This window comes from Pumilibacter muris (assembly GCF_943193045.1).
GTDB lineage: Bacteria > Bacillota > Clostridia > Christensenellales > Pumilibacteraceae > Pumilibacter > Pumilibacter muris.
On the sequence record NZ_CALPCN010000007.1, the window covers coordinates 1 to 57671 of the forward strand.

Annotated in this window: 44 protein-coding genes and 1 riboswitch (1 of these 45 running past the window's edge); of the genes, 7 read left to right on the plus strand and 37 right to left on the minus strand. The window is 47.1% G+C overall.

The features are described 5' to 3' along the window. From NFR62_RS08275 to NFR62_RS08285, 3 genes are all read right to left on the minus strand, one after another. Positions 1–4994, minus strand: a 4994-nt coding sequence (locus NFR62_RS08275; RefSeq protein ID WP_251617326.1) for a hypothetical protein, incomplete at its 3' end; no start/stop codon positions are given. Positions 4995–5021: 27 nt separating this feature from the next. After that, positions 5022–10244, minus strand: coding sequence for a hypothetical protein (locus NFR62_RS08280; RefSeq protein WP_251617328.1), 5223 nt, complete (start codon positions 10242–10244; stop codon positions 5022–5024). A gap of 30 nt (positions 10245–10274) precedes the next feature. Then, on the minus strand, positions 10275–16010 hold the full coding sequence (locus NFR62_RS08285; RefSeq protein WP_251617330.1) for an RCC1 domain-containing protein: 5736 nt from the start codon (positions 16008–16010) through the stop codon (positions 10275–10277). A 400-nt stretch (positions 16011–16410) separates the two neighbouring features. On the opposite strand from NFR62_RS08285, the gene serC reads away from it, so the two are divergent. Together serC and NFR62_RS08295 are read left to right on the plus strand one after the other, a co-directional pair. Further along, positions 16411–17487 (plus strand): 3-phosphoserine/phosphohydroxythreonine transaminase, encoded by a 1077-nt coding sequence (gene serC / locus NFR62_RS08290; protein WP_251617332.1) that lies wholly within the window; start codon positions 16411–16413, stop codon positions 17485–17487. 14 nt (positions 17488–17501) lie between these two features. Further along, a complete protein-coding gene (locus NFR62_RS08295; RefSeq protein ID WP_251617334.1) occupies positions 17502–18668 on the plus strand; it encodes a phosphoglycerate dehydrogenase in 1167 nt (388 codons plus the stop codon). A gap of 90 nt (positions 18669–18758) precedes the next feature. Here NFR62_RS08295 and NFR62_RS08300 read toward each other — a convergent pair whose 3' ends face one another. Continuing rightward, complete coding sequence (locus NFR62_RS08300; RefSeq protein ID WP_251617336.1) at positions 18759–19673, minus strand: hypothetical protein; 915 nt, start codon at positions 19671–19673, stop codon at positions 18759–18761. A gap of 1 nt (position 19674) precedes the next feature. Next, positions 19675–20475, minus strand: coding sequence for a hypothetical protein (locus NFR62_RS08305; protein ID WP_251617338.1), 801 nt, complete (start codon positions 20473–20475; stop codon positions 19675–19677). Positions 20476–20619: 144 nt separating this feature from the next. After that, positions 20620–20731, plus strand: a riboswitch (TPP riboswitch). A 91-nt stretch (positions 20732–20822) separates the two neighbouring features. Between NFR62_RS08305 and NFR62_RS08310 the strand changes: the two genes are divergently transcribed. Further along, complete coding sequence (locus tag NFR62_RS08310; protein ID WP_251617339.1) at positions 20823–21620, plus strand: energy-coupled thiamine transporter ThiT; 798 nt, start codon at positions 20823–20825, stop codon at positions 21618–21620. Here NFR62_RS08310 and ftsW read toward each other — a convergent pair. From ftsW to NFR62_RS08350, 8 genes are all read right to left on the minus strand, one after another. Continuing rightward, a complete protein-coding gene (gene ftsW / locus NFR62_RS08315) occupies positions 21568–22749 on the minus strand; it encodes a putative lipid II flippase FtsW (protein ID WP_251617340.1) in 1182 nt (393 codons plus the stop codon). The genes NFR62_RS08310 and ftsW overlap by 53 nt on opposite strands. Further along, complete coding sequence (gene murD / locus NFR62_RS08320; protein ID WP_251617341.1) at positions 22739–24010, minus strand: UDP-N-acetylmuramoyl-L-alanine--D-glutamate ligase; 1272 nt, start codon at positions 24008–24010, stop codon at positions 22739–22741. Before murD ends, ftsW begins: the two co-directional genes overlap by 11 nt. 87 nt (positions 24011–24097) lie before the next feature. Then, positions 24098–25096, minus strand: coding sequence for a phospho-N-acetylmuramoyl-pentapeptide-transferase (gene mraY / locus NFR62_RS08325; protein ID WP_251617342.1), 999 nt, complete (start codon positions 25094–25096; stop codon positions 24098–24100). Further along, entirely contained in the window at positions 25089–26534 is a 1446-nt protein-coding gene (locus tag NFR62_RS08330) for a UDP-N-acetylmuramoyl-L-alanyl-D-glutamate--2,6-diaminopimelate ligase (protein WP_251617343.1), read from the minus strand. The genes mraY and NFR62_RS08330 overlap by 8 nt, the downstream gene beginning before the upstream one ends. Before the next feature lie 49 nt (positions 26535–26583). Beyond that, on the minus strand, positions 26584–28383 hold the full coding sequence (locus NFR62_RS08335; protein WP_251617344.1) for a penicillin-binding transpeptidase domain-containing protein: 1800 nt from the start codon (positions 28381–28383) through the stop codon (positions 26584–26586). 115 nt (positions 28384–28498) lie between these two features. Then, positions 28499–29341, minus strand: coding sequence for a hypothetical protein (locus NFR62_RS08340; RefSeq protein WP_251617346.1), 843 nt, complete (start codon positions 29339–29341; stop codon positions 28499–28501). Positions 29342–29398: 57 nt separating this feature from the next. After that, positions 29399–30322 carry a 16S rRNA (cytosine(1402)-N(4))-methyltransferase RsmH gene (gene rsmH / locus NFR62_RS08345; protein ID WP_251617349.1) on the minus strand — a complete coding sequence of 308 codons (924 nt, stop codon included), beginning with the start codon at positions 30320–30322 and terminating at the stop codon, positions 29399–29401. After that, positions 30315–30752, minus strand: coding sequence for a division/cell wall cluster transcriptional repressor MraZ (locus tag NFR62_RS08350; protein ID WP_251617351.1), 438 nt, complete (start codon positions 30750–30752; stop codon positions 30315–30317). Before NFR62_RS08350 ends, rsmH begins: the two co-directional genes overlap by 8 nt. A 318-nt stretch (positions 30753–31070) precedes the next feature. Between NFR62_RS08350 and ilvA the strand changes: the two genes are divergently transcribed. The 3 genes from ilvA (at position 31071) to NFR62_RS08365 (ending at position 33315) form a co-directional block, all read left to right on the plus strand. Continuing rightward, positions 31071–32306: a threonine ammonia-lyase gene (gene ilvA, locus NFR62_RS08355; RefSeq protein ID WP_251617352.1), complete on the plus strand. Its 1236-nt coding sequence runs from the start codon at positions 31071–31073 to the stop codon at positions 32304–32306. Positions 32307–32320: 14 nt separating this feature from the next. After that, a complete protein-coding gene (locus NFR62_RS08360; RefSeq protein WP_251617359.1) occupies positions 32321–32731 on the plus strand; it encodes a RidA family protein in 411 nt (136 codons plus the stop codon). 143 nt (positions 32732–32874) lie between these two features. Beyond that, positions 32875–33315, plus strand: a complete 441-nt coding sequence (locus tag NFR62_RS08365) for a hypothetical protein (protein WP_251617361.1) — start codon at positions 32875–32877, stop codon at positions 33313–33315. A gap of 158 nt (positions 33316–33473) precedes the next feature. On the opposite strand, the gene NFR62_RS08370 is transcribed toward NFR62_RS08365, so the two are convergent. The 7 genes from NFR62_RS08370 to tig form a co-directional block, all read right to left on the minus strand. After that, a complete protein-coding gene (locus tag NFR62_RS08370; protein WP_251617363.1) occupies positions 33474–34172 on the minus strand; it encodes a metallophosphoesterase in 699 nt (232 codons plus the stop codon). Between the two features lie 87 nt (positions 34173–34259). After that, positions 34260–34856 carry a hypothetical protein gene (locus NFR62_RS08375; protein WP_251617365.1) on the minus strand — a complete coding sequence of 199 codons (597 nt, stop codon included), beginning with the start codon at positions 34854–34856 and terminating at the stop codon, positions 34260–34262. 73 nt (positions 34857–34929) lie between these two features. After that, positions 34930–35529 carry a ribosome biogenesis GTP-binding protein YihA/YsxC gene (gene yihA, locus NFR62_RS08380; protein WP_251617370.1) on the minus strand — a complete coding sequence of 200 codons (600 nt, stop codon included), beginning with the start codon at positions 35527–35529 and terminating at the stop codon, positions 34930–34932. A gap of 7 nt (positions 35530–35536) precedes the next feature. Next, the gene (gene lon / locus NFR62_RS08385; protein ID WP_251617371.1) at positions 35537–37885 is read right to left on the minus strand and encodes an endopeptidase La; all 2349 of its coding nucleotides are present in this window, start codon (positions 37883–37885) and stop codon (positions 35537–35539) included. 239 nt (positions 37886–38124) lie between these two features. After that, entirely contained in the window at positions 38125–39399 is a 1275-nt protein-coding gene (gene clpX / locus NFR62_RS08390; protein ID WP_251617372.1) for an ATP-dependent Clp protease ATP-binding subunit ClpX, read from the minus strand. Positions 39400–39413: 14 nt separating this feature from the next. Then, positions 39414–40007, minus strand: coding sequence for an ATP-dependent Clp endopeptidase proteolytic subunit ClpP (clpP, locus tag NFR62_RS08395; protein WP_251617373.1), 594 nt, complete (start codon positions 40005–40007; stop codon positions 39414–39416). Between the two features lie 45 nt (positions 40008–40052). Continuing rightward, complete coding sequence (gene tig / locus NFR62_RS08400; RefSeq protein WP_251617375.1) at positions 40053–41486, minus strand: trigger factor; 1434 nt, start codon at positions 41484–41486, stop codon at positions 40053–40055. Positions 41487–41611: 125 nt separating this feature from the next. On the opposite strand from tig, the gene NFR62_RS08405 reads away from it, so the two are divergent. Beyond that, complete coding sequence (locus NFR62_RS08405; protein ID WP_251617377.1) at positions 41612–43303, plus strand: Rqc2 family fibronectin-binding protein; 1692 nt, start codon at positions 41612–41614, stop codon at positions 43301–43303. Position 43304: 1 nt separating this feature from the next. On the opposite strand, the gene NFR62_RS08410 is transcribed toward NFR62_RS08405, so the two are convergent. The 17 genes from NFR62_RS08410 to nuoF form a co-directional block, all read right to left on the minus strand. After that, positions 43305–44285 carry a JAB domain-containing protein gene (locus NFR62_RS08410; protein WP_251617379.1) on the minus strand — a complete coding sequence of 327 codons (981 nt, stop codon included), beginning with the start codon at positions 44283–44285 and terminating at the stop codon, positions 43305–43307. Between the two features lie 88 nt (positions 44286–44373). Then, positions 44374–44691, minus strand: a complete 318-nt coding sequence (locus tag NFR62_RS08415) for a hypothetical protein (protein ID WP_251617380.1) — start codon at positions 44689–44691, stop codon at positions 44374–44376. Positions 44692–44767: 76 nt separating this feature from the next. Beyond that, positions 44768–45088: a hypothetical protein gene (locus NFR62_RS08420; protein WP_251617382.1), complete on the minus strand. Its 321-nt coding sequence runs from the start codon at positions 45086–45088 to the stop codon at positions 44768–44770. Positions 45089–45109: 21 nt separating this feature from the next. Continuing rightward, complete coding sequence (pyrE, locus tag NFR62_RS08425) at positions 45110–45694, minus strand: orotate phosphoribosyltransferase (RefSeq protein WP_251617385.1); 585 nt, start codon at positions 45692–45694, stop codon at positions 45110–45112. A 20-nt stretch (positions 45695–45714) separates the two neighbouring features. After that, a complete protein-coding gene (locus tag NFR62_RS08430; protein ID WP_251617387.1) occupies positions 45715–46647 on the minus strand; it encodes a dihydroorotate dehydrogenase in 933 nt (310 codons plus the stop codon). Further along, entirely contained in the window at positions 46644–47408 is a 765-nt protein-coding gene (locus NFR62_RS08435; RefSeq protein ID WP_251617389.1) for a dihydroorotate dehydrogenase electron transfer subunit, read from the minus strand. The genes NFR62_RS08430 and NFR62_RS08435 overlap by 4 nt, the downstream gene beginning before the upstream one ends. Position 47409: 1 nt before the next feature. Next, positions 47410–48330, minus strand: a complete 921-nt coding sequence (gene pyrF, locus NFR62_RS08440) for an orotidine-5'-phosphate decarboxylase (RefSeq protein WP_251617391.1) — start codon at positions 48328–48330, stop codon at positions 47410–47412. Continuing rightward, positions 48323–49600, minus strand: a complete 1278-nt coding sequence (locus NFR62_RS08445; RefSeq protein ID WP_251617393.1) for a dihydroorotase — start codon at positions 49598–49600, stop codon at positions 48323–48325. The genes pyrF and NFR62_RS08445 overlap by 8 nt, the downstream gene beginning before the upstream one ends. Before the next feature lie 21 nt (positions 49601–49621). Further along, the gene (locus tag NFR62_RS08450; RefSeq protein WP_251617396.1) at positions 49622–50545 is read right to left on the minus strand and encodes an aspartate carbamoyltransferase catalytic subunit; all 924 of its coding nucleotides are present in this window, start codon (positions 50543–50545) and stop codon (positions 49622–49624) included. Between the two features lie 14 nt (positions 50546–50559). Continuing rightward, entirely contained in the window at positions 50560–51099 is a 540-nt protein-coding gene (gene pyrR, locus NFR62_RS08455; protein ID WP_251617398.1) for a bifunctional pyr operon transcriptional regulator/uracil phosphoribosyltransferase PyrR, read from the minus strand. A 4-nt stretch (positions 51100–51103) separates the two neighbouring features. Continuing rightward, positions 51104–52012: an RluA family pseudouridine synthase gene (locus NFR62_RS08460; protein ID WP_251617400.1), complete on the minus strand. Its 909-nt coding sequence runs from the start codon at positions 52010–52012 to the stop codon at positions 51104–51106. Then, positions 52005–52895, minus strand: a complete 891-nt coding sequence (gene lspA / locus NFR62_RS08465; RefSeq protein WP_251617402.1) for a signal peptidase II — start codon at positions 52893–52895, stop codon at positions 52005–52007. Before lspA ends, NFR62_RS08460 begins: the two co-directional genes overlap by 8 nt. Further along, on the minus strand, positions 52882–53301 hold the full coding sequence (locus NFR62_RS08470; RefSeq protein WP_251617410.1) for a cell division protein SepF: 420 nt from the start codon (positions 53299–53301) through the stop codon (positions 52882–52884). The genes lspA and NFR62_RS08470 overlap by 14 nt, the downstream gene beginning before the upstream one ends. A 25-nt stretch (positions 53302–53326) precedes the next feature. Continuing rightward, on the minus strand, positions 53327–53998 hold the full coding sequence (locus NFR62_RS08475; RefSeq protein ID WP_251617418.1) for a YggS family pyridoxal phosphate-dependent enzyme: 672 nt from the start codon (positions 53996–53998) through the stop codon (positions 53327–53329). Continuing rightward, positions 53988–54848: an ATP-grasp domain-containing protein gene (locus tag NFR62_RS08480; protein WP_251617422.1), complete on the minus strand. Its 861-nt coding sequence runs from the start codon at positions 54846–54848 to the stop codon at positions 53988–53990. The genes NFR62_RS08475 and NFR62_RS08480 overlap by 11 nt, the downstream gene beginning before the upstream one ends. Before the next feature lie 124 nt (positions 54849–54972). Beyond that, positions 54973–56721 (minus strand): NADH-dependent [FeFe] hydrogenase, group A6, encoded by a 1749-nt coding sequence (locus NFR62_RS08485; protein ID WP_251617431.1) that lies wholly within the window; start codon positions 56719–56721, stop codon positions 54973–54975. 11 nt (positions 56722–56732) lie between these two features. Continuing rightward, positions 56733–57671, minus strand: partial view of an NADH-quinone oxidoreductase subunit NuoF gene (gene nuoF, locus NFR62_RS08490; protein WP_251617433.1) — the 3' portion only. Its footprint extends 939 nt past the window's final position; 939 of the gene's 1878 nt are visible here — the last part of the coding sequence; its start codon lies off the right edge, out of view; the stop codon is at positions 56733–56735.

Sequence of the window (57671 nt, forward strand, 5' to 3'; positions counted from 1 at the left end):
AGCGTGAGCACTTCTTCAAGTACCGCAGTATCGGGTTCCGCCTCTACCGCGTTCTGCACAGGCATGTTTGCAAGCTGTTCTCTGAGTTCGAATAATTGGTCGTTTATGGGCGCCAAATCAACTGTAAAGTTACCGTCGTCGGTTGCAATAGGCTGACTAAGCTTGATATTTTCCATATCTTGACGCAAAGACAGCATTTCGCCGTATAAATCGTCTAAGGAAACGGCGGCATCGGAAACGACGTTTTCGGCAGACGCCGCAAGCATTTCTTTAATTTCGTTTAATTCGCCCATAATGGAATCGCGGGATTCGAAATCGGTTTCCGCAACCGCACCGCCTATTGCAAGCGTTTGCAAATCGGCAATTTGAGCGTTCAAATTTTGTAACTCTTCGGTTAGCGCGGAATTATCCGAAACCGCGTTCAATTTTTCGTTTAACGAATAAAGTTCAGTCTTAAATTCCGCAATTTCGTCGGCAAGCGCGGCAATTTCCGAATCGGACGACTGCTCGCTTTCGGTATACGTCGCGGATTTAGTTTCCGCAAAATCGGATTTCAGCGCGGTAATTTCGTCGCGCAAATTTATTATTTCGTCGAGCACAACGTTCAACTCGTTTGACCCGACGGATTCGCTTTGAGCACCATCGTCGGAAATGGTTGTGCGGCGCGAAATCATGTCGCGGATTTCCGAAAGAGCGGTTTTTATTGCGTCGATTTCGTCAGCCTGTTCGGCAAAGTTTACCTCTCTGACGCCCGCAATTTCGCTGTGCAACCCGGCAATTTCGTCTAATATAGTTCCTACGTTTTCGTCGGAGCCGTTCTCTTCCGCACGGCTTTCGCTTTGCGCGTTGAGAATGTTCGCAACGTCGTCTTTATACGCCTGAATTTCGTCGCGCAACGAAACGATTTCACCGAGCAACATATTCACTTCGTCGCCTGTGGGAGTAACGTTCGCGCTCGCAACAGTTTCGCCGTCCGATTTAACGGCTTTAATATCCGACAAATCCGATTTAAGTTCAAGCAAATCGTTTCTCAAATTTTCGAGTTCCGCCGTCATGTCGGTGTTATCGAGCATTCTCGCCGCCTTAACGTCTTCGCGCAACGAAAGAATTTCGGAAACGGTATCGTATTCGTCGAATGCCGCTAATTTTTCTTTGATTGTGGCTATGTCGTCCATTATAATCGACATACCCTCGTTCTCCAACGTTTCGGCAATCGAATTTTCTTCGGGAGCACCGTCTATATTCGCTTCTATTTGATTGCGAATAAACGTGAGGTCGTCTTGCATTCTCACAAAATCGCCCACCGATTCGAATCCCGAACTGAGTTTATCCTTAATATCGGCGACGTCAGCCATAAGAATTTGCATATTGAGCGCGCTGTCTTCGCCCGCGTTTCCGAGCAATTTTTCTTTTATTACGGAAACTTCTTCCAATAAGCGCTTAACGTCCTCAACAGTATGTTCGCCGAGATTTTTAATTCCGTCGCTTTCGAGAACGGTTTTTATATCGTTAAGATTGTTAAGTAGCAAATCCATGTTGGCGGCGGTAACGTCGGAAGCAATATAATCGCTTAAACGTGTGTCAAGCTTTTCTATAGCTTCTTTCACTTCGGGCGCCGCTTGCGAGGTAGCCGCACCGCCTAACGAGTCTATACGCTCGGCAATGGCGGCAAACTGCGCCGACATTTCGTTCGCTTGAATTTCCTGAGCGCTTTCAATGCCGCTCAACCGCTCGCGCAGCGCGGCAACTTCGGTAAGAAGCGTTTTCTTTTCTTCTTCCGACGCGCTAACTGCGGCAAGACTTTGTTCGAGCTCTTTAAGATGAACTTGCTCTTTGATTTCGGCAAGAGTTGCGGATATTTCACCGTTTGCCTGTTCATAAGCCGCTCGCACCTCTTCGAGCTTAAACGATATTTGAGTAATTTCGTCGTATAGCACGTTGCCAACGCTGCCGTCAGGAGCCTGAGCGGGCACTATTTGGTCGAGAATACGGCGAAGCTCTTCTATAAGCGCGTTTTGATTGTCGGCGGCAAGCAAGCCGTTTGTTGCCAAAACGTCTTCTATAGACGAACTCTTTTCTTTGAGTTCGTCTATCGCCGCAATAATATTTTGGCGTTCTTCAAGCGCTTGCTTATCGGCTTCGTCTTGCGTAGCTACAAATTCGTCTACCGTTTCGGTAAGATTTACCAACTGTTCCGAAAGCTTTTCGGATGCCTGAGCATACTGTTCGTTGGTGGTCGAAACGTCAAGCTCCGCAATTTTATCTTCGAGCGCTTTAATATTGTCGGAAAATTCTTCTTGCAAGCCCGCTATACGCGCCGCAAGTTCTTCGTTGTTTATAGTTTCGTTAGCTTGCGCGTCGAGCCTGTTTTGAACCTGTTCGCGCACAAACGCCAAATCTTCGAGAATTTTTTCTCTGTCGGCTGCGCTCAAAGACTTGTTTTCTTCGTATGACGCTCTGAAATCCACTATACCGTCAAGCACAGAAGCCGACAAATCGGAAGCGACCAAACCGTCGAGCGTTTCTTTGATTTCGGTAAGTTTTCCGTCGAATTTCTCGGCTGTCTCGCCGTCTACCGCCGTAAGGTCGTCGTAAAGTTTATCGAATTGCGCCGCAATATCGTCGAACAACTTATCGAACTGTGCCGAAGAACCTACCGACTCCGTAATAACCGCAAGGTCGGCGCGCAAATCGTTGATTTGATTTATAACTTCTCCGGTTTCCGCAAGCTTTTCTTTAATTTCGGCAAGCTCGCCAAGCACAACCTCCCGACTTCCGTCGTCTGCCATAGCGTCTATTTTTTCGCTTATTCCCGCTATTATTTCGTTTGAGTCTGCCGATTCGGCATTTTCAAAAGAAACGTTATCGGAAACCGCTATTCCGCCCGCAATCCCCGCCTCTATGTCGGCAAGACGCGCGGTTACATCGGCAAAATTTTGATTGATTGCCGCAGAAAGTTCCTCAAGGTTCAATTTCGCGTTAAGAGCGTAAAGAGCGGATTTAAGATTTTCAAGCTCGCCCGTCAAATTTTCGGCACCCGACATTATTTCGGGTTGAACGGCGGTTGCGGCAATATCGTCGGACGCAAACGCCTTTTCTCCTGACGACGCAGCCGAATTGCCAACGATAGCGTTTACCGAATTGCTCAATTCGGCAATCGATTGAGTGAGCGCGTTAATTCTATCCGACACCGAATCGCCTTCGTCGAAACTTACCGCGTCGGACGTAGGCAAAGGCATAGCGGGAGAATAACTCGCAACGTCACCCACTCTCAAATCCGAAAGTTCGGCTATAAGAGCTTTTATTTCAGCTTCGGACGCGCGCTTTTCGGCGTCGTCGGTTTCTGATAAACGTTCCTCGTTCACCGAAATTATATCGTCGTACAATCCCGAATTAGCGGTTAAGTTCTTAGAACCTTCCGCATCGTTTCTTGCCGCGACCATTTCGGGCAAAAATTCCAAAATCGTGTCTATATCTTCGCGCTTCGCTCTTTCGGAAAACGCTATAAACTTATTAACGGCATCTTTCTTAGCCGAAGAAACCGTTATTTTTCCTGTGGCTGTCGCAAAAGAGCACAGCGAATCAAACACGCTACGGTCGAGCGGCGTGTCGAGAAGCTCTTTAACCACAATATCGTAAGCGCCGAGCGCGTCGGTAGTTATAAAGTCTTGCGCGTTTACAGCCGACACAAAATTTTCCACCGCTTCGAGTTTCGAACGAAAATCTATGCTGTTGTTAAGCGTGGCATGCAAAAGGTCGAGGTCGGTATACGCTTTAAGCGCCATATTAACAAGCGCCTGACGGTCGGGGTCGTTGCTACCGAGCATACCTTTCAACTCGTATACCGAGCGAATGATTTCGGTTAAATCCACTCCGCCGCTTTCGGGTTTAATGCGCGCTATCTTGTTTAAAAGCTTTTTATCGATAGACCCCACGCCCGTGTTTTCGCCTACGGAATTTTTAAGCGCGATTATAGACGCCGCAATTTCGGCAAGCACGTCGGACATACTGCCGATAGCTTCCGAACTATCAACGCACAAGGGGCGCTCTTCGAGAGTTTTCAAAGTTTCTTTAATTTCGGTTAAAGCGGCTTTAAGCTCGTCGTCGCTCATGCTTTCAAGCTTTGTTTTAACGTCGGCAACCGCCGTTTTAACTTCCGAAACATTTGAATATACTTCGTCTATATTGCTTTTAAAATCGGATATGTTCGTTTTAACGTCCGAAATATTGCTTTTAACGTCGGCTATGTTTGTTTTTACTTCCCCAACGTCGGAAACTATACGGGAATCAGACTCGCGCGTCGATTTTAGAAGCGATTCGCTTATTCCCACAAGCTTTCCGAGTTCTTTTTGAGGAACGTGCTGCGGCGCAGGTTCGGGCAAATATCCCGCCGTTTGTCCGCCGGAAAGCGCCGCTCTGTTTTGAGCGGGCTGCTGAAGCTCTTCTATTTTTTCGTTAAGACGTTTGATTTCGGATAAGAACTGCGTTTCGTTCTGCCTTTTCTCGCGTTCCATATCCTCTTTAAGACGCGAAAGCTCCACATGCAACGACTGGGAATTTTGCGTCTTTGAAAGTTCGTCGCGCAGACGCGAAATTTCGTTGTACATAACAACTTCGTTGCTTTGCTGAGGAATGGAGAACAAGAGGTGCGGCTGAATAGGCGAAAACGGCTGTTGGGGCTGAGCCGCAACAGGTTGAGCCATATTCCGCTTTAATTCCGCCAACTCGTCGAGCACTTGATTCAATCGGTCGTCGTAGTATTGGTCGTCGTAGCCGTCGTCGTATTCTTCCTCGTACGGCTCTTCTTCCTCATACTCTTCCTCATCGTCGTAATCGTCTTCGTACTCCTCGTCGTCGTACTCTTCGTCCTCGTATTCTTCTTCGCCGTCGTCGTACTCTTCGTCGCGCTCGATGAATTCCTCTTCGTATTCATCGTAATCGTCGGCGTCGTCTGCCATAGAGAACTTACTGATTTCATCAAACATATTTTTCATAACTTATTCTCGCGCCTTTCTTCCTTTTTATTTTTTAGTTGACGGACCTCTTCCGTTCGAAGGTCTTCTCGTAACGCTCGAAGTTCTTGCTCTGGGACGAGCGGGACGTGCGCCTGCGGGTCTTGCGCCCGGACGCGCTCCGGGACGGGCGGGACGCGCACCTGCGGGTCTTGCACCCGAACGGGCGCCCGGACGCGCTCCGGGACGGGCAGGACGTGCTCCCGCTCTCTTCTTGGGCACGCGGTTCACACGTTCCGTAACCTTTTTAACTATGCGACGCGGCTTCTGATTAGCAAGCTTTTTATACCGCGACAACTCCGCCGCATGGCTCGCGTCGTCCATAGACTTATTGAGCAAATCGACAAGTTCGGTAGAACTCTTTTCGTCTTCGTCGAGCGCAAGTTGCATAGCGTAGAATTTTTCGCGCAACGCAAGCCCCTGTTCCTCTTCGACAACGTTTTTAAGTTCCTCTCTGAGCGTTGCGATTTCGCTTTTGCGCTTAGCGATTTTTTCGTCTATTCGGGCTTTGCGCGCCGCTTCTTCTTCGGCTATGCGCTTTGCTTCCTCTTCGGCGGCGATTCTCGCCTTTTCAGCCTCTTCTTCGGCAAGGCGTTTCGCCTCCTCTTCTTCGGCAAGGCGGGCTTTTTCGGCTTCCTCCGCTTCGATTCTGGCTTTCTCCGCCTCTTCTTCGGCTATGCGCTTTGCTTCTTCTTCGGCGGCGATTCTCGCCTTTTCAGCCTCTTCCGCTTCGAGACGAACTCTCTCCGCTTCTTCTTCGGCTTCTCTCTTTGCGCGCTCCGCCTCTTCTTCGGCAAGGCGTTTCGCTTCTTCCGCCTCAAGACGGGCTTTTTCGGCTTCCTCTTCGGCAAGACGTTTCGCCTCTTCCGCTTCTTCTTCGGCAAGGCGCTTTGCTTCCTCAGCTTCGAGACGGGCTTTTTCCGCCTCTTCTTCGGCAAGGCGTTTTGCCTCTTCCGCCTCTTCGGCAGCCGCGCGTTTGGCTTCTTCCGCTTCAAGCCGCATACGCTCTATTTCGTCTTGCGCTCGCTGTTCCGCTTCGAGCCGCGCCGCTTCCGCCCTTTCCAAAGCTTCTTGCGCAAGTCTCTCGGCTTCCGCTTTGCTTTCTTCGGACGCACGCTGAGCGTCGGCAACCGCGCGCTCGGCTTCTTGTTGCGCTAATTGCGCTTGAAGTTTTGCCTGCTCTATTGCGTTTTGCTGTTCTTTAACAAGCTTTTTGAGGTTCTCCGCCTCGATACGTTTTCTCTCTTTGGAAATTACGCCGCTGCCGGAAGTAATCAAATCCAAAGGATTTACGTTCGTGTTCACTTCGTGGAACCGCTCGGTAGCTTTTTCGAAATCTTCTTTTGCGCGCGCAAGTTCTTCGCGGGCATTTTCAAGCTCCGACTCGCTCATAGAACGGAATTCGAAATTCTCTTTTATGCCTTCGGCGCGCAACGTTTCGAGGTTCGCCGCAAGCGTCGCCACTTCTTCGCCGAGAGTCATCTGCTCCATAGTAAGATTGAGCTTTTCCTCTTCGTCTTCGGTCGCCTCGATTTTCGCGTCCATTTCGGCAATCTTAGCCTGCGCTTCCGCAAGTTCCTCTTCGGCGGCTTTAACGCGCTCGGCAACTCCTGCCGCAGCGTCCATAACTATGGAATCGAGGTCGCCTGTAAGCGCGTCGCATTCGCTCTGCCAGTGGGCAACGTTCTGTTCGGCTTTGGCTTTGTCTTTTTCAACCTGTGCGCGAAGTTTGTTAAGCGCAATATTGCCTATAATCAAGTCTTCGGCGGGAATAATATCTTCTACTTCTATTTCCTCTTTTTCAATGAACTCGTTAGCCTTACGGAACACCGATTTCATTTCTATGCTCTTATCGGATTTAAGAGTAGTATTTGCAGTGGAGCTACGGTCTAATTCGGATATTTCTTTGTTCAAAGCTTTTATCTGCGTGCTCAGCTCGTTAATCTGCGTGGCGTCGGTTGTAGACATAAGCTCGTTTTGCAGAGTCGCAACCTGAGTTTTGCGAGAATCTTTTGCCGCGACGCTGTTTTCTATCGCTTCGGCAATCTCGGCAATTTCTCCGTCGAGCGTGTTCACCGTAAGCATCATAGGATTGAGGATTTCAAGTTTGGCGTTAAGCTCGGCTATGCGTTTTGCCTTTGCCGCGAGTTCCGCAGCCTTGCGCGCTTCTTCGCGCGCAGCTTCAAGCTCTCCGTCGCTTGCCGCAACGAGCGCTTGCGTAGCCTCTTTCTTGCCGGCGTAATCGTCGGAAACCTCTTTTATGCGAGCAAGCAAACCGTTGCCCGCGTCGATTTCCGCCTTTTTAGCCGCCGCTACCTCTTTATCGGAGCGGATTTTCGCTTCAAGCTCCGCAATCTCTTTATTAAGAGCTTCTTTCGCCGCCTTACGACGTTCAACAGCCAAATCGGTGTTCTTATCGTCAAGCTTTTGCTCCGATTCTTTAATATTGCCCGCAACCGACTCGACAACGAAATTCGCGTCCGCAAGTTCCGCATTCGTCTTTTCGGTCGCCTCAGTTATGGCGGCAATTCTCGTTTCGATAATGTTAAGCTCGGAATGCAAGCGGCTGTTGTTGTATTCCGCTTCTTTAAGTTTTTTCTCTTCCTCGCTCCAACTTTCGTTAGGCTCTTCGCGCTTAACGTCCGACACGATAGGTTCGCTCGGGTCGAAGCCCAACGCCGCAATCAACGGGTCTACCGCAGGAACGGCAGGTTCGCTTGTTGCGGGAGCGGACATAGCAACAAATCCGCTTGCGGCTTCAGCCTCGCGCTGTTTAAGCGACTTGCAAGCTTCTTCTATGCTCATGCCGCTGCGAACGTCTTCGCGTATGCGCTCCTTTTCCTTTTCAAGCTCGCGCTGTTGCAAATCTTTGCTCTTGTCGAACGTGCGTTTCAACATGCCGCGCGGCTCGAAACGTTCTTCGTAAATACGAATTAAAAGTTCTTCATCGGAAATGGGAATGTATATTTCGTCGGCTACCGGAGGCCTACTGAACGACGTTGTAGGCGGAATGGTTGACATAGACGGTCCCGAAGTTGCCGACATAACGGTGTCGGAATACACGGGAGTGGACGTTTGCGGAGTAACTCCGAGCGCCAACGTGTTGGGGGCGGGCGCGGGAGTAGACGCGGGACCCGCTCCGAGTTGGAGCATAGAGCCGGGTTGCGGAGCAGGCGCGACGGGCGCAACCTGTTGCTGAATTGCGGCGCGTTGCTGAGCCTGAGCCGCCGCAATCGTGGAATTGAGCTTAATTATATACGCGCTCGTAGGTGCGCTCGTTTCAAGCTCGTCGAGTTTACGGCGGTGAGCCGAACGAATGAACAACCACACAATAAGCAAGATAAGAAGCGCGAGCGCAAGCCCGAGTCCTACCCAAAACAGAACTTTTTGCCACAGTCTCCAACCTGTGAACAAATCGCCCGCTTTCATGTTTATTTGCATGGGGCAATTCAAAACTATGCGGCGTCCTTCCATACTAACGAAAGTAACGTCTACGCTCACGGTGTTAAGGTCGTATACGTTCGACACGGGAGTTATGGTGATTGTGCCGTTAGAACATGTAACGGCGGCGTAGTCGGTTGTGTCGCCGTCCTTTTTCTTTAATTCCGCACCAACTATTTGATAGCCGTCGGCTTTAATTCTGCTGAAAAGCCCCGAGTTAATTGTGTAGCGGTGAGCTTTCGTTCCGTTTATATCAAAACTTAAATTGCTGTATTTTCCGTAAACGTTAAAAGTTACGGGCACGGTAAGAGATTCGTATTCGTCGTTGCCGTAACTGAAACGAACCGTAAAATTCACGTCGGCAGTGCCGTTTTCCAAACCGTGAACCAAATAATATTCAACCCTGCCCCTTTCGTCGGCAGGTCCTGCGCTCACTTCAACGATATTAGTTGAGGGATTGGGAGTGTTAGCTTCCAAAAAGAACATTTCATATTTTGAAAGCGTGGGATAATCGCAAAGCGACGTAGGATACACTCTAACGCTGCCAAAGCCCGAAATATTTTCCTGGCTGTCGCTTTCTTGCACAAGACTGCTTCCCGCATTGAGCGAGGTTTTCATTCCGAAATCGGGATTTTGCTTGGGCGAATTTTCGGGAATAAACACAACGGGCAAACGAATTGTAAGCTCGTCGTTGGTAGTAACGTGATGCAAAGTTATAGGCAATTCCCAGTAGCGTTCGCCGTTCCAAAAGCCTTTTCCGTCGGAAGCCGAAATTTGAGCTTCCAAACTTGTTACGTCAACCGAAATCGTAAAACCGCGCCGCGATTTAAGAACTTTCTCCGTAAAGGAAATATCGTCGTTAACCAAAGCGCCCGTAGTGGGTGTGTTGGAAATATAATACGAATTTAAATCCTCGAACGTTAAATATCTGCTTCCGTTTCTAAACACTCCAACCTTGTCGGGGTCCAAATTCGAATAATCCGTTTGCTCGTTCGCCGCAATTACCGTATGGGTTTCGTTTTTAGGGTCTGTAAAAAACAGCTTTCTGCCAACAAGATAGTTTTGAAGGTCGATTTTAACCAAATTACGATTTGTTAAACGAATTGGCAAAGAATAATCGGAAGTAACGTTCGGGAGTTCGCCCGTTCTGTTCGCGTTAAGCTCCGCGCCCACATAAAATTCTTTTACGGTAGAAGGCACGCCTTCCATAGTGGGTCTTTCGGACGTTACCGAAACTTCGACGCATACGGTTGTGGAATTTGCATTGCTACCCGAACCGTCTTTTAATATAAGAGCAAAACGGGGATTACGGTTTTGCGAGTCATCGGTGGATTCGAGCAACGAAGTCGATTTTTTCGCCGTAATCCTTATCTGTCTGTACCAGCCGCTTGATTGCGGCGCCGCTTCTATGCTGAAAAATTCGGTCGTGTAGTTAATTATGTCGGTAGCGTAATACAGACGATACGACGCAAACTCAGAACTCGGATGCAAAGTGGGACTCAACAACGCTTCAACCGCTATATCTCTTTGAATATGCTTGCCGTTATTAGACAAAATTTCGTTGTAAGTAGTTTCGCGGTTTGTGTTTACCGAACCGTTAACATCGAGCACAATCGTATGGTCGAGAGGCGCCGTATAATCTATAAGAGAACCGCTCGACGAAAAATCGCCTTCCGTCGAAGCGTTAGCGGCAGTTAAGCTTTGCCCCGCCAAAAACGCAAGCAAAACGGTTGCCGCAAGCAAAAGCATTAGAGCAACGCCGAATATTTTTTTCTTTTTTCGAATTCTCATCTCACTCCGCATCTTCGCATTTCCTCGCGTTTATTGATTCCCGCCGTTTTGGTCGGGCTCCACTGCTTCGAATATAATAGGGTCGTCGCCCAAAGTGGCTCTAAGTTGCTCGTCGAGTTGCTCCGCCGTCATAGAATCCAAATCGGCGGTGTTGAACACAGGCATTTCTTCGGAAACGGGTTGTTCAACCACAACGCCGTCCATAGGCGGAACGTCCACAACAGTAGCCATACCCTCAGGCATAGCCGAGAAGTCGCCTGCTTGCATACGCTCCATTGCCTCGCGCTTAGCCGCGATTTGAGCTTGCAATTCGTCGAGCGAACCTTTCTTCTTTTTCTTCTTTGCGGCTTTTTCGGCTTTAACCTTTTTATCCACTTTTTGAGCCACCAAAGAATTGTCGAGAGCTATTCCCGACTGGGCTTCTTTTTCGCGACGCATTTGGTCGAACATGCGCGCATATTTGGGGTCTTCCATCTTCAACTTAGTGCGCACAACGTTCCGCTTATTAACCGCTTCGGTTTTATTGTGCATCTTTTCGCGCATCTTGATAAGCGTTTGATTCTTTTTGATTATTTTGCGTTGGTCGGCTTTCTTCTTCCAATACACGCCCATGCGAATAAAGAATATTATAACAAGCAAACCGAGCACGCTGAAAAATACGGCGAGTATAACCGTGCGGTATTCCTCTTTTTCAAGCACAATCTTTATGCCCGACACGCGCACATAAAAACTGAGAAGCGTAACGGTGTTGTCCGTTGTTTCGCGCAACGACACTTGAACGGTGCAACCGTCAACCAAGTCTTCGGTTGTGGGATAAAGCGGCGTAATTAAAATCGCAGTCGCGTCTTCGGGCGAACTCGTGGTAACCTCGATATACTTGCTTCCGTCTGTTTGCGCGGCAACAATAACGTGTCTTTTTGTTTCGGGCCATTCCATTACGCTCTTAAAAAATTCCACGCCGATAGAGAATTTGCCGTTCTCGTAAGGCTCGGCATAAAGCTTTTTGGCTTCTTCCACGCCGTCGCCGCTTTCTCTGCCGTATACCGCGATAGTTCCGTTAGCTTTGTTGATATCGAAAGTAAAGGTTTTGCCCGCGAGCTTATCTTTAACGCTCATAGCGGCGGGAGAAACGCGGAACGCAACGTCGTATTCGTTTCCGTCTTTATCAACAAAAGTAACCACAACGCGCGACGTGGGAGGAGTTTCGGAAGAATCGAAATCTCCCATTGCAAGCAACAAAAATTGCTTCGAGCTGTCGATTTCGGGCGTTTTCAAGAATTTAATATTCTCTACTTCGTACCATTCAAGTTCGGAATCGGGCAAAGACGCGTCTCCGTCGGTTTGCTCGGTGCGGAACGGCTTATCTTCTTTTAAGCTAAGCGAAACATCGCCAAGCTCGTTCATGCGCTTAACATAGTTTTCAAGTTCGCTGAAATAAATTTTTGTTCTGTCTATAACTTGATACGGCACATCCATTGCCGCCTGCGTGGTTACCTGAACTTCGAAACTGTCGGTGAACACATACTCGTTTCTACCGAAAAGTTTAACCTTATATGTCACAATAGCATTGCCGCTCGATTTACCCGTGAGCACAAACTTCAATTTATCGTCGCTGCGCTTAACGGTTACAACAGTCTCGTCGTTTGATTCCACTTCCACCGTGCACATTCCCGTTCTTGTTAAAAACTCTTCGGTTGTTTGCATGCGGTCTCTAATCTTTATTTCTTCGCTACCGTTTATATTATATTTGTCAGGTGCTCCGGCAACTTTAGAGAAAAGGTCGGATTTGCCGAATGTTGCGGCAACGGTAAAATTGATATATGCCGTTTCGTTCATGTCGGCAAATGTGGAACTTCCCGACATTATTCTGCGAACCTCGAAAGTAAATTGAGCGCCCGCGACCTCGCGATACGGTTTTATTTCTATATACTGTCCGCGTCCCGATTCTTCTCCTATGTCGGTAATTTCCACAGCGTTTAAGCCGGGTCCGAACGTCGCTTTCAAATCGTCGAGCGCGTCGGGGTCTCCTTTATACGAAAAACGCAAATTCTCGTAATCGTCGAAGAAATCGCCCAAATAAATTCTGTACTGTCCTCCGCCTATTCCCGTGTTCGAAATACCCAAAGCGAGCGGTACGGTTTTCATGGTATACACATTTTTGCCTGCGGAAGCGGAACCGAAAATTTCATGCTTATCAACGGGATTATAAATAGCTCCCGCATCAGCCGAAGAACGTTCCTTAAACGTGAGCGACGATTGCGTAAATACCTCTACGCCGCGCAAATCCGCATTCGAGTTTTCAAACATTACAGTGTCGGAAAATTCTCCCGACGCATTACGCTTGCCCATAACGGGACGCAACAAGTTCATGGGGTTTCCCGTATCTATAAGAGTTTTGGGAGCGGAAATATCGTAACTACCTGCGGCTTTTTCCGTATAGGTAACGTAAGTGTCGGTCATGGATTTTTTTGCGGTTACGGTAAGAACTTCGTAGCTTATTTCCATGCTGAACACGTCGCCGCTATCCGTTGTTGTTTTTATAATCCGCAACGTTAAACCGTATTTGTTGTCGAAACGCAAAACGTTGCCGTTGGCTTCGGTTTTTTCAAACAAATTTTTCAATTTTGCTTCGTCAACCGATACGGACGAGCCGAATTCCGAGAACGGCAAAACCACCGTGATTTTTCTTGTGGCAAAATCGAAATACTCTTTGTAGTCGCTACCTATTGTGGAAACGCTTTCGAATTCTATTATGTCGCCGTCGTGGTCAGTTGCAAAGAATCTATACAGATTGTCGTAATATCCTTCCACTCCGTAATAATCGAGACTGCCGTCGCTAACTTTCGAAAGCGCGGGGAATCCGGCGTCTTGCTCGCCAACAAGCTCCAACAATTTCCTTTTAACGCTTCCCATGTTAGCGTCGTTAGCCGTTCCCACTATGTTTTCAGAGGTAACGTTAAACTCGGCGGCAAGACTTTCAATTAGTTTATTGAAGCCTTCCGAAACGTTCATAGCCGCAATGGAATAATGCTTATTGAACGGATTGTTAGGGTCAAGCAACGGAACCGAAGAATTGCTGTTCTCGTTGTTGTTATCAACTCTTAAAGTATAGTTTTTAGCGAACTGCGTATCCGCAATTTCCACTTCCAAACTTGCTTGTTTAAAGTCGTAGAACATAAACGCGGGGTTCGCTTCCGTCGACGTCACAAGACTTGCGTTCAAGTCGGCGTCGTAACGCCCCACCCAATATTTTATAACTATCGATTTGCCCGCAGTGGAACGTTTGGGGGTGAGCACAAACTCCACTCTATCATTTGCATATCTGTATTCTATTTTAAAGTAACGGAAAGCGACGTCTTGCGGTATGGGTTCGGCATACGTCTTTGTTCCCTCTTTCCAATAGAATTCAAGATTCCAACCGTTGACGCCACTCGGAGTGTCAATAAGTCCGCTGTAAGATGCGTCAATATCTTTTAAATCGGAAGGAATATTTAAATTTTCGCTATTGCTTATAGCGGTATATTGTGCCAAAGGCAAAATCATTCTGTAAGCGTCGCCCGAATTATTATTAGTAACGGCATACTTAGGCGACACGGCAACCAAACTTTCGCTACCTTCGGGCACCTGCGGTTTGATTAAAGAATTGTTTGCGTTAAGAGCGCTTCCCCCGTCTACGTCGAGTCCTACCACTGCGCTAACCAAAGAATTATTCGAACTGTCGAGGTAATCTTTATTGAACGTTATTTTAGAAGCTTCGCTTCCAACCGACCAATTCACGGTTTCCGAACAACCCGTGTTAGTTCCGTCGCTATTATAAACGGTTACATAGAATTTATCGTACTGTTCGCAAACAAGATAATCTGCAAGATTTGCGGAATTGTAAGTACCGTCGGATTTCGCGTCTTGAATAGCGGACTCGTCAAACCGAACGCGGTAAATCTTGCCGAGCGTGGAAAGCACGAACAAATTGTTCCCGTAACCGCCGAACAACGCCGCAATAGAATTTGCGCCGCCCACAGACACGCCTTTCGCTTTAAGCAAATCGTCTACTTTTGTGGTATCGAACTTATCCCCGTTATATGCACCGAAAACGTTTATTCCGCTCGACGACAACGTTGCGCTAATCAAAGTGCTGCCGTCAACGTATTTTGCCGCCAAGTTATAATCGTCAGCCCACTTAGTGTCGCTTCCCGTAACTATCGGCGTGTTAATACCCTCTATAATAGAATCGCCAGAAAGAACCTTGCCCGCAACAACTTGCTTAAATCCTGTGTTTTCGCTTACATTTTTTAACGTTACTATTTGGTCGGTTAAATTACCTGTACCCTGTTGCAAACGGTTATCGCCCCAAAACACAAGTTTACCGTCGCTGTTAATAGCATAGCCGTAACCGTTGGCGGCGGAAAACTGAGAAAGTTTAACGTCCGCTCTTTTGTTGCCGTTCGAATCTTTAAGCTCCGCAGTTACGGCGTTTGCCTGCAACGTTAAAGCGCCGAGCGAAGTAAATTTCATTACGGCATTAGGGATTTCCACATAAGAATTGCCATCTAACGTACCCATAGCGCCTGTGCCCAAAGGCGCACCAAAACCGCTACCTAAAAACTCGGCGCCGGTTTTAACCATTGTGTAGCCAACCGCTCCAACACTTCCGAACGGATTAAATATTCCGTTAAGCTCGGTAGCGGTGCCGCTCAAATTAGCTTTAAGAATCTCGGAAGTCGGAACAACATAGTTTTTGCCGCGAACTTGCAAGCTGTTATTATTGATATAATAAACGTTGCCGTCTCCAAGATAAACTTGCGACAACACGGAATTGTCGCCGTTAGCCACCCAATAATCGCTTTGCTCGTTTTTATTTAGCGCATAAACGTTAGAGTCGGAATTGTAACGTTGCCCGTAAGCGTTCTGTCCCCAAATAAAATTAGAATTCACTAAACGCCAACCGGAGCTTTCGGAATGAGACCATCTTTTATGATATAACGAATAATTATATTCCGAAGAAGAAAGTTCAAACTCCGCAATATCATCGGAGCTATTGCTTGCGCCGTCGGTTCCGCTCTTTCCGATAGGCAACATATTCGATATTTTCACGCTGTTAAAAGTTCCGCCGTAGTTAATTACCGACGGTATTAAATAGTGGTTAGCTGCAGGATAAGCAGTTTCGGCGGTACGCGGGCGCAACAATAAATCGGTTGAAGTAGCGTTTGCACTCGGCTCGGAAGATTCGTAGCCCCAAGTATATATCAAACCCTTTTCGGTTAAAAACGCTGCGGTTTTTCTCGTTGCCGCAATTTGTTTGATTTTGTCGTTTTCGCCTATATAAGTGTCCGAACCTAAATTGGAAGGTTTAGGCAACCCCGACACAACGGTGGAGCCCGTTCTAACACCCGTTAAATAAACATCGAGTTTAACGGGATTTTTTGGATAAAATTTACCGAGAGTGTCAACTCCCGTATTAGGCGTAACGTTTATAGTAGTTATATTATTTTCGACTCTTTCCGTAACAGTTCCGTTAAGTCCTTTCTCTACGGCAGTATCGAGCAAACTCCAAGCATATAAATCGTTATCGTAAGTGAGCGCAATAGCAAAATCCTCGCCTACCGCGATTTGCTTGAATTTGAGTTCTCCCTGCAATGCGGCGGCTCGTCCGTCGGCGGCATAAGCGCCTTTTAAAGATAAAGCCAAAAGACCGAAAGCCGTAGTCAGCACGAACAGCAGACTAAGGCACACGGCGCATATTCTGAATTTTCTTATATTGCTACTCATTTAAAACAAACCTCTTCGCAATTCGGTGTGTAGAATTACACAGCTAATTTATAGGTATCATATATTATTATAAAACATTATTTAATTAAAGTCAATAATGGTTTGCGTATATTTAACACTTTTTTCGAGTAAAAATTCGCATTTTTTTGATTTTGAGCGAAATTTTTTATTAAAAATGCCGTTTTTTATTAAAAACGCGATTTTTAGGTGAAATCGTCGTCAAAATTATTCTGCGCGTTTTATGCGCTGTTTAAGCAAAGAATTAAATATTCGAAAACGATTTTAAACAACAAAGCTCAAAGACTGCAAGTTAGAATACAAATGCTTTCGCTCAGGCGTTTAAATCGCTTGCCTAATGAACCCGACTTATGTATAATGTATGAATAGGAGAATTAAAATTATGAGAAATTACAATTTTTCGGCAGGACCGAGCATGCTCCCGCTACCCGTACTCGAACGCGTGCAACGCGGGCTTACCGACTACGAGGGCACAGGCATATCGGTTATGGAAATGAGTCATCGCTCAAAACCGTATCAAGCTATAAACGACGAAGCGGAAGCACGGCTCAGAAAACTTATGAACGTGCCCGAGAACTACGATATTATTTTCGTACAGGGCGGCGCAAGCATGCAGTTCGAGGCTGTTCCGCTCAACATTCACCGCAGCGGCAAAGCCGACTATGTAGTTACGGGCAACTTCTCGGGCAAAGCCTATAAAGAAGCAAAAAAATACGGCGATATGGTTGAGGCGGCTTCGAGCGCGGACAAAAATTTTACATATATCCCGAAACTCGATAAAAGCATGTTTCGCCCCGACGCCGACTACGTTCATATTTGCTACAACAACACGATATTCGGCACCCGTTATTCTTCCGTGCCCGACACCGGAAATATTCCTCTTGTGGGAGACATATCCTCTTGCATATTGAGTCAGGAAATCGACGTTTCCAAATTCGGAGCGCTGTATGCGGGGGCGCAGAAAAACGTAGGTCCCGCAGGCGTAACCATAGTTATAGTTCGCAAAGATTTGCAAGACTGCGCAAATCCCGTTTGCCCCACAATGATGAAATGGAGCACGCAAATCAAAGAAAAAAGTCTTTATAACACTCCCCCGTGCTTTTCCACCTATGTGGCTATGGAAGTGTTCCGTTGGCTCGAAGAACTCGGCGGCGTGAAAGCCGTTCAAAAAATGAACGAAGAAAAAGCAAAAATACTTTACGACTTTATAGACAACTCCAAATTCTACACCAACAACGTGGAAAAAGAATTCCGCTCCTTGATGAACGTGCCTTTCGTTTCTCCCAGCGAAGAGCTCGATAAAGAATTTGTGTCGGCAGCCGCAAAAGAAGGGTTGCTCACTCTTAAAGGGCATAGGCTTGTGGGCGGTATGAGAGCTTCGATTTACAACGCCATGCCCATAGAGGGCGTTAAGAAGCTCGTAGACTTTATGGCTAAATTCGAAAAAGCGAACGGTTAAAAAGGAGAACACCAATGCACAAAGTTTTAAAATTAAACGAAATAAGCGGCGCGGTATCCGACGTTTTTCAATCGCACGGATTCGAGCTTGTGAAAGAATGCAAGGCTCCCGATGCGATAATGCTTCGTTCTTTCGATATGCACGGCTATGCCGTTCCCGAATCGGTTCTGTGCGTAGGGCGCGCGGGCGCGGGAGTAAACAATATTCCCACAGCCGAGTATGCCGAAAAAGGAATAGTTGTGTTCAACACGCCCGGTGCGAATGCAAACGCAGTTAAAGAGCTTGTGCTTTGCGCTCTATTATTGTGCGGCAGAAAAATAACCGACGGAATAGCGTGGGCTCAGTCGCTTGCGGGAAAAGGCGCGGAAGTGCCAAAATGCGTAGAAAGCGGAAAAAAGGCTTTTGCGGGCGGAGAAATTACGGGAAAAACGCTCGGAGTTGTCGGGCTGGGCGCAATAGGCGCGCGTGTAGCTAACGCCGCCGTAGAGCTCGGCATGAAAGTTATAGGATACGACCCCTACATTTCAATCGACGCCGCCTGGACGTTAAACCACAACGTTCAAAAGGAAACCGACTTAAACGCGTTGCTTTCCAAATGCGATTACGTTACTTTGCACATTCCCTATTTGCCGAGCACGAAAGGCACGATAAACGCGGAAACCATTGCCAAAATGAAAGACGGAGCAAATCTCATTAACTGCTCGCGCGGCGAACTTGCCGTAAACGCCGACGTGATAGCCGCAATAAAGAGCGGAAAACTTAACCGCTATGTAACCGATTTCCCTTGCGAGGAATTGCTCGGGATAGAAAATATTATCACTATCCCCCATCTCGGAGCAAGCACCGAAGAAGCCGAAGACAACTGTGCGCGCATGGCGGCGCAAGAAATAGTCGATTTTGTGGAAAACGGCAACGTGACCAACTCGGTAAACTTTCCAAACTGCAAGAGCGCGAGAAGCGGAAAAGTGCGCATAACCGTGTTCCACAAAAACGTTAAAAACATGATTTCGTCAATCAGCGACTTAATAGCGAAAGAAGGAATAAATATCGGCAGCTTTAATTCGCAGTCCGGCGGTTCTATGGCATACACAATTCTCGACCTCGACGAAAACGTGCCCGACGCAACCGTCGATAAAATCCGCAAACTCGAAAATATCGTTCGCGTAAGAGTAATAAAATAGTTTTAGCAGATTAAACGGCTAAAAACGGCAAGACATTTTAACCGCGTCTCGCCGTTTTTTAATTTCACTGTTAAAATTCGGTGAAAAACCTTATTCGGATACAACGGGCGGAGTAACCACCGTTGCCGAATCCACATAATAGCGCTTTCCGTTTTTTCCGTAATACACAGCCATGTTCAAAAGATTTATAAAAAGTAGCGAGAGCGGCACCGTTAAAATAAGTCCCGCGCCGAAAGTGAACACGCCCACGAGCAAATTTACGGCAATAATGAGAGTCCAAGAAATCAAAAACGTTGTGAACACGCTGCCCATGTTGCGAAACACGCGTTTAAACGAAAAGCCGAAAGAACGGAATATTCCCCCGTCTCGTATCACTATGTTGGGCGCCCACATGGAAATGAACGCATACCTAAACGCCAACAAAACCAAAAGCACAAGCATAATAACGAACGGGGCAAAAAGTTTCAGCACTCGCACATTAAACAAAACGAAAAGCCAGTACACCGCCAAAACGATAATCGCGTCGAAAACTATTGTGTACAACATTTTTACCAAAGCGAATTTCGATGATTTGCCTATGTTCGAAACATATCTGCCCGTAAAGCCTATTCGCGCGTTAGACGACATTGCGCCCTCTAAAACGTTTAAAAGCGGTATTTCGTAAAGCTCGAAAATAAATCTATACGCAAAAATCAAAACGAAAACTATCAACGCGCCCGTGCTGAATGCGGCGGCGCGGTTTTTTATAAGGCTGTTTTTCATTGCGCGAACAACGGCATACGCATTGTCGAACCACACGTCTATGCCGTCGCCAACAGAAGAGCTTGAAAAAAGCGAGTAAATCAACTTTCCCACACCCTCGCTTTTAAAAACCCTAAGCACAGGCAACGCGAAAGGCAAGCTTAAACTCACAACTATCGCGCCCGTTATAATTATATAAAGCAAAAGAACCCACATAAGCCCGAATTTGCTCACAAGCATTTTTAACGCATTTTTAAACGCCATTTCAATTACCGCCCACCGCGCGTTTTTCGTCGCGCCGTTCCATTCCCGAAAGGTCGAACATAGAAATCATGATATACGACACAAGATACATAATAAGGAAAAGATACAAAATTACCGCAAGCGCTATGCGTACATAGCTTATTCCTATAAACGAAACCGCGCTCGCAAAAACCGCCACAATAGCGAACGGCGTTAAAAGTCCCAAAATTATGCCGCCGCTCTTTTTGTCTATTAGCCTTAACGACGAAGCCGCCGCGTCGCCGAACGAAAATCCGTATATAACCATCATGGGAGTCCAATACATTGTTGAACACGATGCGAAAACGGCGAGCACAAAAAGCCCCACCGACAAAACTACGGCAATAACCATGTTGAATGCGGTAGGAAATCCTTTGCCGCTCATCAACATGTGCAAAAGCGTAAGAAGTCCGCTTTGTATCATTCCGTATAGCGTAAGTATAAGCGACAAAATAAAAAACGAAATGAGCACGGGAAGGAAATAGTTGTTTATTTGTTTTAGCGGCGAAACAAGCATAAGCTTTCCTACCCGAAAATGCTTTTCTATAACCGAAAGGGCAAGCGACGTGCAAAATATCAACGCGATAAAAATCAACACAAGCGGATAAACGTATTTTGTAGCATACTTATTGAATATAAGCCAAAACATATCGGGAAAACCTTTAACGTAGGTTTTGGAATACTCCACCAAATATGCGAGCGACGCCATAGGTTTTGTGAAAATGCCAAGCAGAACGGCGGCGGGTAAACACACGAGAGCAAGTGCTCCGAACGCTTTAAACATATATTTGAATGTCCGCCTAATATACGCCATATCGCAATTATACCCTATTGCGCTCATTTATGCAAGAAAAATAGCCGCGATTTTAAAAATACAATCTCGAAATCGCTTGACAAGCTCGGCAAATTCGCGTTATATTAGTTACATAATTACCGCTGGGGGCGCTGCATAACGCTGCGGCTGAGATAACGACGGCAAGTCGTTGGTCCCTTTGAACCTGTGAGTTAGCACTCGCGTAGGGAAGCTTGTCGATTGTAAATTTTTTCATGCAATTATAACGGCAAACGAACCGACTACGAGTCGGTTCGTTTTTTGTCAGTTCGGGCTTAAACGGTAAGAAGGAGGTCTTTTTGTATAAACTGTTTTCCATTCTGCTTGGCGCCAACAAGCTCTTTGATTTCGACGACTTCAAAGAAGCCGACTCCATGCTCCGCATTACGCTCATTCTGTGCATTTGCCTGTTTGCCGCGCTCATCGCGGGCACTCTCATTGCCTATTTTGTTCTAAAAGCAAAAGGCAAGCACGACATTATTCGCACAAAAGATTTAACTTACGGCGCAATCTGTCTTGCCGCCTCGTACGCTTTGTCTTTTCTCGGAATCGGTCTGCCTTACGGCGGCACCATTACGTTCGCTTCCGTTTTGCCCGTAATGATTTATTGCTACTATTTCGGCTTTTTTAAAGGACTTGTAGTTACTGCGGCATATACCGTTTTGCAATTCTTTCAGAGCCCTTCGATAGTGCACCCTATGAGCGCTGTGCTCGATTATGTTATACCCTATCTTTCTCTAACATTTCTCGGCGTATTTTCTTACCGCCAAACTCGCTATAACAAAGTCGCGGCGGAAGGCAAACCCGCGCTTGCCGCGCATATTCCTTTCTTTATCGGCGTGGCGTGCTATTTCCTTGTGCGCTACATAAGCCACGTTTTGAGCGGCGTGTTGTTTTGGGGCGAATACATCGCTTGGGACGGCTGGTGGCAAAACCACTTGTGGGCGTATTCGTTCGCATATAACGGAGTGTTCTTTATTCCCGACACAATAATCGCTTTATGCGCGAGCATAGGCGTACTGTCAAGCAAATCGTTCAACCGCTTTATGGCTTCGTCGGCAAACGTTCCCGTTTCTTCCGACGCTGTCGCACAGTGAGTTTAACGGTTTTATGACTTCGGCGGCTAACGCTCTGCAAAATTCCGATACCCGAACAAAAAACAATTAGCGAGCTGCTGCCTGCGCTTACGAAAGGTAGCGGAAGCCCTGTGGGCGGTATGGAACCCGTAACAACAGCGATATTAACAAGCACTTGAATTGCGATAATGCACGCGATTCCGCTCGCAAGATAGCACCCGAATCTGTCGGTGCTATTTTGCGCTATTCGGATTGCGCGCGCTATAATAAGCACGAACGCGAACATAACTATTGCGCAGCCTATAAGCCCGAGCTCCTCGCCTATTATGCTGAAAATAAAGTCGCTTTCCGAAAAAGGCAAAAACAGATATTTTTGACGCGAATTAAAAAGTCCGAGTCCGAAAAGCCCGCCGCTTCCGAGCGAATAAAACGATTGAATGAGTTGATACCCTTCCCCGAGCGGAGACGCCCACGGGTCTATAAACGCAAGCATACGTTTTAAACGGTAAGGTTCGGCTATTATAAGAAGCGGCACCATTGCCACTGCGGGCAACGCGAGAATAAGAAAATGCTTTATTCTCGCCCCTCCTATAAAAAGCATTGCGAACATAAGAAGCACCACGCAAATGGTTATAGACATGTTCGGCTCCAAAATTATGAGTAAGCATATTAACGAACCCACTCCGAGCACAGGCAAAATACCTTTGAACGTAGTCATTTTTTTGTGATGCTTCGCCATATACGCGGCGGAAAATATAATAAATCCGAATTTAGCTATTTCGCTGGCCTGCATTGTGAAAAAGGGCAGATTTATCCAGCGCCGCGCGCCGTAGCTCTCCACTCCTATTCCGGGAATAAAAACGAGCACCAAAAGCAAAACGGAAATTCCGAGAATTACAAAGCGCAACTTTCCGAGAACGTGGTAATCGATAAAACTCATGGCAATCATTGCCACAAAACCGAGAACGGCGCCCACAAGCTGTTTAAACATATAAAAATATTTATTGCCGTAGTTCACTTGCGCGTTGTAGCTGCTTGCGGCGTACACCATTACAACGCCGAAAAGCACCAACAGCACAGTTACCGACGTTAGGACGAAATCGTATTCGCCCTTTCCCTCGTGCAACAAAACTTTTTTATTATTTGACATTGCGCACCAACCGTTCGAAAACTTCGCCGCGTTCGGCGTAAGACGAAAACATATCGAAACTTGCCGACGCGGGCGACAACAACACGTTTTCCTCGTTGCCCGAAGCCGCCCATTCGAAAGCCGCAGTAAAATCGTTAAACGTTCGAACGTTTTCGAACGCCGCGCGCAAAGCCGCTTTACGCACTTTTAATGCCGTTTGCCCGACAGCCGCCACGCGCACGATATTTTTAGGCAGAGCCTCGAAAAGTTCGTCGTATTCGTATCCTTTGTCGCTCCCGCCCACAATCATGCAAGTGCTTCCGCTCATGGCTCGAGCCGCGCACACCGACGCGGCTATATTCGTGCCCTTCGAATCGTTATAATAGTTTTTTCCGCGAATCCTTGCCACAAGCCGCAATCTGTGCGAATCGGTTGTAAAGCTTGTAAGAGCGTCGACAATACTTTCGTTTCGTATGCCGAACGCTTTTGCCGCGCACACCGCCGAAAGCGCGTTTTTAATATTGTGCTCCCCCTCGATTTTTACGCGGTCCACATCGCATATTCTTTCGCAGTTGTAATAAATTCCGCCGTTATATGTATAGGCGCCGATAAGCTTACGGTTCGCAGATGTATACAGCGTAAAACTTTTGGGCGCGAAACCTTCGAGAGCCGAAAGCGGAATATCGTCTTGCGACAGCACAAGATAATCTTTTTCGGTTTGGTTTTCGGCTATTCTTAGTTTAGCCGCGCAATACGATTTCATAGTTTTGTGGCGGTCGAGGTGGTCGGGAGTAATATTTGTTATAACCGCTATATGAGGGCGAAACGAAACTATGGTTTCAAGCTGAAAACTCGATACTTCCACAACGGCGCAGTCGTAATTTCCGCCCGACGCGGCAAGCGAAAACGAACTGCCCACGTTGCCGCAAACTGCGGGCTTACGCCCCGAACGTGTAATAATTTCGCCTATAAGCCGAGTTACCGTAGTTTTTCCGTTAGTGCCCGTAACGGCTATAATCGGTTTATCTCCGTTTAAACACGCGCCAACCTCAACTTCGCCCATAAGAGGTATGGAATTTTGTTTCGCGAAAGTAAAAACAGGTTGTTTGCAGTCTATGCCCGGACTAACAACTATGAGCTCGGCGGCAAACTTGCCCCACTCTTTTTCGTCTTCGGCATAGGCGCACACCGCTCCCGCCGCAGTCAACGCTTCGTAGGCTCCTTGCCCGCTAACGCCTTTGCCCGCGATTAGCACACGCTTGTTTTTAAATTCCGTATTCATTGCCTCTCTCCGTTTCGATTAAGTTGTCCACATAATATTATGCCGCGAACAACGCCGATATGACGGAAAGAGCGCGTTTTATAAAGCTTACAAAACGCAAGCCGCCGTTATAATAACGGTTAAAATTCCCACAGCGGCAGTAACCGACGAATACACTGTTACAATGCGGTTCTCGTGTATTCCTTTGCGCTCGAAATGATGGTGAAGCGGAGCCATTAAGAATATTCGTTTTTTTGTAGCCTTAAAGCTTACCACCTGCAATATTACCGAAAGACTTGTTGCCACAAACATAACGCCTATAATGGGAGCAACAAGCTCAAGTCCGCTCATAACGGTAAGGCAGCCGAAACCGCCGCCGAGCGCGAGCGCGCCCGTATCGCCCATAAACACCTTAGCGGGATAGCAGTTGTAGCATAAAAAGCCGCACAACGCTCCCATAAGCACGCCGCAGTAAAGCACTAAATTTCCGAACTCGCTTTCCACAGCGCCGTCGCCCGACGCATACGCCGCGAAAGCTATTATAATAGCGAAAAAGAAAAGATACGAAACCGACACTTTACCCGCAAGCCCGTCAAGTCCGTCGGTAAGATTTACCGAATTGGTAAAAGCCAAAAACACAAGCATAAAAAGCGGAATAGCCGCCATGCCCAAATCGAGTTCTTTAAGAGTGAAAGGCGCGTATATCACGCTTCCCACAAGCGAATTGTTATAGGCGAACACCGACACTATAACGGCGATAAGAAGCTGAAACACGATTTTTTGAAGCGGACTCAATCCTTTGTTCTGCTTAAAAAACACTTTTATAAAATCGTCTATAAAACCTATTATGCCGTAGCCGAGAGTTACGAAAAGCGTTACGAGCATAAGGGTGTTGTCTTTATTGGAAAAAACGGGACAACAGATAGACAGCGCAATCATAACGCCTATGCCGCCCATAGTGGGAGTTCCGCTCTTGCTTATATGGTTGTCCACATACGAAAGTATGGTTTGCCGCACTTTAAGCCGTTTGCCGAGCATAATAACAAGAGGCATAACCGCAACGCAAATTGCGAATGCGACCAAAGTTGCAATAAGTATTTTAATCATTCGCGCTCCCGTTTTGCAACAAGCTCATAATATATTCCTCGTCGTTGTATTCGTATTTAACGCCTTTTATTTCTTGATAGCGTTCGGCGCCCTTTCCCGCCACAAGCACAATATCGCCGCTTTCCGCCGTATCGAGCGCAAGCCTAAGCGCTTTTTTTCTGTCAGGTTCGGTAAACACGCTGCCGCGTTTATTTTCGGGCACTCCCTCGAAAGTGTCGGCAATAATGTCGGACGGCTCTTCGTAGCGCGGGTTGTCGCTCGTTATAACAGTTAAGTCGCTAAGTTCCGACGCCACTTTCCCCATCATTTTCCGTTTGCTTCTGTCGCGGTTTCCGCCGCAACCGAACACGGTTATAATACGGGCGGGAGCAAATTCTCTTACCGACGTTATTATATTCCAAAGTCCGTCATCGGTATGCGCGAAATCTATTATTACGCTGAATTTCGACGTGTTTATAACGTTATACCGCCCGTCCACCCGTTTCAACGAACGTATTCCGTGCAATATTTCCGCAAAGCCCACACCCGCAAGTTTTGCCATAGCTGCGGCGCAAAGAGTGTTATACATATTGAATCTTCCGGGCAACGCAAACTTAACTTCCCCTATATCGTCGGAAAGATTTATTATGTAGCTCAAACCTTCGGCGCTCATTTTCAAATCGATTCCGAATACGTCGGCGGGATTCATAGTGCCGTAACCGAGCACGGGAACGTCCGATTCTCGCAACAACTTCTGCCCAAGAGCATCGTCCGCGTTTACTGCGGCGCATTTGCAAACTCCGTTATGAAACAACTTTTCTTTGGCGCGGGCATAGCTTTCCATGTCGCCGAAATAATCGAGGTGGTCTTGCGAAAGGTTGGTAAAGCCTGCGACGTCAAATTCTATTCCGCAAATTTTATCGAGGGCGAGAGCGTGCGCCGAAACCTCCATAACAACGCTTGTAACTCCGCAATCTTTCATTTTGCGCAAAGCGGCGTTAAGTTCCACAGGGTCGGGCGTTGTAAGAGTTGCGCTCTCGCTGTGCCCGCAATACCTTATACAGTTAGTTCCGATTAGCCCTACCTCTTCGCCAGCCTCGCGCAATATTTCGGCAAGAACATACGAAGTCGTGGTTTTTCCGTTAGTACCAGTTATACCGAACATTTTAAGCCCGCGCGACGGGTTGCCGTAAAAAGCCGAAGCCGCTTCGGCAAAAGCCGCGCGCGTGTTCGGCACTATAATCTGAGGGCAATCCGCGTCGGTTTTTCTCTCGCACACAACCGCCGACGCTCCCAACCTCGCAGCTTCCGACGCGAAATCGTGCCCGTCGCTTTTACTGCCTGCAAGACAGAAAAACAAACTGCCGACTTTCGCTTTGTCGGCTTCATGACAAAGCGTTGTTATTTCTATGTCGCCGTATTCGACGGCGCAATTTTTTATAAGAATCTTTAATTTCATATTTTTTACCGATGCGTTCTCCGCTTTTGATTTACGTTTGTTTTTGCAATTATTCGGTTCTAATCAACACCACGTCGCCCTTAGGAATGCGTGTGCCCGGAACGGGCACGCAAGACGCGACAGACGAACCTTCGCCGTCCGACTCGAACAACAGCCCGCGCTCCGACAACCTTTTGGAAGCCTCTTCCGGGCTCAAGCCGAGCACGTCGGGCATATTTACCCATTCTACTACGGTATCCGTTTGAGACGGTTTAAGCCCCGTGTAATCGAATATTTTTTTGAACACCTCGCCCGCATACGGCGCCGCCACCAAGCTCCCGTAATACATATATCCGCCCGGCTCGTCTACAATCATAGCCAAAACGTAGCGCGGGTTTTCTACGGGCGCAAACCCCACGAAACTCGAAACGTATTTTCCTTGCGCAATGTGTCCGTTCTCGTATTTTTGAGCGGTGCCCGTTTTGCCCCCTATTCTGTAGCCCGCAACTCCCGCCTTGTGTCCGCCGCCCTCGCTCACAACTTTTTCAAGCATATTTCGGAGCTTTTCCGACGTGCTCGGCGAAATCGCTTTTCTCACCTCTTTCGGTTGACGCTCGTATATCAACTTGCCGCTGTAATCATTTACCTGCGACACAAAATACGGCTCGTACAAAGTTCCGCCGTTTACAGCCGCCGAAACTGCGGTTACAAGTTGTAACGGAGTTACGGCAACCGCCTGCCCGAACCCTATTCGAGCAAGGTCAACCGTTTTAACGGCGGACTGTTGCATCAAAAGCCCTCTGCTTTCTCCGTAGAAATCCACGTTGGTTTTGCTTCCGAAACCGAAATTGCGTATTCCGTCGTAAAGCTTGTCGGTTCCCAAGCGCAACGCCAAATCCATAAACACGCAGTTGCAGCTGTTTTTCACGCCTTCGCCCAAATCCTGCGAACCGTGCCCTATGCTTCGCCAACATTTTATTCTTTGACCGTCAACCTGCCGAGCGCCTCCGCAAAAGAATCTGTCGGAATCGCTTACCGCCCCGTTTTCCAAAGCTGTTGCGGTAGTGAAAATTTTAAACGTGGAACCGGGCTCGTACACGTCTACAATCATCTTGTTTTTGCTGAGCGCGTTTAGCATATTGAGGTCGTCTCTCGGCGGCTCGTTCAAATCGAAGCCGGGCGCGCTCGCCATTGCCACTACGCCGCCCGTGTTGCAATCCATAACTATCATAGAAGCGCCTTTCGCGTTATGCTCCGACAAAGCGTTCGACACCGCAGTTTCCGCAAACGACTGAATATTCATATCGAGCGACAAAGTTAAATCGCAACCGGGAATCGCGGGAACGTATTTGGTAACGTTATTTTCAAGCTCATGCCCTTTAATATCGGTGGCGGTGTAAGCAAAGCCGTCCACCCCTTTAAGATACTCGTCGTAATATCCTTCGAGCCCGTTTTGCCCAACGTTGTCTATGTTGGTAAAACCGAGAATTTGCGAAAGATAGTTAGAAGCGGGATAATACCTTTTCGAATCGAGAGTAAAATACACCCCGTCGAGATTTTGCGCAAGAATGGCTTCGGCAACGTTTTTCTCAACAGCACGCTTAATTGTGATTTCGCTCACGCGCGACGAGCTTATTTTTTCCAAAAGCTTATCGTACACTAAATTTAAATGCCCGGATAGAGCCGCCGCAACCGCCTGCTTATCGGTTACCGCGTTGGGGCGAACGTAGACGCTGTATACCTCTCTGTTGTCGGCAAGCACCGAACCTGTGGAATCCAAAATTTTTCCGCGAGGCGCGGCAAGTGGCAAATCGCGGTACCATTGCTCTGCGGCGCGCGACTGCAAATCCTTTCTTGCAACAAGCTGCAAATACCCTAATCTTCCGAATAAGACGCAAAATAAAAAGGTTATCGATATTATAAGTATCAATAACCTCTTTCGCGTTGTAACAGTGCTGTTCGGTACGTTATTCAATTTAAAGAATTTATCCTCCGATGATTTTACTCAGAAAGTCGCAAAACTTGTCAAACCAATTTGTTCTTCCTTCGTATTTCACCGGTTCGGTAGTGGGAATAAGCTGCACTTCGGCGGGCAATTTTATTTTTTCCATTCCTTCGCCCACAGCCGCGCCCACAATTCTATCGGGGTCTGTAAGGCGGGCGATTTCGGAATTTTGCTCGATTATGCGAGCGTTCTTAACGGTTATTTCGTTTTCGAGCGCCGAAGCCTGCGCGTTTATATTGCTTACCGCAAGACCCGTAGCTATTACCATAACCGCCAAAATCACTACTACTGCTGCGTATATCAAGAGCGCCGCTTTTGTTTTACCCGAAAGCTTCGCTTTGTCGCGCGGGCGGGATTTCTCTTCCTCTTTTTCCGCTTCGCGCAATTCGGGTTGTCCGTATGCGCGTGTGCGTATGCTCGGCATTAAATCCTCTTTCTTACGCCGCGACTTTGTATAGCTCGGAGTAGCTACGGGGTTTTGCATAAAACCTGTGGTGCCCGCGTAATCTTGCCTTGTGGAATATTCTATAACCGAAGGCTGTTGCGTTACTGCGGCGCGAGGCTGTTCCCTATTAACCGCGTTTTGCTCCGAATACGGCGCCGCATACGTTCTTCCGCCCGAATAATTCGACATATCGGAATACGTCGGCGTTGCGGAAAACGAAGGCTCGTCCGTGTTCACGCGAAAATCGAATCTTCTATCCGAATCGGTTAAAGGAGCGTTCTCCAAATTTTCGTCAAAAGTAATTTTTTGAGAGGGTTGAATTGCATAACCGCCGAATCTGTCTTGCTCGGTAGTAATTCTTCTTTTCGCAGTTATCATATCTTTATGCTCCTTTTGCACGGTTTATGCTTTAAAAAAAGCGTCGTTTTGAGTTTCTTAAAGTTTTTCCGCAACTCTCAGAGTCGCGCTTTTGCATCTCGAATTTCGAGCGGTTTCTTCCGCCGACGGCTTGTACTTTCCTATAAGTTTTACGCTCGCCTTATGGTTACAAACGCATACGGGAAGCGACTTATCGCAAACGCAGTCTACCGAAAGAGTTTTCAAAGTCTGTTTCACAATGCGGTCTTCAAGCGAATGAAAAGATATAACCGCTATTCGACCGCCGCTTTTCAGCTTGCTAACAATGTCGCAAATAGCTTCGCCCAAACCCGACAGTTCGTTGTTTACCTCTATTCGCAGAGCTTGAAAAGTTTTTTTCGCGGGATGTCCGCCTTTTTTCCCTTCGGGCACGCACGACTTAACTATTTCGGCAAGGCGTTTTGTTGTTTCTATCGGCGACTTGCTTCTCGCTTCAACAATAGAGCGGGCAATTTTTCGGGCGAACCGTTCTTCGCCGTAAGTGTAAATAATTCTCGACAATTCCTCTTCGGTATATTCGTTAACAACAGTCATTGCCGAAAGGTATTGGTCGCGGTCCATGCGCATATCGAGCAATCCGTTGCCACTATACGAAAACCCGCGAAGATTTTCGTCAACTTGATGCGACGATATTCCCAAATCGAGCACGGCGCCGTCCAAAGCTTCTATTTCGTTTGCCGAAAGCACTTCGAGCACGTTCTTGAAATTATCTTTCACAATGGTGTATTTGCCGTTGTAATCGGCGGTTTGCGAAAGCTTCATTCTCGAATAGTCTATTGCTTCCATGTCGCGGTCGGTCGCTATAACCCTGCCGCCTCTTCTAAGAATTTCTCCCGTGTGACCTCCGCCGCCGAGAGTGCCGTCGAAAAACAGTTTTCCTGTGCCCACTCGCAAGGCGTCTACGGTTTCGCACAACATAACGGGAACGTGATAATCACTCATCGCCGCAACCTTCTTCGATTTTATCGTCGGGTTCGGCTTCTCCTTTGGAGTATGCGTCCCAGCTTTCCTCGTCCCAAATCTCAACTCTGTTATATGCGCCGAGCGTCACAATGTTTTTGGTAAGCCCCGCATGTTCCATAAGACGTTGAGGAAGCAAAATTCTACCCGCTTTGTCCTCTTCGGCAACAAATCCGCTCGACGCCATAACGCGCACCGATTTACTGTCGTCGGTAAGAACGTTGAGAGTTCCGAATTCGGCGTCGAAAATTCGCGCCGCGTCCTTTTCGGGAAGAACAATAAGGCATTTATTCGGGCTGTTGCCGCCGCTTCGCGTTATAAACGGATGCTCGCCGAGCATAGCTTTGAGCTTGGGCGGAATGCGTATTCTGCCTTTTTCGTCTATTTGATGTCTGTACTCGCCGAAAAACATGCCTTAACCTCCTTACGCCTTAAAGACGGATTTTTTACGTTGCCGAACGCGCATATAAAGCGCTTTCGCCGTTACTAATATAGTATAGCACACATCTTTGCCCACTTGCAAACACTTTTGCCCATTTTATTGAATTTTTTTTGACTTTTTTTCAACATTTCTTCTTTCATTCCATTTTTTGAGGCTTAATTCGGAAATTCCGTTTTTAAGCTAAAAACAAAGCGAACGAAATACGAATAGCGCCGTGCGTTCGATAGAGTTGACTTTTTTCACTCAATGATTTATTATAATAAAGTACAAAAACGACGGCGGTAACTAATGAACTTAACAGACGTTTACAACGCGCAAAAACGACTACGCGGAATTACTCACCTTACTAACCTCGAACACTCGAACACCTTTTCTAAACTCGCCGAAGCCGAAATTTGGCTCAAATGCGAGAACAGACAAAAAACGGGCTCGTTCAAGGTTAGAGGCGCATACAATAAAATCAAGAAACTTTCGGAAGAAACGGACGCGTCTTGCGTTGTTGCGGCAAGCGCGGGCAACCACGCGCAAGGAGTGGCTTATGCGGCGCGCGAACTCGGGCTAAAAGCTTATATAGTTATGCCCCTTGCCACGCCTATAGCAAAAATAGCCGCAACCGAAAGCTACGGAGCAACGGTAGTGCTGAGCGGCGACTGCTACGACGATTCGTACAATGCGGCTCTCACTTTAACAAAAGAAAAGAACGCCGTGTTCGTGCACCCTTTCGACGACGAGGACGTTATTGCGGGGCAAGGCACCGTAGCGCTCGAACTTATAGAGCAAATGCCTAATCTCGACGCAATAATCGTTCCTGCGGGCGGAGGCGGTTTGTTTGCGGGAATAGCATACACTATTAAACAAATTAACCCTAAAATTAAAGTTATAGGCGTTCAGGGCGAACGCGCCGACGCCGTAAAACGTAGCTTCGAATTAAAAAAGCATGTGTCAACAAACAGCGTGTACACAATAGCCGACGGTATAGCCGTGAAAAATCCCGGAGTAATAACAACCGAGCTAATAAACAAATTTGCCGACGGAGTATACACCGTATCCGACGACGAAATAGCTTCAACTATAATACAGCTTATGGAACGTTCCAAACAAGTGGTGGAGCCTGCGGGCGCCACTCCCCTTGCTCTCGCACTGTCGAGAAAAGCGGCTTGCCTTAAAAACAAAAAAATCGCCTGCGTGCTGTCGGGCGGAAATATAGACGTAGGCTTTATTCACAAAATAATAGAAAAAGGTCTCGTTAGCAGAGGGCGGCAAATGAAGTTTTCCGTTGTGCTCACCGATAAACCGGGCAGTTTGGAAAACTTTTCGCGCATAATGAGCGCGCAACAAGCAAATATTATATCGGTTCAATACGACCGTATGAGCACAGAACTCAGCCTAAACGAAACAATTTTGCATATCGCCTGCGAAGTAAGCGGTTTCGAGCACGGAAAAAAGTTAATCGACGCAATCGAACAAAACGGATATCTTATTATTCCGAACAATCGAAGCGCGGTTGCAGCTAATAAAATTTAATAGAGGAATTCTTTATGAAAGACAAAAAGAGTAAGAAAAAAGACTCATTTAGAACTGTTGTGAGCACGCCGAACGCTCCAAAAGCGATAGGTCCGTATTCTCAGGGAATAGAGCTAAAAAAGCTGATATTTTTTTCGGGACAAATAGCAATAGACCCCGCTACGGGCGAACTGAGCGGCAAAGATTTTACAGCGCAAACCAAACAAGTGCTCAAAAACATAGACGCTTTACTTGCCTCTAAGGGGCTTACATCGGCAAACGTCGTTAAATCGACTATCTTTTTAACCGATATGTCTAAATTCGCCGAAGTGAACGCCGAATACGCAAACTATTTCAGCTTCGAGCCGCCCGCGCGCTCCTGCGTGGAAGTTTCGGCTTTGCCTATGGGCGCTCTCGTTGAAATAGAAATTATAGCAACTCTTTAAACTTTAATATTTAAAAGCCGTCCCCCGTATTAAGGGTGTATTTCATAGGGATTCAAGCAAGGACGATAGTCAGTCCTTGCATTTTTAGTACGGTTATGCTATAATGAAACTACTATAAACAGTAATTTAACGGAGATTTTAATATGCTTACAACAGAGCCAACTATTGAAATGATTCAGGAGTGGAAATGCATATATAACGAAAATCGTGATAAGTTGAAACCGAATCGGAAAAGCGGAGCAGAAATAAATGATTATTTTTGCAACAAATATCGTTTTGAAAAATTAGATTCTTTATCTTTTCATGATGTCGTAGAATTCAACATTATGGAAAATGAATCTAATAGAGAGAAACTACCGCAAGGTGCAGTACCGCAAATTGTTGCATATAAAGCTAAAGATTCATCTGTTTTAGTCGGGATTGATTTAGTTACGGGGTTTTTCCATATAGAAGGAAAAGATATTAATAGAGTGTCGGAAATTTACGATGACCTTTTTCTGTTCAGAGGATTAGACGAAATAGATATAAAAAATTATTTTTTAGTCGCACAATACATTCAGTGCTTGAATAACAAATTATCATAGTAACGATAAATTTCAATTTATCGTTATAATCTTTTATAAAGTATAGCGCACTATACTTCGCAAGCGAAGATAGTGCGCTATTTCTTAGCACACAAGGAAATCCCTATAACAGATACCCTTAGGGAGACGGCTTTTTATTTTATGTAAATAATCTGACGCTAAAATATTTCCACAAGTTTGTTCCCCACCAAATCGCACGAAGTCAAGTAATAGTCTATTCCTCCCATTTGCTTGTGCAAACACATTCTGCCGTGATTACCGTGCAAATGTCCGTACACGACGGCATTTACTCCGTATTCTTCAAACATACGGGTAAACGGCGACGGTTCGTGTCGGCTGTTAAAAGGCGGATAATGAATCATAGCCACAACTCTGTCGCCCTCTCCGCGCATTTTGCTCATAGCGGCAAGTGACAACGTAAAACGCTGCAATTCCCGCTCGTAAATTTTTTTGTCTTCGGCGGTTACTCCCCCTGAATTTTCCGGAGTAGTCCAACCTCTGCTTCCGCAAATCAATGTGTTTTCTATTCTCACGCAATCGTTTTGAACGGCAAAACCGCCGTTCCCCAAAGCGGAACGAACAGCTCCTATTGCTTTCCACCAATAGTCGTGATTGCCGCGTATAAAAACTTTTTTGCCCGGTAAATCGCACACCGTTTTAATATCGGGCAAAGCGTCGGGCAAACTCATAGCCCAACTAATGTCGCCCGCTATAAGCACGGTATCGTTTTCGGTAACTTTTTTAAGCCAATCGTCGGATATTTCCCGCATATAATTCGCCCACGAGCCGCCGAAAATATCCATAGGCTTAGGATTGTTGCCCGACAGGTGTAAATCGCTTATTGCGTAAACTTTCATTATATTATTATAACATTTTTACGCGACAAACGCAAGCGTTTGCTTTGCGGCTTTCACCCCTCGTTAGTGTTTTCGGTCTTTACACTTTTACGGAAATAGCGGGAGCGACAAAAATTCGTTGCAAATATCGCCGCAATCCACACATTCGGGATAAACGCAATTTCCGTATGTCGGCACGAGAATGTCGGCAATAACAATCACCTTTATAATAAGCACAAGGCAAGCGCTAACCGAAACGGCTTCGTTACTGATAAAACTGCCTATTCTGCTCACAAACGCCGAAAAAACTTCAATCGTATACGGCGCGATAGTAGGAGCGGGTACGCTAAGCACAACGTCGCGGTGAAGTCTCAAACTGCTTGTCGCGGTGTAAGCGTTCCCGTTAGCGTCAGTAAAAGTCACCAAAATAGGCACAACCACATCGCCCGATATTCGAGCTTTTCCATTTTCGAGAGAACTAACGCTCACGTTCTCAAACGCGGTGGCTCCGTAATTTACCGCCTCTACAAACGTGAACGGCGGCGTAGCCTGCGGAGGGATTCCCGCGAGTTCCAAAACGTACGACTGATTGTTGAAAACTTCTTTGCAACCGTCGAATACTCTTTTCACCTCTATGCACATTCTTTCGCACAGCCCCGCCGTAGGGCTTCCCGTTATAGCGCCCGCTCTCAACGTGTTAGCCATAAAAAAACCTCCCGCAATACATATAGCAATACTTATGCGCGAGAGGTTTCGTTTGACACAATTTTATTTTCGGCTAAATCTCCAAAACAGAGTCGAGAACAGCTTCTACGGCTTCTTTCCCCGTTCCGTTCAAACCCGAAAAAACTATAATATCGTCGCGCCCTACCGTAAGAGCCGTTGAAACGGTTTGCACGGCGGCGGAAATTTGCGACTTAGAAAGTTTATCGGCTTTCGTAGCAACGACCGTAAACGGAATATTATAGGCATACAAATATTTAAGCATTTGTTTATCGAGCACCGTAGGTTCGTGCCGCAAATCCACAAGAGCGAACACGCGCTTTAACTTTTCGGACGAACCCAAATATTCCTCTATTAGCTGCGCCCAACCTTTTCGCTCGGTTTTCGGAGCGGCGGCATAACCGTAACCCGGCAAATCGGCAAGAACAAGCGTGCCGCGATTTAAATCGAACAGATTTATAAGTCTTGTTCTTCCCGGAGTTACCGACGCTTTTGCAAGTTTTTTGCGCCCTGTCACGCAATTTATAAACGTGGATTTTCCTACGTTCGAACGCCCAACCACGCAAATTTCGGGGCAAGAATAGCGCGAGGACGCTTCTTTATATTTGGGCAAAGCCGCAATGCTCGTTATAAATTCGGCATTTGTAATTTTCATGCAAAACTCACACCAAAGCCGACGTGAAAACTTCGTCGATTGTTTCGGCGCAAAGTATTTTCACGTTCTTTTTTACTTCCGTCGGAAGTTCTTCGGCGTCTTTACGGTTTCCTTTTGGAATAATTATCGTTTTTACGCCCGCGCGGAACGCCGCCAACGATTTCTCTTTCAGTCCGCCTATGGGAAGCACTTTTCCGCGCAAAGTGATTTCTCCCGTCATAGCGACATTACGGTTCACCTTTCTGCCGCTAAGAGCGCTGAGAATGGCTGTTGCCATAGTTATGCCCGCGCTCGGTCCGTCTTTCGGCGTGGCGCCTTCGGGAACGTGAATGTGAATATCGTATTTCGTAAATTTATCGAGCGGAATCGCATACTGTTCGGCGCGCAAACGCACAAGAGTTAGCGCGGTGCGGCACGACTCTTTCATAACGTCGCCCAAACTTCCTGTGAGAATAATTTCGCCTTTTCCGTCGGGAATAACCGCCACTTCTATATTAAGCGTTACGCCGCCAACACTCGTCCAAGCAAGCCCTGTGGCAAGTCCCGTTTCGTCCGAATCGTTTTTACGTTCGTCGGTGAATTTAACAACTCCGAGATATTCTTTTAGGTCGGCTTTCGCAACATCGTAATGCCCTATATTGTCTTTGCCGTTTTCTACTACTTTCACCGCGATTTTGCGAATTACGGTTCCTATTTCGCGCTCTAAATTGCGCACCCCGCTCTCGCGCGTGTAACCCGCTATAATCTGCATTATAACCGAATCCGGAATAGTAACAACCTCTTCGCTCAGTCCGTTGGCGGCAAGCTGTTTCGGCACAAGATACCTTTTAGCTATTTCGAGCTTCTCCTCGTAAGTATATCCCGAAAGTTCTATAACCTCCATGCGGTCTAAAAGCGGCGCGGGTATCGTATCGAGACTGTTAGCGGTAGTCACAAACATTACTTTGCTAAGGTCGTACGGAACTTCTAGATAATGGTCTTTGAATGCGTTATTTTGGTTGGGGTCTAAAACTTCGAGCATGGCGGACGCGGGGTCGCCCCTGAAATCCGACGACATTTTGTCTATTTCGTCAAGCAAAAACACGGGGTTTATAACGTCGGCTTGTTTCATTCCGCTTATAATTCTGCCGGGAAGCGCGCCTATATAAGTGCGACGGTGTCCGCGTATTTCGGCTTCGTCGCGCACGCCGCCCAAACTCATGCTAACGAGTTTCCTTCCCGCCGCTCTCGCTATGCTCGACACAACCGACGTTTTACCTACGCCCGGAGGTCCTACAAAACACAATATGGGACCTTTAAGATTTTTGGTTAATTGATGAACCGCAAGGTATTCAACAATACGCTCTTTAACTTTTTCAAGCCCGTAATGGTCTTCGTCGAGAATATTGCGAGCGCGTTTAAGGTCAAGGTTATCGTCCGACTCTTCAGACCACGGCATATCGAGCAACCAATCAAGGTAAGTACGGCTTACTCCCGCTTCGGGCGAAGTGGGATTCATTTTGCTCATGCGCGCAAGCTCTTTGTCTATCTTGTTTTGAACCTCTTCGGGCAATTCCCGAGCCTTAGCCCTGCTGCGGTAATCTTCTATTTCGTCGGTGTCTTCGCCGAGTTCGTCGTGTATAGCCTTAATTTGTTCGCGCAAGTAATATTCGCGTTGGTTTTTATCGATATTCTCGCGCACCTTTATGCTTATTTTCTTTTCAACCGCCATTATTTCGCATTCGCGCACCATAACGGCGTATATGTCTTCGAGCTGACTGTATTCGTCGGGAGTTTCGAGCAACTTCTGCTTTTCCCCGTCCTCGCGGTATAAATGCGTTCCCATAAGCCCTATAAAAGATTTTGTGTCGTGTAAATCGAGACTGCGCATTGCGTCGGCGGGAAAATTCGTTTCGAGCTTTTTGTATTTTTCGAGTTGGTCGGCAAGACGTCTTTTCGCCGCCTCAACAAGAATAGGGTCGCTCGGGCGAGAAACAAACTCTTTTAAAACCACTTCGAAATAAGGCGTTATATTAGCGTAGCTTTCTATTTCCATACGCTTTATTCCGCTGACAAGCACTCTGAAACTGTCGTTGGGAAGCTTTGTGATTTGTTTGACGCGCGCCAAACAACCCACCCTGTAAATGTCTTTGGGAGCGGGATTAGCGGCGTTGTGCCGTCTTTGAGCCACGAGGAAAATATCTTGATTGCTTTCCACAGCTTTGTTCAGCGCCACAATAGACTTATCGCGTCCCAAATCGAAAACAACAGACTGACCGGGAAATACAACAAGTCCGCGAAGCACTATCATTTTTACCGACGGCTTAGGCGGAGGCATACCCGCCTTAGACGGTTCGTTAAAAGTCATTTCGTCCATACTCTAATTCTCCACACGGGGTCGATTCCCCTATGCTTTACTATTATATCACAAAGCGTAAAAAGTTACAAGCGGATTGCCGCCTTATTTTGCCGGTGAACGGCGTGTGAATAACACGGCATAAAATCATGCGACAAAAACCCGTCCTATTCCGCAAAAAAATCTTCTCCGCTCAAACGAACGAAGAAGATTATTTTTACATATTTTCTAATACCCGAGAACTAAAATCCGACTTTTGTTTAAGCCGAAGCTTTTTGTTCGTTTCGCAATATTTGCTCGGGCATATTTCCGTTTTGCACGCATTCGCGGTCTATAACCACCTTAACAATGCTTTTATCGGTGGGAACGCGATACATAATTTCAAGCATACAGTTTTCCACAATGGAACGCAAACCGCGAGCGCCTGTTTTAAGTTCAATTGCCTTTTCGGCTATTGCGGCTACGGCGTCGGGCGTAAACACAAGTTCCACACCGTCCATTTCCAAAAGCTTTTCGTATTGCTTGGTTAGCGCGTCGCGCGGTTTGGTGAGAATTTCCACCAAAGCGGCGTTGTCGAGGTCGTTGAGGCTAACGGTTACGGGAACTCTTCCCACAAATTCGGGTATTAGCCCGTATTGAATAAGGTCTTGCGGCTGAACGTCTTTAAACCACTGCGAAGTGTCTTTTTCCGTTTTCGACGCGATTTCGCCGCCGAAGCCGAGCGAAGCCGCGTTTGCCCGTTTGGAAATAATTTTATCGAGCCCTACAAAAGCGCCGCCGAAAATAAACAGTATATTCGTTGTGTCTATGGTTAGGCACTCTTGTTGCGGGTGCTTGCGCCCGCCCTGCGGAGGAACGCTCGCCACAGTGCTCTCTATAATTTTCAAAAGAGCCTGTTGCACGCCCTCGCCCGAAACGTCGCGCGTTATGCTAACGTTCTCGCTTTTGCGCGAAATCTTATCGATTTCGTCAACGTATATAATTCCGCGTTGCGCGCGTTCTATATCGTAGTCGGCGTTTTGAATGAGTTTTAACAACACGTTCTCAACGTCTTCGCCAACATAGCCCGCTTCCGTCAAAGTCGTGGCGTCGGCTACCGCGAAAGGAACGTCGAGAATCTTCGACAACGTTTGCGCTAAAAGTGTTTTGCCGCATCCCGTAGGACCCAACATAAGAATGTTGCTTTTTTTAAGCTCTATGTCGCGCTTGTTCGCTTTGCCCTTTCCTTTGGGATGAGCCGCGTTATAGTTTATACGCTTATAATGGTTATACACAGCCACGCTCAAAACGCGCTTCGCCATATCTTGCCCTATAATATACTCGTCGAGTTCTTTTTTGATTTGCTCGGGAGACGGCAATTTTACGGCTGTCGATTCGGCTGACTTTTTAACTCTGCTGGCAATTATCTCGTTGCAAATTCCTATGCAACCGTCGCATATCGACACGCCTGTGGGACCGGAAACAAGTTCCACCACCTCCGACTGCTTCTTGCCGCAAAACGCGCACTGAAGCTCTCTGTTCTTTTCGTTCAACATACCCTCCGATTCCGTTAAGCTCTCTTAACGAAAATCTTATCTATAAGCCCGTACTTGTGCGCCTCTTCGGCGGTCATGTAGTAATCGCGGTCTACGTCGCGCTCGATTTTTTCGAGCGGTTGCCCGCTGTTTTCCGACAAAATACGGTTCATCTTCTTTTTCGTTTTCAGAATGTGTTCCGCCTGAATGGCTATGTCGCTCGCCTGCCCTTGCGCTCCGCCCAAAGGTTGGTGAATCATAATTTCGCTGTTAGGCAACGCAAAACGTTTGCCCTTAGCGCCGCTACTCAAAAGAAAGGCGCCCATACTCGCCGCCATGCCGACGCATATTGTGCTAACGTCGCACTTAATATAGTTCATGGTGTCGTATATTCCCATTCCTGCGGTAACGCTTCCGCCCGGACTGTTTATATATAGGCTAATATCTTTGTCGGGGTCTTTGCCTTCAAGATGCAAGAGTTGCGCTATAATCAAATCGGCTGTTATGTCGTCTATTTCGCCCGTTAGGAAAACTATACGGTCTTCAAGCAAGCGGGAATAAATGTCATACGAGCGTTCGCCTCTGTTGGTTTGCTCCACTACCATAGGTACAAGACTGCTTTTAATCATAATACTATTTATATCCTCCCTACGATTTATTTATTCCGACGAAAATCAATCTTTTTTGTCGGCTGACTGTTTGGACGCGCTCTTTTTTGCCGCAGGCTTTTTCTCCGCGCCCGAATTCTGCTTTGCGGCGGTTTGCTTAGAAGCGGCAGTTTTGGCGGGCTTTTCGGCTTTGTCGGCTTTTTTCTCTTTCGCCGAGAAAACTGTTGCCGCCGCAAGCTCGTTCAAAGCTTTTTCAACTGTCATATCGCTTTTTATATGGGTAAGTTGGCGAGTCGAAAGAGTGCCTTTGTATTCTTCGGCGGTTTTGCCCATAGACGACGCTATTTCGCTCAAACGCGCATCGAGTTCCTCTTCCGTAGGCTCGATTTTATCGGTTTTTATAATTTGTTCCAACACAAGGCGGGTCTTAACGTTTTTCTCCGCTTCGGCTTTGCGGTCTTTCTTAAAGTCCTCGCGCGACGAATTTGTGTATTTGAAATAGTCGTCGAGCTTCATGCCGCGATACATTTGCGAAAAGCGGTATTCGAATTCCTGCAACATATATTCGAGCTCGTTTTCAATCATACATTCGGGAATTTCCACCGAAGCTTTTTCCACAATCGCATCGAGCATATTCGTTTTGTTCTCGTTGTCGGCTCTGCGCGTAGCGTTGTCGTTTAAGCGTTTACTCACGTCGGCGCGGTATTCTTCAACAGTTTCGAATTTCGTCGTGTCTTTCACGAATTCGTCGGTAAGTTCGGGCACTTCGCGGAATTTGATACCGTGCAAAGTAACCGCAAAAACAGCGTCTTTTCCTTTAAGGTCCTCAGCGTGATAATCGTCGGGGAATTTAACTTTAAGGTCTTTTTGTTCGCCTATTTTCATTCCCGCCACCTGTTCTTCAAATCCGGGAATAAACGATTTGCTTCCGAGCGTAAGCTCTTGCTTTTCGGCGGTGCCTCCGTTGAATTTAACGCCGTCAACCGAGCCGCTGTAATCTATTGTAACGGTGTCGCCGTCGCGCGCTTCACGGTCGGTAACTTCAATCATGCGGCTTTTCGCCTGACGCGAACGCATGATTTCGTCGTCTATATCTTTTTCGCTTACGGGATATTCGGCTTTGGGCACGGTAAGACCTTTGTATTCTCCGAGCGTAACTTCGGGTTTTACGGTTACTTCCACCGTAAAAGTAAGAGCGTCCTCTCCGAATTTCTCTATGTCTACCTTAGGTTCGTCAACAGGCTCCACGTCCTCGTTCTCTTTCAGAGCTGTAGCGTATGCCTTAGAAGCGCACGAATTGAACGCGTCGTCGAAAAACACGGTAGGACCGTATAAGCTTTCTATAAACTTACGGGGCGCTTTACCTCTGCGGAAACCCGAAATATTATATTTTCCTCTCGTCTTTATATAAGCGGAATTGATTTCCTCTTCCCATTCGCTCTGAGGCACCGAAAACAAGAATTTTACGCTGCCCTTTTGTCTTTCCGTTTTGTATTCCATGATAACCTCCAAAAAATCATACTTAAATATAATATCACAATCCGCTTAGCTTTGTCAAATTGTATTGACTAATTCGCCGAATATAGTTTATACTTAAAAGTAACTTGCCGAAAGGAGCAAAAACGATGCCTGCGGATTCCCTGCATATCAAACAAATAGCGATAGAGTTAAACGAACTTTTGCGAGGCGGCAGAATAGACAAACTCACCATGCCCGAGCCCGACGAAATAATTCTGCATATTCACGCAAAAGCAAATCATACGGTTGTAATGAGCGCCAACCCGTCGCTTCCTCGCGTTCACATAACTAAAAACGCGCCCAAAAACAATCCGCTCACAGCGCCCGCTTTTTTAATGCACCTGCGCAAACACATAGGCGGCGCTTCGATTACCGAAGTTACGGCGCATGACGGAGAACGTATTTTGATGTTTGCGCTAAAAGCGCGGAACGAGCTCGGTTACGAAGAGAAAAAAACTCTCATCTGCGAAATAATGGGCAAATATGCAAACATAATTCTTACAAATGCCGACGGCAAAATTTCGGAATGTATTAAGCACATATCGCCCGCAAGCAGCGAAAAGCGCCCGGTATTGCCCGGTCTTACCTATTCTTTTCCCCCTCCGCAAAACAAAATCAACATATTCGACGGTAGCGCGTTAAAGTCCGTTTTAAGTTCGTTCGATGGCGGCAACGCAGGCGGCTATATACTTGCGAACGCGGCGGGGCTTGCTCCCGCCACCGTAAACGCAATCACGGCGGCGGCATTGGGAGGTTTGTTTTTTAACGAACTTACAACAGAGCAAATAGAAAAACTTGCGGACGCGTTTAACCAAACGCGCATTTTGAAAAACGCGAAACCGTGTGTGCGCAAAGAAAGCGGCGTTAAATCGGATTTTTGGATTAAACCGTTCGAACAAGACGGAGAATACGAGTTTTTCAACAGTTTAAACGAAGCTATGGACGCTCACTTTTTTGCGCTCGACCGCGACAGACGGCTGTCGGAAAAGGCGCGAATCCCAAAAACGACGGTAAAAAACGCAATAGCGAGAACCGAAAAAAAGCTCAAACTTTTCCGCGAAAGAAAAGCCGAAGCGTCCGACGCCGAAACCGACAGACTTAACGGCGAATTGATTACCGCAAATATTTACCGTTTAAAACAAGGAATGAGTTCGTTCGAAGCCGAAAATTATTACGAAGAGCCGCCGCAAAAAATTACCGTTAAACTCGATTCAAGCAAATCGCCTCAGTATAACGCGCAAGCATATTTTAAAAAATACGCTAAAAAGAAAAAAACTCTTTCTATTGTGGAAGAGCAAATTGCCGAAGCGGTAGCCGACCTTGAATATTTCAATTCCATTTACGACAGTTTTTCGTTTACCGACGCCGAAGGGTTGGAAGAAATTACAGCGGAACTGTATGCGGCGAATCTTTTGCATGAGCCTAAGGGAAAACGCAAAAAAGAAAAACTTCTTTCCGGCGGAGAAATCGTTTTCGAAGGTTGTACCATACGTTGGGGAAAAACGAACTATCAAAACGACAGACTAACAAAAGCGGCGCGGGCGTCCGACACATGGCTTCACACTCAAAAAATTCACGGCAGCCACGTTATTGTGTCAGGCGAAAACGTAAGCGAGCGCGTTTTGGTTCGCGCGGCTCAAATAGCCGCATATTATTCGAAAGCGCGACTTGGCGAAAACGTGCCCGTTGATTACACGTTGAAAAAGTACGTCTCGAAACCGAAAGGCAGCCCTCCCGGAAAAGTAGTGTATACCGACTACAAAACGTTATTCGTCACCCCGCAAGACGAACGTTCTTAAATTAGCGCGAAGTTTGAGGTTTGCTTACCGTTTGCACAAGAGAGTTAAAAACGGCTTCTCTTTCTTTTTCGTTGCCGAAAGCAAGCAACTGTTTATAGGCGTTCAATATTTCTATTTTCTCTTGATTTGAGTTCAGCGTTGCTCCGCGCTCTCCGAGTTGCAACGTGCTTAACATTTGCATTTTGGTCTTTTCAGCCGTTAGCGCCGCCGTCATTCTCGTGCAAAGCTTTCGACTCAGCGTTATTATTGTGTCGAGCTCTTTATTGCCGAACATGCTCAAATATTTGTTGCCGCTGAAAATAAGGTGGTCGTAAAAAGTAAAACCGGTCATCATACAACACGCAACGACGCGCGCGGTAGTTTCCATGTCGGCATCCGAAAAACTCATAGTTCCGCCGGGATGATTATGCGAAAGAATTATTTTCTTAGCGCCGTTTCTGTCGGCAATTCTTAAAATCTTCATAACGTCTACGGCGGCGGAATCTACCATTCCTTCGGTAATTTCGTCCGTTTGAATTATTTCGTCGTTTACGTTCAACGACGTAACAAGCAAAATTTCTTTTGTTTGCCCTAAAAAGCGGGTATATAAATACCATGCCGCGCTTGCCGCCGTAGTCAGCCTTTCGGGTCGGTTATATCGGTTGTATTCGGCGCGTAAAACTACGGGAAGAATGTGAGCCAAAAGATGCGCCGTTTTTTCTCCCACGTCTTTAACGCGCACGAGCTCGTAATAGTCGGCGTGCAACACCGCCGACAGCGAACCGAATGTGCGGAGCAATTCTTTTGCAATGGCTTTCGTGTCTTTTCTCGCTATTGTGGCAAACAACAACCATTCAAGCATTTGATATTCGTTAAATCCCGCAAAATCGGGGTTTCGGTCTACCGACTCGCGCACACGTTCGCGGTGCCCTTCGGCACTCGGCGCATTAGCGCGTCTGTAAGTTCCGAGCAATTCTTCTATGTCGTTGCGTTCTTCCGCCATTCTTTTGTTCTCCCAAAATACCGTTCTTTGTTTTTGTATTAAAAAAGGCGCTCCCAAAAACGAAAGCGCCGCTTTGTTATACTAATTTTTAAACAAGCGCGTAAATAAAGCCGAAAAGCGCAAGCGCGAAAATCAATCCCATAATTACGGTGTTTATTATCGCGTTTTTATATTCGGGCGAACGGCGATTGATTTTGCTGCAAAGAACGCGCACACTGCGATATAGCGCAAGAAGCGTAGCCACAATATAAATTCCCAGCCCTACCGCTATAACAATATTGCTAACGAAAATGCCCACCAAAAGCACAATCGCGCCGCCGAGCATTAGAAAGTCGCATATTTGACGCACTCCGAAGTTCGAAAAATACGCTTGAATAAAATTACGTTTTTTTGCTTTTACCGCCATGTTAAAAATCTCCGTCGTTTTTTATTTAGTATGCTCAAGTTTTTTATTACAAATCCAAAGAATGTAACAAAACGGTTTACCATTTAACCAAAGGCGTAACACCGAGCACATAGAACACTACAACCAAAATTACCGCTATTATCCAAAGAACAAACCAAGTTTGCCCATGCAAGCGCGCTTCGTAATACGAATACCAACACAGAGCAATCATACCTATGGCTATGGCAATATTTTTAATCCAATTACCGATTGCGGCAAACGGCTCGAAAAAGCCGAGCACCACGCCTATGGCTATTCCAAGCCCCATAAGCATAACCGCCACAAACGACAACACTTTGCAAAGCTTAGGCACAGTGTAAACTCTTGTTTGAGTGGTCTTTTTTGTTTGTTTCGACATTTTTATTTCCTCCGAAATAATTTATTTTAAGCCCCTGCTACCGGGTTTTACTACCGGAATTTTTCCCTCGCGGCATAGCGGGCATTCGTCCGCTTCATAGCTTTTAACTTCCATAGAAAGAAGAGCTCTGTACGGCACTCCGAAATCAACTTTTCCGCCGCTACGGTCTACAACCGACGCAACCGCCGTAACTTCGGCGCCAGCCGCACGGCAAAGCTCTATAACCTCTTTCACCGAACCGCCGGTAGTAACAACGTCTTCAACCACGATTACGCGCATACCTTTTTCGAGCGCGAAGCCGCGTCTTAAAGTCATGCCGCCGCCCTCGCGTTCCGCAAAAAAGTTTTTCACGCCGAGCTGACGAGCCACTTCGTAGCCCATTATAATGCCGCCCACTGCGGGAGACACCACCGCGTCCGCTTTAAACTCTTTAAGCTGTTCGGAAAGAGCTCCGCACAAATATGCACTTTCTTCGGGATGTACGAAAAGCTTAGCGCACTGCATGTATGTGTCGGAATGGCGTCCGCTCGTTAAAAGAAAGTGACCGTGCAATATTCCTTCGGTCTTTTTAAACACTTCCAATATCTGCTCGTTAGTAAGTTTCATTGCTTTCCTTTGCGCGGTTGCTAAATTTTGAGCGAACCCGTAATTTCACGCACACTATTTATACTACACCTTTTCATAAGATTTGTCAACTCATTGATTAGGTTTAACCCCGCAGTAGGGTCGAAAATATTTGCGGAACCTATTTGAACGGCCGAAGCGCCGGCCACCAAAAATTCCATTATATCGTCGGCAGTAACTATTCCGCCCATTCCGACAACGGGAATTTTAACCGCTTTGCGGGTTTCATAAACCATTTTAAGAGCAATGGGTTTTATTGCGGGACCGCTTAGTCCGCCGCAAACGTTAGCCAAAATCGGCTTTCTGCTTTTCCAATCGATTGCCATTCCGCTCACGGTGTTTATAAGCGACAAACAGTCGGCGCCGCCGTTTTCCGCCGCTCTCGCGTTGTCGGATATATTCGCAACGTTAGGCGAAAGTTTTACCATAAGCGGCTTTGAGCAATGTTTTTTAACAGCCGCCGTAATTTTTTCAACACTTTCCGGCAATACGCCGAACGCCATGCCGCCCGCTTTAACGTTTGGACAACTTATGTTGAGTTCAACCATTTTAACGCAGTCGAGCGCGCTCGCTCTTTCAACCGTATAGCAATAATCCTCTTCGGTTTTTCCGGCTACGTTTGCTATAACTACGGTGCCGAGAGTATTCAAAAACGGCACATCTTCTTTAATAAAGCCCTCTATGCCCGGATTTTGAAGTCCCACGCTGTTGAGCATTCCCATAGGGGTTTCCGCAACGCGCGGCGAAGGGTTGCCCTCTCTGCGCTCTTTCGTTATACCTTTTGTGCAAATGCCGCCGAGTAAATTTATATCGTAGAATTCCGCATATTCTTTGCCGAACCCGAAAGTGCCGCTTGCCGTAATTACGGGATTTTTAAATTTTACGCCGCAAATTTCAACCGAAGTATCGGGCGTTATATTTTTTGTATCAGTCATAGCAACACATCCTCCAACCTAAACACGGGGCCGTCTACGCAAGCCCGCTTGTGCACTATGCTTCCGTCTTTTTCTTTCACCGCGCAAGCGCAAACAAGGCAAGCGCCCACTCCGCACCCCATTCGCGTTTCACCCGACATATACGCGGGTATCTTGGTATCCGCCGAAAGACGCGCCGCCGCTTTTAACATGGGAGTATTTCCGCAAGTTAAAATAACGTCGGGCTTAATCTTTTCTATGTCTTGGCGTAAAACGTCTGTAACGTACCCTTTTCTCCCCGCGCTTCCGTCGTCGGTGCATACGGTTACCGAACCGAATTTTGCGAATTCGTCTTTAAACATTACCGCGCGCTCGGTTGAAAAACCTATGTAAGAAACATATTCTTTATCGGGATACGTCAGAGGCACCGACACGAGCGGGGCGCATCCCACTCCGCCGCCGAGCAACAAAATCTTTTTATGTTCGGCGCCGAGAGTAAAACCGTTGCCTATGGGCAACACTGCCAAAACCTCGTCGCCCTCTTTCATCTCCGCCATACGCCTTGTTCCGCCGCCCACTACCGCAACTATGAGAGTTACCGAATAATCGTCGTATTTATAAAGGCAGAACGGTCGGCGCAACAAAAATTCGCCCCCGACTTTAATATGCAAAAACTGCCCGCAGTGCATTTGCGGCAATTTTTCGGCGGAAGAGAATTCAAATTCGAGCACCCCCTCCGCAAGAGTTTTCTTTCGTTTTAACTTTAATCTTACGTCTTTCATATCAGTTCGCTTTGCCCGCCTTTTTAAGAGCGCTGTAAAGAGCTTCGCGCATGTCTATAACAGCTCGCTCCGCAGCCTGAGCAAAGTCGAGCCCCTTATATATTTCGTTCTTATACGCGCAAATAATGCCGCGAGAATTGTTCACTATTCCGCCGAGCCCTCTTCCGTCGAAACATACGGTTAATCCGTCGGCGCTGCCGCCCTGCGCGCCGTAGCCCGGAATCAAGAAAAACAGCGACGGAAATTCTTTTCTTACCTTTTCGGCTTGCGCGGGATGAGTCGCGCCTATTACGGCGCCTACGTCGGAATATCCGTATTTTCCGATTAGTCCGTGTCCGCAGTCGGCAACAAGCCTTGCCATATTTTCGTAAAGCGTTTCGCCGTTGTCAAGTTTTTTATCTTGCAATTCGCCGCTTGACGGATTAGAGGTTTTAACGAGCGCGAAAATTCCTTTGTTCCGTTTTTCGCAATCGGCAATAAACGGCTTTAAGCCGTCGGAACCAAGATAGCCGTTCACCGTTAAAAAATCAGATTCGAACGGAGTAAATTCTTTGTCGTTTATTTTAACGCTCCCCAAATAGGCGGCGCTGTAACACGAAGCGGTGGAACCTATGTCGTTACGCTTGCAATCCGCAATAGTAATAAGTCCGCTTTGCTTGGCGGCTTTGAGCGTGGATTCAAACGCTTTAAGCCCCGCTATTCCGTACATTTCATAGTACGCAATCTGCACTTTTACTGCGGGCACAAGTTTGCGGATACGTTCTATAAGCGTAAGGTTAAATTCCGTTATAGCTTTTCCCGCGTCGTCGAGAGTTTTGCACCTTTTCTTTTCGTTTTCGGGCAAATAATCGAACGACGTATCAAGCCCTACTGCCGTCGGATTGTTCAATTCCCGTATTCTGTCTATTAAAGCGTCAATCATAACTTTTAATCTCCTTTTCTATTCCGTCAACTATAACGGCGGTAACTGCGCCGCGCAATTTCCATCCGCCGAACAAACTGTTCTTTCCCTTAGACACAGATTTAGAGCTGTCGAAAATATAACTTTTATCGGGGTCTACAACCGTAATATCGGCGCGCTCCCCCTCTTTCAGCGTTCCCGAACCTATTCCGAGTATTTTTGCGGGATTCGAGCTCATAAGCTTGCTAAGTTTCACAAGGTCAATATAGTCGGGCTCAACAAGATATGTGTACGCAAGCGAAAACGCGGTTTCGAATCCTGCGGTGCCGAACGGAGCAAGGTTAAATTCAAGATTTTTTTCGTCGGCATGGTGCGGCGCGTGGTCGGTTGCTATCGCGTCGATTGTGCCGTCTTTCAGCCCTTCTATTATTGCCTCGACGTCTTGTTGCGTGCGTAGCGGCGGGTTTATTTTCGCGTTGGTGTTGTAATTAAGTATTTCGTCGTCGGTAGCCGAAAAATAATGCGGGCAAGTTTCGCAAGTAACCTTAACGCCGCGCGCTTTCGCTTGCCGCACAAGCTCCACGCTGCCTTTCGTGCTGACGTGCGCAATATGAATTTTGGCGTTCAAACTTTCGGCAATAAGAATATCGCGCGACACCATGCACTCTTCGGAAGCTCGAGTAATTCCCCTAAGCCCCGATATTGTGGCGTTAAGCCCTTCGTTCACAACTCCGCCGGCCGCAAGCTCCTTGTCTTCGCAATGGCTTATTATAAGCGCATCGTGGCTCGCGGCGTATTCGAGAGCAAGACGCATAATATTCGCGTTTTCCACAGGTCTGCCGTCGTCGGAAAATGCGACCGCTCCCGCCTCTTTCATAAACCCCATTTCGGTTATTTCTTTGCCTTGCTGACCTTTGGTAACGCAACCTATAGGAAAAACTTTGGCGTTATCGACTTCGGTCGCGCGCGTGCAAACGTATTTAATAAGTGCGGCGTTATCGAGCGGCGGATTAGTGTTCGGCATACACGCGACCGACGTAAAACCGCCGCGTAGCGCCGCCGCCGTACCGCTTTTTATATCCTCTTTATATTCCTGACCGGGCTCGCGCAAATGGCAATGCATGTCCACAAAGCCGGGAAGCACTATTTTGCCGTCCGCGTCTATAATCTTATCGGCAGCGCAATCTATGTCTTTGCCGATTTTCACGATTTTGCTTCCTTCAACATAAATATCGGCGCGCTCAAGCGAATCGCCTATAACTACGGTACCGTTTTTTATTAGCATATTCATAATAAACGTTAAGCCTCCGAACTACTTTTCTTTTGGACGCGTGAGCAAGAACAGCACCGCCATTCGCACCGCGACTCCGTTAGTCACCTGTCGCAAAATATACGACTGCTCGCCGTCCGCGACGTCGCTACTAAGCTCGAGCCCGCGATTTACGGGGCCGGGATGAAGCAAAATCGCATTACCGTCGGCGCGCATAAGTCTCGACGAATTTATGCCGTAATAAGCGTTATATTCCGCTACGCTCGGGAAAAGTCCCGCCTGTTGGCGTTCGAGCTGAAGCCTCAGCCCCATAACAACGTTGGCGTCCCGTATGCAGTCGTCAAGGTTATAGCTAACCGACACTCCCATTTCGTCTATGCAAGACGGCAACAACGTTTTCGGTGCGCATACAGTTACGCAAGCGCCCAACTTATTCAGTCCCCAAATATTGCTGCGAGCTACGCGCGAATGTTTTATGTCGCCCGCGATAACAACTTTCAGCCCGTTTAAAGAACCGAATTTTTCTTTCATTGTGTAAATGTCGAGCAACGCCTGCGTGGGGTGTTCGTTTGTTCCGTCGCCCGCGTTAATAACGCTTGCCTTAACGTTTTTTGCAAGCAGATGAGGAGCGCCCGACATTGAATGACGAACGATAATCACGTCGGTTAAAAGCGCGTCGAGGTTTTTTCCGGTGTCTATCAGCGTTTCCCCTTTTGTTACGCTCGACGTTTGAGCCGATATAGACGAAGTGTTGGCTCCCATTATTTTAGCCGCAGTTTCGAACGATGTGCGCGTGCGCGTGCTGTTTTCGTAAAACAGAGTTGCAACGCTTTTGCCTTGCAAATGCGGTGTTTTTTTTACGTTTTGGTCGAGAATTTTTCTCATCTGTTCGGCTGTGGAAAGAATTTCTTCGAGTTCCTCCACAGTCAGGTCTTTAAGCCCCAACAGGTCTTTTCTTTTCAACATTGAACGGTGCTCCTTTAATCTATGCTGAATATATCAACGCCGTCTTTGCCGTCAAGTGCTTTAACGTTCACCGAAACAAGCTCGCTCCGCGAAGTGGGAACGGTTTTCCCGACGTAATCGGCGCCTATCGGAAGTTCTCTTCCTCCCCTGTCTATAAGAACCGCAAGCTGTATCGTTTTGGGGCGTCCCATTTCGCAAAGCGCTTCCATAGCGGCGCGCACGGTGCGACCCGTGAACAAAACGTCGTCCACAAGCACAATATTAGTTTCCGTAATAGAAAACGGCAAATCGGTGCCCTTTATATGCGGGTGGTCGTCTATCAGAGAAAAATCGTCGCGATAAAGGGTTATATCAAGACTTCCGCACGGCACGTCTATGCCTTCTACGTCTTTAATAACTTTTTTAAGCTCTATTGAAAGCGGCACGCCTCTGCGTTGTATTCCCACAAGCGCAAGATTTTCGGCGCCTCTGTTGCGCTCTATGACTTCGTGACCTATGCGAATAAGAGCCCTGCGCATCCCCTCGTCGTTCATGATGGCGGCTTTGAATCTCATAATCTTATTCTCCTTCTCTTTCGAGTTTAGTTAAAACCTCTTTAAAATAATCGGGAAGCGGTGCCATAAACGTCAGTTCTTCGCCCGTAGACGGATGTTTAAACGTTATTTGCGCGGCATGCAACAACTGCCCGTTTAAAGAAAATTTTTGTTTCGAGTAACCGTAGGTTTTGTCGCCTACTACGGGATGCCCTATATACTGAGCGTGCACGCGTATTTGATGAGTTCTGCCCGTTTTAATATAAAACTCCGCAAAACAGTTTGAGCGGAACCGTTGAAGCACTTTGTAAAAAGTAATCGCCTCTTTGCCTTGCGGCAATACCGCCATTTTCTTGCGGTCGCGCGGGCTACGCCCCATATAAGTGCGAATTTCTCCCTCGTCCGATTTTACGTTTCCTTCCAAAACGGCAAGATACTTCTTTTTTACCTCGCGGCGGCTCAGTTGATTGGAAAGCGACAAATGGGCTTTATCGTTCTTAGCGACCAAAAGCACGCCCGACGTGTCTTTATCGAGTCGGTGAACTATTCCCGGACGGATTTCGCCGCCCGCCGCCGATAGCTTGCCGAAACGATATAATAAAGCGTTTACGAGAGTTCCCGACTTATTGCCGGCTCCCGGATGCACGCTCATGCCCTGACGCTTATTCACAACAGCCAAATCGTCGTCTTCGTAAATAACTTCGAGCGGAAGTTCTTCAGGCTCGGCGTTAAGCGTTTTCTCTTCTTCGGTGACGGTAAGCACGTCGCCCGTTTTCAGAATTTTACCGCACTTAAACCGTTCGCCGTTCAAAAGCACTCCGCCGCAATCGGAAAGTTGTTTTATATACGAGCGCGTCTTGCCAGTAAGCGCCGAAAGATACACGTCTATTCTCTCGCCGCCGCATTCAACCGTGTAGGTAACGGGCTCAGCCATTATCGTCTTGTTCCCGCGCTTGCTCTTTTTTCGGCTCGAGTTCTTCGGAAGCGTCCTCGAATCCGTCGGCAACCTCGTTCGCCGAAGAACCGTTCTTTAAATCTCCGTCGTTATGTTCTATAACTTCCGAAGGTTCGGCGGAGACGTTTTCAGTTGCGACTTTTTTCTTAGGTTCTTTGTATATCGCTATAAAATACACCAAGAAAACAATTACGCCTACCGTAAGCCCCATGTCGGCAACGTTGAAAACAGGAAAGCTGTATCCGAGAAACGGCACTTTGCATCCGAAGAATATAATTTCAACGAAGTCGCGCACATAGCGAAGAGCAAGTCGGTCTATAAAATTACCGAGCGCACCCGCAAGAATAAGAGCAAGAGCAAGTCTCATTAAAAAGTGACGCTTGCGGCAACGGTAGAGTATATACGAAAACACGCCCATAGCTATAAGGGTAATAATTAAAAAAATAATTCGAATAGCGTTATCGCCGAGCACTTTTTCAAGTCCGAAAGCGCTACCGAACGCCGCTTTGGTATTGCGGACATAAGTTATATTCAAAAAGTTCGGTATAACCTCTATCGTTTGCCCGTAATACATAAATTTTCCGACAAGCGCTTTGGTAATCAAATCGAGCGCGAGCACGGCGGCAAGCACTATAAGTTCCACGCGAGCGTGCTTTATATATGCCCATGCGGCTTTCCCGAAACGAGTTAAATAGTATGCAAATCCTAAACTCGGTTTAGGCGGCGCGTCTTTTTCGGTTTGTTCCGTTAAAGGCGCCGAAACCGCATTTTCGTCAGGCGCTTCGTTTGCTTCGGCTTCTATGTTCAAAACGTCTCCGTCGGTAAGGTCGTCTTTATTCACGCTGTTTTTATCTTGATTCATAAGGTACCGTTATTCCCACTCCTTCGGGCGACAGCAAGAAAATGTTGCCCGATATTCTGTGAACGCTGCCGCTGAGAGCATAAGTTGCTCCGCTCACAAAGTCCAAAATTCTTTGAGCGGCTGAAGGCTCAACGTTGTCGAGGTTGACAACCGCAGGCTCGCGTTGCTTTAAATAGTCTATTAAAAGTTGCACGTCTTCGGGCGAGCGCGGCTCGTAAACAACCACGTTCGGAAAGTACGGAGTTGCCATAAACTTTGTGCCGAAACTCGCGGTTTGCTTCATAGTTTGCGTTTGCGAATAATTCGGCATGCCGAAACCGCCCGCGTGGGTATCCTCGAAATATTCGAGGTTCTCTCCGTCGCCTCTGTAATTTCTTCCGTTTCTCGCAAAATCGTCGTATTTCATATTCGCTCCTTAAATTCAAGCGTTTTTATTTTAAGTATGTTCTTTCCCCGAACAGTATTCTGCCGGGACGAATCATAGTGCTTCCGTTGCGTATGGCAAGTTCGAAATCGTTGCTCATTCCCACAGACAAAGTGTTTATGCTCGGAAAATTTTTTTTCAGTCTTTCAAAAATTCCGTACATTCTCTCATAAGGCTTGCCGTCGGCTCCTACGGGCGGCACACACATTATGCCTTTCAGCCGAACGCCTCCGAGCGAATTTATTCGGGCGGCTAATTCTTCAGCCATTTCGGGAAGCGCGCCGCTTTTGTTTTCCTCGCCGCAAATATTGATTTCGGCAAGTACGTCGGTTATTATTCCTTTGCGCTCAGACAGTCTGCTTATTTCTTCGGCAAGAGAACTTCTGTCTACCGACTGAATAAGCTTTACCTTTCCTACAACGTATTTTACCTTGTTTGTTTGGAGCGCGCCTATAATGTGCCATGTAAGCGGAGAATGCTCGCTGTATTTTCGAACAAATTCCTGAACTCTGTTCTCGCCCGCCGTATATATGCCGCATTCAGGCAACTCGTTCACAATCTCTAACGGAACGCACTTTGTAGCGGCGACTATTTCTATTTCGCTCTCGTCTCTGCCGGAAGCCGCGCATGCCGCAGATATGCGTTCGCGTAGCCGCATAACGTTGTCTTTAAGACTCATTTACAACCTCCGCAACGTATTCGGCAAACAACTCGGCAAGCGGTATGCCGTTCGCTTCGGCGTTCTTCATATAGGCAGAACTGTTCGCTTCTATAAAAACATATTCGCCTTTCTCGCAGATAAAATCGGCGGAACCGTAATCAAGGTTTAATATCGACGCTATTGTTTCAGCCTTTTTCTTAAGTTCGTCGGAAAGCGGAATTTTGCTCACTTTGCCGCCGAGAAAAACATTCGAACGAAAATCGGTTGTATTGAGACGCTCTACCGCACCTACGGCTTTCTTACCCACCACATAAACGCGAATATCCGAACCCGCACATTTTCCCGACACAAACCTCTGAAAAAGGTGCTGAACGTGAGCAAGTTTTGTGTGCAGCGCCGCAAGTTCCGTCCTGTTTTCAGCCAAATATACTTGCCTGCCCTGACTCCCCACGCATTCCTTTACAACCGCAGGATAAGCTATTTGTTTTTCCACCGCATTTAAAAAGTTTTCGTCCTCGCCGCTCGAAACGTCGTACACAAGAGGCGCGATTACAGTTTCGGGAAGCTCGATTTTTCCCGCAAGCGCCGCAAAAGTTTTCTCTTTATCGTCGCACAGTTCGGTGGTTTCGGCACTGTTAAAAAGCCTTATTCCCGCTCTCTCCAACGCACGGGCAAGAGCGGCGTCTTTATCCCAAAACACGGCATAACCGCAGTCGGGCGCTTCAAACGGAAAGCCCGCAAATAAATTATCGGCAAGAAACAGCAAAATATTACGCTTATCAAACTCGTCATGCAACCGTTCGAACACATAGTCCATGCCCGAATCCGTATAATATTTGTTTCTGACGAAAGCGACCCTTTTGCGCATACCTACCTCACCGAATAGTATACACTACAAAAGCAAATTTTGCAAGCTATTTCACACGGTGTAAAAAGCCGCAATGCCAACAAAACGCCCGCGACATAATCGCAGGCGTTTGTTACTTTATTCCTTATTCGAATTTTGTGCGCTTTTTATATTCGGTATGCAGAACTTCGTGAGCCTTGTGGCTGTTCGGTTCTCCGAAATATTCGGAATACAGCTTTTTAACCACAGGGTTTTCGTGGCTCTTGCGAATTTTCGCCTTTTTATCCGATTTATAAATGGCTTTCGCGCGAAGAGTTTTTATATCGGTTGTGTTAAGCACCTTAGCGGGGTGAATGGGCTGACCGCCGCCGTTCACGCAACCGCCCGGACACGTCATGATTTCAACGAATTGATAATCTGCGGTTCCGTTTTTGATTTGTTCCATAATGGTTTTCGCGTTTTGAAGAGTGTGTGCAACGGCAACTTTTACCTTTGTGCCGTTCATATCCACAACTGCGGTTTTAATACCTTTTGTGCCGCGAACCGCTTTAAAGTCAAGCTTTTCGGGCTCTTTACCCGTAACAACTTCGTAAACCGTTCTGAGCGCGGCTTCCATAACGCCGCCCGTCGCACCGAACAACAAACCGGCGCTGCTGCCTTCGCCTATCGGATTATCGAACTCGCCGTTCGGCATTTTCGATAAGTCTATTCCTTGCGATTTTAGAAGTTTTGCAAGTTCGCGCGTGGTAAGCACAACGTCTATATCGGGATATCCGCTCGCCGATTGATGTTCGCGCGTGCGTTCGAATTTTTTCGCCGTGCAAGGCATAACAGCCACAACCACCATTTTGGCGGGGTCTATTCCGAATTTTTCGGCATAGTACGTTTTCATTATTGCACCGAACATTTGCTGAGGCGATTTGCAAGTTGAAAGATGCCCTATAAGTTCGGGATAATAATATTCAATATACCGAATCCAACCGGGACTGCAACTCGTAATCATAGGCAACTTCGCTTTGGGGTCTTTAAGACGAGAAAGGAATTCGTATCCCTCTTCCATAATCGTCATATCCGCAGCCATGTCAACGTCGAACACCTTATCGGCGCCGAGCGCTTTTATAGCCGACACCATTTTGCCCTCCACGTCGGTTCCTATGGGATAACCGAATTCTTCGCCTATCGCCACGCGCACAGAAGGCGCGGTGCCTATAATAACATATTTATCGGGGTCGGCAAGCGCTTCGAGCACTTCGTGGGTATTGTCGCGCTCCGTAAGCGCTCCTACGGGGCAAACGTTTATGCACTGCCCGCACGCCACGCAAGGCACGGTGTCGAGCGAACGCTCGAACGCGCAACCTATATGCGTGTTAAACCCTCTGCCGTTGGGACCGATAACGCCCACGCCCTGAATCTTGTTGCACACCGCGACGCAACGGCGGCAAAGTATGCACTTATTATTGTCGCGCACCAAATAAGGGTTGGTATCGTCGGGCAAATATTTTTTTGTAACGCCTTCGTAAGCTACGGGGTCGCAACCGTATTCGAGGCTGAGCGATTGCAATTCGCAATTTCCGCTACGCACGCACGACAAACATTTTTTCTCGTGGTTGGAAAGAATGAGTTCTATTGTGGTTTTGCGCGACTTCTTAACCTTAGGGGTGTTGGTGAAAACCTCCATTCCCTCGCGCACAACGGTTGAGCAAGACGCCGCAAGATTGCGCATTCCCTTAATTTCAACCACGCACACGCGGCAACTTCCGTCGTTGGTAACGTCTTTTAAGTAGCACAGCGTGGGAATATGAAATCCCGCCGCGCGAGCCGCGTCTAACACTCTCGTGCCTTCGTCTACCGTAACGGGCACGTTGTTTATTTTTAATGTAACTTGCTTTTTCATAACGTTTCTCCCTATTTCTCGATTGCGCCTTTGGGGCAACGCGCGATACATGCGCCGCACTTAATACATTTGGCGGGGTCGATTGTGTGCTTTTGTTTAATTTCTCCCGAAATCGCGTTCACGGGGCAATTACGTTTACACAATCCGCAACCGATACATTTCTCTTCCACGATTTTGTACGAAACGAGCGCCTTACATACGCCTGCGGGGCATTTTTTATCGCGCACATGCGCAACGTATTCGTCGCGGAAATAGCGGAGAGTGCTTAAAACGGGGTTAGGCGCCGTTTGTCCGAGTCCGCAAAGCGAATTTTCTTTTATGTAGTAGCAAAGCTCTTCCATCTTGTCGAGGTCTTCCATTTCGGCGATGCCTTTGGTAACCTTATCGAGCATTTCGTAAAGACGCTTATTCCCTATACGGCAAGGGGTGCATTTTCCGCACGACTCGTCTACCGTAAATTCGAGGAAGAATTTCGCAATATCCACCATGCAGTTGTCTTCGTCCATTACAATCAATCCGCCGCTACCCATCATTGAGCCTATAGCTATAAGATTGTCGTAATCTATTTTGGTGTCTATCAGCGACGCGGGAATACAGCCGCCGCTCGGTCCGCCCGTTTGCGCGGCTTTAAACTTTTTGCCGTGAGGCACACCGCCGCCTATTTCTTCGATTATGGTTCGGAGCGTTGTTCCCATAGGAATTTCCACCAGCCCCGTGTTGTTTATTTTACCGCCGAGAGCAAACACCTTAGTGCCCTTGCTCTTTTCGGTTCCCATAGAAGCGAACCACTCTGCCCCGTTAAGAATTATTTGAGTTATATTACCGTATGTTTCAACGTTGTTTATAAGCGTGGGCTTACCGAACAAACCTTTAACCGCAGGGAACGGCGGACGTTGACGGGGTTCGCCACGCTTTCCTTCGGTGCTTTGCAATAGCGCGGTTTCTTCGCC

Excerpts from the sequence above, each read along its gene's own strand:
- NFR62_RS08485 (WP_251617431.1), bottom strand. The coding sequence starts at position 56,721 with ATGAAAAAGCAAGTTACATTAAAAATAAACAACGTGCCCGTTACGGTA.
- clpX (WP_251617372.1), bottom strand. The coding sequence starts at position 39,399 with ATGTTGAACGAAAAGAACAGAGAGCTTCAGTGCGCGTTTTGCGGCAAG.
- NFR62_RS08350 (WP_251617351.1), bottom strand. The coding sequence starts at position 30,752 with ATGTTTTTCGGCGAGTACAGACATCAAATAGACGAAAAAGGCAGAATA.
- clpP (WP_251617373.1), bottom strand. The coding sequence starts at position 40,007 with ATGATTAAAAGCAGTCTTGTACCTATGGTAGTGGAGCAAACCAACAGA.
- NFR62_RS08470 (WP_251617410.1), bottom strand. The coding sequence starts at position 53,301 with ATGAAATACGACGATTTTGCGAGAAACGGAAGAAATTACAGAGGCGAC.
- NFR62_RS08450 (WP_251617396.1), bottom strand. The coding sequence starts at position 50,545 with ATGTTGAAAAGAAAAGACCTGTTGGGGCTTAAAGACCTGACTGTGGAG.
- pyrR (WP_251617398.1), bottom strand. The coding sequence starts at position 51,099 with ATGAGATTCAAAGCCGCCATCATGAACGACGAGGGGATGCGCAGGGCT.
- NFR62_RS08460 (WP_251617400.1), bottom strand. The coding sequence starts at position 52,012 with ATGGCTGAGCCCGTTACCTACACGGTTGAATGCGGCGGCGAGAGAATA.
- NFR62_RS08445 (WP_251617393.1), bottom strand. The coding sequence starts at position 49,600 with ATGAATATGCTAATAAAAAACGGTACCGTAGTTATAGGCGATTCGCTT.
- serC (WP_251617332.1), top strand. The coding sequence starts at position 16,411 with ATGAGAAATTACAATTTTTCGGCAGGACCGAGCATGCTCCCGCTACCC.
- NFR62_RS08305 (WP_251617338.1), bottom strand. The coding sequence starts at position 20,475 with ATGTTTAAAGCGTTCGGAGCACTTGCTCTCGTGTGTTTACCCGCCGCC.
- NFR62_RS08370 (WP_251617363.1), bottom strand. The coding sequence starts at position 34,172 with ATGAAAGTTTACGCAATAAGCGATTTACACCTGTCGGGCAACAATCCT.
- NFR62_RS08365 (WP_251617361.1), top strand. The coding sequence starts at position 32,875 with ATGCTTACAACAGAGCCAACTATTGAAATGATTCAGGAGTGGAAATGC.
- NFR62_RS08360 (WP_251617359.1), top strand. The coding sequence starts at position 32,321 with ATGAAAGACAAAAAGAGTAAGAAAAAAGACTCATTTAGAACTGTTGTG.
- NFR62_RS08430 (WP_251617387.1), bottom strand. The coding sequence starts at position 46,647 with ATGACTGATACAAAAAATATAACGCCCGATACTTCGGTTGAAATTTGC.
- NFR62_RS08375 (WP_251617365.1), bottom strand. The coding sequence starts at position 34,856 with ATGGCTAACACGTTGAGAGCGGGCGCTATAACGGGAAGCCCTACGGCG.
- NFR62_RS08285 (WP_251617330.1), bottom strand. The coding sequence starts at position 16,010 with ATGAGTAGCAATATAAGAAAATTCAGAATATGCGCCGTGTGCCTTAGT.
- NFR62_RS08295 (WP_251617334.1), top strand. The coding sequence starts at position 17,502 with ATGCACAAAGTTTTAAAATTAAACGAAATAAGCGGCGCGGTATCCGAC.
- NFR62_RS08475 (WP_251617418.1), bottom strand. The coding sequence starts at position 53,998 with ATGAGTCTTAAAGACAACGTTATGCGGCTACGCGAACGCATATCTGCG.
- lon (WP_251617371.1), bottom strand. The coding sequence starts at position 37,885 with ATGGACGAAATGACTTTTAACGAACCGTCTAAGGCGGGTATGCCTCCG.
- pyrF (WP_251617391.1), bottom strand. The coding sequence starts at position 48,330 with ATGATTGACGCTTTAATAGACAGAATACGGGAATTGAACAATCCGACG.
- tig (WP_251617375.1), bottom strand. The coding sequence starts at position 41,486 with ATGGAATACAAAACGGAAAGACAAAAGGGCAGCGTAAAATTCTTGTTT.
- NFR62_RS08340 (WP_251617346.1), bottom strand. The coding sequence starts at position 29,341 with ATGATAACTGCGAAAAGAAGAATTACTACCGAGCAAGACAGATTCGGC.
- mraY (WP_251617342.1), bottom strand. The coding sequence starts at position 25,096 with ATGATTAAAATACTTATTGCAACTTTGGTCGCATTCGCAATTTGCGTT.
- NFR62_RS08480 (WP_251617422.1), bottom strand. The coding sequence starts at position 54,848 with ATGCGCAAAAGGGTCGCTTTCGTCAGAAACAAATATTATACGGATTCG.
- NFR62_RS08280 (WP_251617328.1), bottom strand. The coding sequence starts at position 10,244 with ATGAGAATTCGAAAAAAGAAAAAAATATTCGGCGTTGCTCTAATGCTT.
- pyrE (WP_251617385.1), bottom strand. The coding sequence starts at position 45,694 with ATGAAACTTACTAACGAGCAGATATTGGAAGTGTTTAAAAAGACCGAA.
- NFR62_RS08405 (WP_251617377.1), top strand. The coding sequence starts at position 41,612 with ATGCCTGCGGATTCCCTGCATATCAAACAAATAGCGATAGAGTTAAAC.
- lspA (WP_251617402.1), bottom strand. The coding sequence starts at position 52,895 with ATGAATCAAGATAAAAACAGCGTGAATAAAGACGACCTTACCGACGGA.
- NFR62_RS08330 (WP_251617343.1), bottom strand. The coding sequence starts at position 26,534 with ATGAAATTAAAGATTCTTATAAAAAATTGCGCCGTCGAATACGGCGAC.
- NFR62_RS08300 (WP_251617336.1), bottom strand. The coding sequence starts at position 19,673 with ATGGCGTTTAAAAATGCGTTAAAAATGCTTGTGAGCAAATTCGGGCTT.
- NFR62_RS08435 (WP_251617389.1), bottom strand. The coding sequence starts at position 47,408 with ATGAAAGACGTAAGATTAAAGTTAAAACGAAAGAAAACTCTTGCGGAG.
- rsmH (WP_251617349.1), bottom strand. The coding sequence starts at position 30,322 with ATGAGTGATTATCACGTTCCCGTTATGTTGTGCGAAACCGTAGACGCC.
- ftsW (WP_251617340.1), bottom strand. The coding sequence starts at position 22,749 with ATGTCAAATAATAAAAAAGTTTTGTTGCACGAGGGAAAGGGCGAATAC.
- NFR62_RS08410 (WP_251617379.1), bottom strand. The coding sequence starts at position 44,285 with ATGGCGGAAGAACGCAACGACATAGAAGAATTGCTCGGAACTTACAGA.
- NFR62_RS08415 (WP_251617380.1), bottom strand. The coding sequence starts at position 44,691 with ATGGCGGTAAAAGCAAAAAAACGTAATTTTATTCAAGCGTATTTTTCG.
- ilvA (WP_251617352.1), top strand. The coding sequence starts at position 31,071 with ATGAACTTAACAGACGTTTACAACGCGCAAAAACGACTACGCGGAATT.
- murD (WP_251617341.1), bottom strand. The coding sequence starts at position 24,010 with ATGAATACGGAATTTAAAAACAAGCGTGTGCTAATCGCGGGCAAAGGC.
- NFR62_RS08420 (WP_251617382.1), bottom strand. The coding sequence starts at position 45,088 with ATGTCGAAACAAACAAAAAAGACCACTCAAACAAGAGTTTACACTGTG.
- yihA (WP_251617370.1), bottom strand. The coding sequence starts at position 35,529 with ATGAAAATTACAAATGCCGAATTTATAACGAGCATTGCGGCTTTGCCC.